48 protein-coding genes, 7 tRNA genes and 1 pseudogene (2 of these 56 only partly in view) are annotated in these 57,671 nt (G+C 55.4%); 23 read left to right on the forward strand and 33 right to left on the reverse strand.

The genetic code is table 11. The features are described from left to right. The 5 genes from lnt to miaB form a co-directional block, all read right to left on the reverse strand. On the reverse strand, window positions 1-1,194 hold the 5' portion of the coding sequence (gene lnt / locus IMQ56_RS02900; RefSeq protein ID WP_032670351.1) for an apolipoprotein N-acyltransferase. It extends 345 nt beyond the left edge of the window; only the first 1,194 of its 1,539 coding nucleotides appear in the window; it begins with the start codon at window positions 1,192-1,194; the stop codon falls past the left edge of the window. A gap of 5 nt (window positions 1,195-1,199) precedes the next feature. Beyond that, window positions 1,200-2,078 (reverse strand): CNNM family magnesium/cobalt transport protein CorC, encoded by an 879-nt coding sequence (corC, locus tag IMQ56_RS02905; RefSeq protein WP_003858679.1) that lies wholly within the window; start codon window positions 2,076-2,078, stop codon window positions 1,200-1,202. 84 nt (window positions 2,079-2,162) lie between these two features. After that, window positions 2,163-2,630: an rRNA maturation RNase YbeY gene (gene ybeY, locus IMQ56_RS02910; protein WP_017694310.1), complete on the reverse strand. Its 468-nt coding sequence runs from the start codon at window positions 2,628-2,630 to the stop codon at window positions 2,163-2,165. After that, window positions 2,627-3,673, reverse strand: coding sequence for a PhoH family protein (locus IMQ56_RS02915; RefSeq protein WP_003858674.1), 1,047 nt, complete (start codon window positions 3,671-3,673; stop codon window positions 2,627-2,629). Before IMQ56_RS02915 ends, ybeY begins: the two co-directional genes overlap by 4 nt. 163 nt (window positions 3,674-3,836) lie before the next feature. Then, window positions 3,837-5,261, reverse strand: a complete 1,425-nt coding sequence (gene miaB / locus IMQ56_RS02920) for a tRNA (N6-isopentenyl adenosine(37)-C2)-methylthiotransferase MiaB (RefSeq protein ID WP_017382461.1) — start codon at window positions 5,259-5,261, stop codon at window positions 3,837-3,839. A gap of 135 nt (window positions 5,262-5,396) precedes the next feature. Here miaB and ubiF point away from each other — a divergent pair, with 135 nt between their 5' ends. Continuing rightward, the gene (gene ubiF, locus IMQ56_RS02925; RefSeq protein WP_196063733.1) at window positions 5,397-6,572 is read left to right on the forward strand and encodes a 3-demethoxyubiquinol 3-hydroxylase; all 1,176 of its coding nucleotides are present in this window, start codon (window positions 5,397-5,399) and stop codon (window positions 6,570-6,572) included. A 102-nt stretch (window positions 6,573-6,674) separates the two neighbouring features. On the opposite strand, the gene IMQ56_RS02930 is transcribed toward ubiF, so the two are convergent. The 12 genes from IMQ56_RS02930 to nagB all read right to left on the reverse strand — a co-directional run bounded on the left by IMQ56_RS02930 (window position 6,675) and on the right by nagB (window position 13,540). Next, window positions 6,675-6,749, reverse strand: a tRNA-Gln gene (locus tag IMQ56_RS02930). Between the two features lie 34 nt (window positions 6,750-6,783). Continuing rightward, window positions 6,784-6,858: transfer RNA gene (locus tag IMQ56_RS02935), tRNA-Gln, on the reverse strand. Window positions 6,859-6,899: 41 nt separating this feature from the next. Further along, window positions 6,900-6,976 (reverse strand) — tRNA-Met (locus IMQ56_RS02940). A gap of 17 nt (window positions 6,977-6,993) precedes the next feature. Continuing rightward, window positions 6,994-7,068, reverse strand: a tRNA-Gln gene (locus tag IMQ56_RS02945). Window positions 7,069-7,100: 32 nt separating this feature from the next. Further along, window positions 7,101-7,175 (reverse strand) — tRNA-Gln (locus IMQ56_RS02950). A 23-nt stretch (window positions 7,176-7,198) separates the two neighbouring features. Continuing rightward, a tRNA-Leu gene (locus tag IMQ56_RS02955) sits at window positions 7,199-7,283 on the reverse strand. Between the two features lie 8 nt (window positions 7,284-7,291). Beyond that, window positions 7,292-7,368: transfer RNA gene (locus IMQ56_RS02960), tRNA-Met, on the reverse strand. Window positions 7,369-7,593: 225 nt separating this feature from the next. After that, complete coding sequence (gene asnB, locus IMQ56_RS02965; protein WP_196063732.1) at window positions 7,594-9,258, reverse strand: asparagine synthase B; 1,665 nt, start codon at window positions 9,256-9,258, stop codon at window positions 7,594-7,596. Window positions 9,259-9,508: 250 nt separating this feature from the next. Next, window positions 9,509-10,261 (reverse strand): ribonucleotide monophosphatase NagD, encoded by a 753-nt coding sequence (nagD, locus tag IMQ56_RS02970; RefSeq protein WP_003858667.1) that lies wholly within the window; start codon window positions 10,259-10,261, stop codon window positions 9,509-9,511. A gap of 45 nt (window positions 10,262-10,306) precedes the next feature. Then, window positions 10,307-11,527, reverse strand: coding sequence for an N-acetylglucosamine repressor (locus tag IMQ56_RS02975; RefSeq protein ID WP_048973820.1), 1,221 nt, complete (start codon window positions 11,525-11,527; stop codon window positions 10,307-10,309). An 8-nt stretch (window positions 11,528-11,535) separates the two neighbouring features. Continuing rightward, window positions 11,536-12,684, reverse strand: coding sequence for an N-acetylglucosamine-6-phosphate deacetylase (nagA, locus tag IMQ56_RS02980; protein ID WP_032670349.1), 1,149 nt, complete (start codon window positions 12,682-12,684; stop codon window positions 11,536-11,538). Window positions 12,685-12,739: 55 nt separating this feature from the next. Then, on the reverse strand, window positions 12,740-13,540 hold the full coding sequence (nagB, locus tag IMQ56_RS02985) for a glucosamine-6-phosphate deaminase (RefSeq protein ID WP_003858663.1): 801 nt from the start codon (window positions 13,538-13,540) through the stop codon (window positions 12,740-12,742). A 325-nt stretch (window positions 13,541-13,865) separates the two neighbouring features. Here nagB and nagE point away from each other — a divergent pair, with 325 nt between their 5' ends. Beyond that, complete coding sequence (nagE, locus tag IMQ56_RS02990) at window positions 13,866-15,815, forward strand: PTS N-acetyl glucosamine transporter subunit IIABC (RefSeq protein WP_032652976.1); 1,950 nt, start codon at window positions 13,866-13,868, stop codon at window positions 15,813-15,815. Between the two features lie 169 nt (window positions 15,816-15,984). Beyond that, window positions 15,985-17,652 carry a glutamine--tRNA ligase gene (glnS, locus tag IMQ56_RS02995; RefSeq protein WP_047063373.1) on the forward strand — a complete coding sequence of 556 codons (1,668 nt, stop codon included), beginning with the start codon at window positions 15,985-15,987 and terminating at the stop codon, window positions 17,650-17,652. Between the two features lie 260 nt (window positions 17,653-17,912). Here glnS and IMQ56_RS22960 read toward each other — a convergent pair. Further along, window positions 17,913-18,011: pseudogene (locus tag IMQ56_RS22960) on the reverse strand (methionine synthase); the annotation flags it as partial. A gap of 87 nt (window positions 18,012-18,098) precedes the next feature. Here IMQ56_RS22960 and chiP point away from each other — a divergent pair. Together chiP and chiQ are read left to right on the forward strand one after the other, a co-directional pair. After that, on the forward strand, window positions 18,099-19,496 hold the full coding sequence (gene chiP, locus IMQ56_RS03000; protein ID WP_017694280.1) for a chitoporin: 1,398 nt from the start codon (window positions 18,099-18,101) through the stop codon (window positions 19,494-19,496). Between the two features lie 47 nt (window positions 19,497-19,543). Continuing rightward, the gene (chiQ, locus tag IMQ56_RS03005) at window positions 19,544-19,870 is read left to right on the forward strand and encodes a ChiQ/YbfN family lipoprotein (RefSeq protein ID WP_032102682.1); all 327 of its coding nucleotides are present in this window, start codon (window positions 19,544-19,546) and stop codon (window positions 19,868-19,870) included. A gap of 142 nt (window positions 19,871-20,012) precedes the next feature. Here chiQ and fur read toward each other — a convergent pair whose 3' ends face one another. The 4 genes from fur to ybfF form a co-directional block, all read right to left on the reverse strand. Further along, window positions 20,013-20,459 carry a ferric iron uptake transcriptional regulator gene (gene fur, locus IMQ56_RS03010; protein WP_010428651.1) on the reverse strand — a complete coding sequence of 149 codons (447 nt, stop codon included), beginning with the start codon at window positions 20,457-20,459 and terminating at the stop codon, window positions 20,013-20,015. Between the two features lie 291 nt (window positions 20,460-20,750). Next, window positions 20,751-21,281 carry a flavodoxin FldA gene (fldA, locus tag IMQ56_RS03015; RefSeq protein ID WP_003858653.1) on the reverse strand — a complete coding sequence of 177 codons (531 nt, stop codon included), beginning with the start codon at window positions 21,279-21,281 and terminating at the stop codon, window positions 20,751-20,753. A 155-nt stretch (window positions 21,282-21,436) separates the two neighbouring features. Beyond that, window positions 21,437-21,724 carry a LexA regulated protein gene (gene ybfE / locus IMQ56_RS03020; RefSeq protein WP_003858652.1) on the reverse strand — a complete coding sequence of 96 codons (288 nt, stop codon included), beginning with the start codon at window positions 21,722-21,724 and terminating at the stop codon, window positions 21,437-21,439. Window positions 21,725-21,852: 128 nt separating this feature from the next. Beyond that, complete coding sequence (gene ybfF / locus IMQ56_RS03025) at window positions 21,853-22,626, reverse strand: esterase (protein ID WP_023296122.1); 774 nt, start codon at window positions 22,624-22,626, stop codon at window positions 21,853-21,855. A gap of 183 nt (window positions 22,627-22,809) precedes the next feature. Here ybfF and seqA point away from each other — a divergent pair, with 183 nt between their 5' ends. Together seqA and pgm are read left to right on the forward strand one after the other, a co-directional pair. Continuing rightward, window positions 22,810-23,355, forward strand: coding sequence for a replication initiation negative regulator SeqA (gene seqA, locus IMQ56_RS03030; RefSeq protein WP_003858650.1), 546 nt, complete (start codon window positions 22,810-22,812; stop codon window positions 23,353-23,355). A gap of 24 nt (window positions 23,356-23,379) precedes the next feature. Then, window positions 23,380-25,020: a phosphoglucomutase (alpha-D-glucose-1,6-bisphosphate-dependent) gene (gene pgm, locus IMQ56_RS03035; protein ID WP_003858649.1), complete on the forward strand. Its 1,641-nt coding sequence runs from the start codon at window positions 23,380-23,382 to the stop codon at window positions 25,018-25,020. A 145-nt stretch (window positions 25,021-25,165) separates the two neighbouring features. Here the strand turns inward: pgm and potE are convergent, their stop codons facing one another. The 9 genes from potE to kdpF all read right to left on the reverse strand — a co-directional run bounded on the left by potE (window position 25,166) and on the right by kdpF (window position 37,099). Continuing rightward, the gene (gene potE, locus IMQ56_RS03040; RefSeq protein WP_003858648.1) at window positions 25,166-26,479 is read right to left on the reverse strand and encodes a putrescine-ornithine antiporter; all 1,314 of its coding nucleotides are present in this window, start codon (window positions 26,477-26,479) and stop codon (window positions 25,166-25,168) included. Beyond that, complete coding sequence (speF, locus tag IMQ56_RS03045; RefSeq protein ID WP_015571121.1) at window positions 26,476-28,674, reverse strand: ornithine decarboxylase SpeF; 2,199 nt, start codon at window positions 28,672-28,674, stop codon at window positions 26,476-26,478. Before speF ends, potE begins: the two co-directional genes overlap by 4 nt. 255 nt (window positions 28,675-28,929) lie before the next feature. Beyond that, window positions 28,930-29,034, reverse strand: a complete 105-nt coding sequence (gene speFL / locus IMQ56_RS03050; protein ID WP_003858645.1) for a leader peptide SpeFL — start codon at window positions 29,032-29,034, stop codon at window positions 28,930-28,932. A 279-nt stretch (window positions 29,035-29,313) separates the two neighbouring features. Beyond that, on the reverse strand, window positions 29,314-29,991 hold the full coding sequence (gene kdpE, locus IMQ56_RS03055; RefSeq protein WP_033486402.1) for a two-component system response regulator KdpE: 678 nt from the start codon (window positions 29,989-29,991) through the stop codon (window positions 29,314-29,316). After that, window positions 29,988-32,675 (reverse strand): two-component system sensor histidine kinase KdpD, encoded by a 2,688-nt coding sequence (kdpD, locus tag IMQ56_RS03060; RefSeq protein WP_015571120.1) that lies wholly within the window; start codon window positions 32,673-32,675, stop codon window positions 29,988-29,990. The genes kdpE and kdpD overlap by 4 nt, the downstream gene beginning before the upstream one ends. Beyond that, the gene (gene kdpC, locus IMQ56_RS03065) at window positions 32,676-33,251 is read right to left on the reverse strand and encodes a potassium-transporting ATPase subunit KdpC (RefSeq protein WP_015571119.1); all 576 of its coding nucleotides are present in this window, start codon (window positions 33,249-33,251) and stop codon (window positions 32,676-32,678) included. Window positions 33,252-33,263: 12 nt separating this feature from the next. Continuing rightward, window positions 33,264-35,312 (reverse strand): potassium-transporting ATPase subunit KdpB, encoded by a 2,049-nt coding sequence (kdpB, locus tag IMQ56_RS03070; RefSeq protein ID WP_045907117.1) that lies wholly within the window; start codon window positions 35,310-35,312, stop codon window positions 33,264-33,266. Window positions 35,313-35,330: 18 nt separating this feature from the next. Beyond that, window positions 35,331-37,010 (reverse strand): potassium-transporting ATPase subunit KdpA, encoded by a 1,680-nt coding sequence (gene kdpA, locus IMQ56_RS03075; protein WP_032102596.1) that lies wholly within the window; start codon window positions 37,008-37,010, stop codon window positions 35,331-35,333. Continuing rightward, window positions 37,010-37,099 (reverse strand): K(+)-transporting ATPase subunit F, encoded by a 90-nt coding sequence (gene kdpF, locus IMQ56_RS03080; RefSeq protein ID WP_003858638.1) that lies wholly within the window; start codon window positions 37,097-37,099, stop codon window positions 37,010-37,012. Before kdpF ends, kdpA begins: the two co-directional genes overlap by 1 nt. A 309-nt stretch (window positions 37,100-37,408) precedes the next feature. Here kdpF and IMQ56_RS03085 point away from each other — a divergent pair, with 309 nt between their 5' ends. The 7 genes from IMQ56_RS03085 to nei all read left to right on the forward strand — a co-directional run bounded on the left by IMQ56_RS03085 (window position 37,409) and on the right by nei (window position 43,514). Further along, window positions 37,409-37,615 carry a YbfA family protein gene (locus IMQ56_RS03085; protein ID WP_003858637.1) on the forward strand — a complete coding sequence of 69 codons (207 nt, stop codon included), beginning with the start codon at window positions 37,409-37,411 and terminating at the stop codon, window positions 37,613-37,615. Window positions 37,616-38,213: 598 nt separating this feature from the next. Continuing rightward, window positions 38,214-39,626, forward strand: a complete 1,413-nt coding sequence (gene phrB, locus IMQ56_RS03090; RefSeq protein WP_023296128.1) for a deoxyribodipyrimidine photo-lyase — start codon at window positions 38,214-38,216, stop codon at window positions 39,624-39,626. 10 nt (window positions 39,627-39,636) lie between these two features. After that, a complete protein-coding gene (locus tag IMQ56_RS03095) occupies window positions 39,637-40,380 on the forward strand; it encodes a type 2 GTP cyclohydrolase I (RefSeq protein ID WP_196063731.1) in 744 nt (247 codons plus the stop codon). Between the two features lie 14 nt (window positions 40,381-40,394). After that, window positions 40,395-41,051, forward strand: a complete 657-nt coding sequence (pxpB, locus tag IMQ56_RS03100; protein WP_003858633.1) for a 5-oxoprolinase subunit PxpB — start codon at window positions 40,395-40,397, stop codon at window positions 41,049-41,051. Beyond that, window positions 41,045-41,977: a 5-oxoprolinase subunit PxpC gene (gene pxpC / locus IMQ56_RS03105; RefSeq protein WP_047637503.1), complete on the forward strand. Its 933-nt coding sequence runs from the start codon at window positions 41,045-41,047 to the stop codon at window positions 41,975-41,977. The genes pxpB and pxpC overlap by 7 nt, the downstream gene beginning before the upstream one ends. Then, window positions 41,964-42,704, forward strand: coding sequence for a 5-oxoprolinase subunit PxpA (gene pxpA / locus IMQ56_RS03110; protein WP_196063730.1), 741 nt, complete (start codon window positions 41,964-41,966; stop codon window positions 42,702-42,704). The genes pxpC and pxpA overlap by 14 nt, the downstream gene beginning before the upstream one ends. Window positions 42,705-42,722: 18 nt before the next feature. Further along, window positions 42,723-43,514 (forward strand): endonuclease VIII, encoded by a 792-nt coding sequence (gene nei, locus IMQ56_RS03115; RefSeq protein WP_045340886.1) that lies wholly within the window; start codon window positions 42,723-42,725, stop codon window positions 43,512-43,514. 84 nt (window positions 43,515-43,598) lie between these two features. Here the strand turns inward: nei and IMQ56_RS03120 are convergent, their stop codons facing one another. Next, on the reverse strand, window positions 43,599-44,882 hold the full coding sequence (locus IMQ56_RS03120) for a citrate synthase (RefSeq protein ID WP_006809584.1): 1,284 nt from the start codon (window positions 44,880-44,882) through the stop codon (window positions 43,599-43,601). Window positions 44,883-45,521: 639 nt separating this feature from the next. Between IMQ56_RS03120 and sdhC the strand changes: the two genes are divergently transcribed. The 8 genes from sdhC (at window position 45,522) to sucD (ending at window position 55,161) form a co-directional block, all read left to right on the forward strand. Then, a complete protein-coding gene (gene sdhC, locus IMQ56_RS03125; RefSeq protein ID WP_026080740.1) occupies window positions 45,522-45,926 on the forward strand; it encodes a succinate dehydrogenase cytochrome b556 subunit in 405 nt (134 codons plus the stop codon). Continuing rightward, the gene (sdhD, locus tag IMQ56_RS03130; RefSeq protein ID WP_003858621.1) at window positions 45,920-46,267 is read left to right on the forward strand and encodes a succinate dehydrogenase membrane anchor subunit; all 348 of its coding nucleotides are present in this window, start codon (window positions 45,920-45,922) and stop codon (window positions 46,265-46,267) included. The genes sdhC and sdhD overlap by 7 nt, the downstream gene beginning before the upstream one ends. Next, window positions 46,267-48,033 carry a succinate dehydrogenase flavoprotein subunit gene (gene sdhA, locus IMQ56_RS03135; protein ID WP_040117383.1) on the forward strand — a complete coding sequence of 589 codons (1,767 nt, stop codon included), beginning with the start codon at window positions 46,267-46,269 and terminating at the stop codon, window positions 48,031-48,033. The genes sdhD and sdhA overlap by 1 nt, the downstream gene beginning before the upstream one ends. 15 nt (window positions 48,034-48,048) lie before the next feature. Then, window positions 48,049-48,765 (forward strand): succinate dehydrogenase iron-sulfur subunit, encoded by a 717-nt coding sequence (locus tag IMQ56_RS03140; RefSeq protein WP_023303307.1) that lies wholly within the window; start codon window positions 48,049-48,051, stop codon window positions 48,763-48,765. A gap of 238 nt (window positions 48,766-49,003) precedes the next feature. Beyond that, entirely contained in the window at window positions 49,004-51,811 is a 2,808-nt protein-coding gene (sucA, locus tag IMQ56_RS03145) for a 2-oxoglutarate dehydrogenase E1 component (RefSeq protein WP_003858615.1), read from the forward strand. Window positions 51,812-51,825: 14 nt separating this feature from the next. Beyond that, window positions 51,826-53,040 (forward strand): 2-oxoglutarate dehydrogenase complex dihydrolipoyllysine-residue succinyltransferase, encoded by a 1,215-nt coding sequence (odhB, locus tag IMQ56_RS03150; protein WP_196063729.1) that lies wholly within the window; start codon window positions 51,826-51,828, stop codon window positions 53,038-53,040. 85 nt (window positions 53,041-53,125) lie between these two features. Then, on the forward strand, window positions 53,126-54,292 hold the full coding sequence (sucC, locus tag IMQ56_RS03155; RefSeq protein ID WP_017384968.1) for an ADP-forming succinate--CoA ligase subunit beta: 1,167 nt from the start codon (window positions 53,126-53,128) through the stop codon (window positions 54,290-54,292). Further along, complete coding sequence (sucD, locus tag IMQ56_RS03160; protein WP_003858609.1) at window positions 54,292-55,161, forward strand: succinate--CoA ligase subunit alpha; 870 nt, start codon at window positions 54,292-54,294, stop codon at window positions 55,159-55,161. The genes sucC and sucD overlap by 1 nt, the downstream gene beginning before the upstream one ends. A gap of 85 nt (window positions 55,162-55,246) precedes the next feature. On the opposite strand, the gene IMQ56_RS03165 is transcribed toward sucD, so the two are convergent. Beyond that, complete coding sequence (locus IMQ56_RS03165; protein ID WP_017384967.1) at window positions 55,247-55,963, reverse strand: GntR family transcriptional regulator; 717 nt, start codon at window positions 55,961-55,963, stop codon at window positions 55,247-55,249. A gap of 170 nt (window positions 55,964-56,133) precedes the next feature. Here IMQ56_RS03165 and mngA point away from each other — a divergent pair, with 170 nt between their 5' ends. Next, window positions 56,134-57,671, forward strand: the 5' portion of a protein-coding gene (gene mngA, locus IMQ56_RS03170; RefSeq protein ID WP_040117385.1) for a PTS 2-O-a-mannosyl-D-glycerate transporter subunit IIABC. It continues 379 nt past the right edge of the window; 1,538 of the gene's 1,917 nt are visible here — the first part of the coding sequence; the start codon lies at window positions 56,134-56,136; the stop codon falls past the right edge of the window.

Genomic DNA, 57,671 nt, shown 5'->3' on the forward strand with positions numbered 1-57,671 from the left:
ATCGCGCACCTGCTCGCCGAGGATAATCTCGTAGCAAATGGCGGCCGTCAGGGCAAAACCGTGCGCATGCAGCTGCGGCTGAACGTAAGGGCCCCGGCTGAATGAGGACATCGGCAAATCAAAGAACGGTGCCAGTGGGCGCAGAATAGACTCCAGCGGAACAAATTCGCCAAACGGTACAAGGTGGTTTTTGTTGTAGCGATTGGTGGAGGTATAGCTGTATTCGCTGTCCTTACCGAGCGTAATGATCGTGTTGTACGTGTCATAGCGGTTCTGCTGATTGAGACGCGCATCCACAATTCCGGTGATCAGCGTACTGCCGCGCGCGCGCAGCAGATCGTCCATCATCTTCAGGAAGGGCTGCTGATTGATCTCCAGGTCCGGGATCGCAGACTCAGGCCAGATGATGAGCTGCGATTTGCCCATCACCTTTTCAGTGGCGTTGGCGTAGATTTTCAGCGTGTTCAGCAGCTGATTCTCATCCCATTTCAGGGACTGCGGGATATCGCCCTGTACCAGTGAAACCTGCGTGGCGCGCGCGGGCTCCAGCGTAAACCACTGGATATAACGCAGCGGGAAGGGCAGGGCAAACAGGATCAACGCGGCAACCAGCGGCTTCCAGTTACGTGTCACCAGTGCCAGCACCAGCAGGCCGCTGACGATCATCAACAGGAAATTGATGGCTTCCACGCCCATGACCGGGGCCAGGCCTTTCAGCGGGCCGTCTACCTGGCTATAGCCGAACTGCAACCACGGGAAACCGGTTAGTACCCAGCCGCGCAGAAATTCGGTGATTTGCCAGACAACGGGTGCCGCTATCGCCACGCGCAGCCAGGTCGTTTTTGGCCACAGGCGAGACAGGATGCCCGCGAACAGGCCGGTGTAGAGCGAGAGATAGGCGGCGAGCAGCACAACCAGGAAGACGTTAACCGGCCCCGGCATTCCGCCAAATTGCGCGATACTGACGTAGACCCAGTTGATACCAGAGCCGAACAGCCCCAGCCCCCAGAAGTAGCCAATGGCCGCGGCCTGTACCGGACGACGGTTCAGGGTAAGACCCTGTAGCCCCATCAGGGAGAGAATAGCGGCCGGCCAGATATCGTAAGGAGAAAAAGCCAGCGTACCGCTGGCTCCGAGTAACAGCGCCAGCAGCAAACGGACGCGCTGGCGTTCAAAGAGTGGGGCAAATGCCATTTACATTAATCTTCCAGTTTTGGCACCGGTGAGTCGTCCGGCATTCTGACGTGAACCTGAATAATACGTCGGCTGTCAGCCATTGCGACCTTGAACTGGTAACCATCGATGTCAACGGTTTCACCGCGGGCCGGAAGATGGCCGAAGGCCTGCATCACCAGACCACCAATGGTGTCCACTTCTTCATCGCTGAAGCTGGTGCCAAAGGTATCGTTGAAGTCTTCAATGGAGGCCAGCGCGCGCACGGTCCAGGTGTGGCGGCTCAGCTGACGGAAGTCGATATCCTCTTCTTCGTCATACTCATCTTCGATTTCGCCCACGATCAGCTCAAGGATGTCTTCGATTGTGACCAGACCGGAAACGCCACCAAATTCATCAATAACAATCGCCATGTGATAGCGCTGGGAGCGAAACTCCTTCAGCATCCGATCCACACGTTTACTTTCCGGCACAACCACGGCCGGGCGTAACACCTTTTCCATACTGAAGGCTTCGGCATCGCTGCGCATAAACGGCAGCAGATCTTTCGCCATCAAAATCCCTTCAATGTGATCTTTGTCTTCGCTGATGACCGGGAAACGTGAGTGAGCCGATTCGATAATCACATCGAGGCACTCGTCCAGCGTCTGGTTGCGTTTCAGGGTAATCATCTGCGAGCGGGGGATCATGATGTCGCGGACGCGCTGGTCGGCGATGTCCATCACCCCTTCGAGCATTTCGCGCGTATCTTCGTCGATAAGGTCGTTCTGCCCGGAATCACGAATCAGCTCCAGCAGTTCATCACGGTTTTTCGGTTCGCCGTGGAAAAGCTGGTTCAGAATGAGGGAGAAAAATCCCTTTTTAGTGGTTGTCGTGTCGCTACTGTGTGAATTGTCGTCGCTCATGGCGTTTGTTAAGGGTTCTCTTGTTAGTTCAATGTTAACCGCCGCGCTATGTCCCTGCGCGGCGGCATGGTAGTCAGTGACTGACTATTCTTTCTCGGCAATGTACGGATCCTCATAGCCCAGAGCAAGCATTATCTCTGTCTCGAGGGATTCCATCTCTTCCGCTTCGTCATCTTCAATATGGTCGTAACCCAGAAGATGCAGGCTACCGTGCACCACCATGTGTGCCCAGTGCGCTTCCAGCGGCTTTTGCTGCTCTTTGGCTTCCTGCTCAACCACCTGACGGCAGATGATCAGATCGCCCAGCAGCGGCATCTCAATGCCCGGAGGGGCTTCGAACGGGAAAGAGAGCACGTTGGTCGGCTTATCTTTCCCGCGGTAGGTCAGGTTGAGCTCATGGCTTTCTGCTTCATCCACCAGGCGAATCGTGACCTCTGATTCTTCCTGAAACTGGGGGATAACGGCATCCAGCCATTTCTGAAACTGTGCCTCTTCTGGCATGCCGGAATTATCATCACAGGCCAGCTGTAAATCGAGGATCACCTGACTCATTTCTGTTCATGCTCCTGCGCTTCGCGCTTACGTTCTGCGGCCAGTTCGGCCCTGCGCTTCTGATCTGCCTCTTCCCAGGCCTCATAAGCGTTAACGATACGCGCGACGACCGGATGGCGTACCACGTCTTCACTGTGGAAGAAGTTAAAGCTGATTTCCTCTACCTCGGCCAGGACTTCGATGGCGTGACGCAGACCCGATTTGGTGTTACGCGGCAGGTCAATCTGGGTGACGTCACCGGTGATAACCGCTTTCGAGTTAAAGCCAATACGCGTCAGGAACATCTTCATCTGTTCGATGGTGGTGTTCTGGCTCTCATCCAGAATGATGAACGCGTCGTTAAGCGTACGGCCACGCATGTAGGCCAGCGGAGCAACTTCAATCACGTTACGCTCGATGAGCTTTTCAACTTTCTCGAAGCCGAGCATTTCGAACAGCGCGTCATACAGCGGGCGCAGGTAGGGATCTACTTTCTGACTCAAATCGCCCGGCAGGAAGCCCAGTTTTTCACCGGCTTCAACAGCAGGGCGGGTCAGCAGGATACGGCGGATCTCCTGACGCTCGAGCGCATCAACCGCAGCGGCAACCGCCAGATAGGTTTTACCCGTACCCGCCGGGCCTACACCGAAGGTGATGTCGTGGTCGAGAATGTTGGCGATGTACTGCGCCTGGTTCGGGGTACGAGGCTTAATCACGCCGCGTTTAGTTTTGATGTTGATGGCTTTGCCATAGTCCGGCACGCTCTCCGCGCTCTGCTCAAGCACGCGCGCCTCTTTAATGGCCAGGTGGATCTGTTCAGGTTCAATATCCTGGATCTCACCGCGCATCGGGGCGGTATCAACATACAGGCTGCGGAGAATATCCGCCGCGGCGTTGACGCAGATTGGGCGTCCGGTGAGTTTGAAATGGTTATCGCGACGATTGATTTCGATACCCAGACGTCGCTCAAGTTGTTTGATGTTGTCATCAAACGGCCCGCACAGGCTCAGCAGGCGAGCGTTGTCTGCTGGCTCAAGGCTAATTTCACGCGTATCTATGTTCAAACTGTTCCTCTTTGAGTAGTTAACTGACTCGCCGCCACACGGCGTAATAAAACGGTCATTACCGAAATTATTCACGCCACACAATAAAGGCGCAAGCGTTGCGGTAGATATTGGGGGTGATGAGAGGAAATACAAGGCCTGCCGGACAGGCAGGCCAGAAGGATCAAGGCTGGTAAATACCTACGCCAGAGTCGTTGACTTTGCGGGTGCGAGAGATAACAGATTCCGGCGTCTCGGCAATACGCAGACCCATTTCGTCCTCAGTGCGTACCACCTTCCCGCGCAGCGAGTTCGTGAGTACTTCGACAATCTCGACGTCCACAAACTTACCGATCATGTCCGGGGTGCCTTCAAAATTCACCACGCGGTTATTTTCGGTTCGACCAGACAGTTCCATGACGCTCTTACGGGAGGTGCCTTCCACCAGAATACGCTGGACAGTACCGAGCATACGACGACTCCAGGCGTTGGCCTGCTGGTTGATACGCTCCTGTAGAATATACAGACGCTGCTTTTTCTCTTCTTCCGGCACATCGTCAACCATATCGGCCGCAGGGGTGCCCGGGCGCGCAGAGAAGATAAAGCTGTAGCTGACGTCGAAATTCACCTCGCCGATGAGCTTCATGGTGCGCTCAAAGTCATCAGCGGTTTCGCCAGGGAAGCCGACGATAAAGTCGGAGCTAATCTGGATATCCGGGCGCGCTTCACGCAGCTTGCGGATGGTGGACTTATACTCGAGCACCGTATGTGGACGACCCATCAGGTTCAGCACGCGATCAGAACCGCACTGGATCGGCAGGTGCAGGAAGCTCACCAGCTCTGGCGTATCGCGATAGACGTCAATAATGTCGTCGGTAAATTCCATCGGATGGCTGGTGGTAAAGCGAATGCGGTCGATGCCGTCAATCGCCGCCACCAGACGTAGCAGTTCAGCAAAGCTGCCGGTGGTACCGTCGTAGTTTTCCCCGCGCCAGGCGTTCACGTTCTGACCCAGCAGGTTCACTTCACGAACGCCCTGCGCGGCAAGCTGCGCGATTTCAAACAGGATATCGTCTGCCGGGCGGCTCACTTCTTCACCGCGGGTGTAAGGCACCACGCAGTAAGTACAGTATTTGTTGCAGCCTTCCATGATGGAGACGAAGGCGGTCGGGCCATCAGCGCGCGGCTCAGGCAGACGGTCAAATTTCTCGATCTCCGGGAAGCTCACGTCAACCACCGGGCTACGGCTGCCGCGAACCTGATTAATCATCTCTGGCAGGCGGTGCAGGGTCTGAGGGCCAAAAACGATATCCACATAGGGGGCTCTCTGGCGGATCAGCTTACCTTCCTGCGATGCGACGCAGCCACCCACGCCAATAATCAGGTCCGGATTTTTCCGTTTGAGAAGCTTCCAGCGGCCTAACACATGAAAAACTTTTTCCTGTGCTTTTTCACGAATTGAACAGGTGTTCAGCAGCAGCACATCGGCTTCTTTCGCATTTTCAGTCAGCTGGTATCCGTGGGTGGTATCCAGCAGATCGGCCATCTTCGATGAATCGTATTCGTTCATCTGACAGCCCCAGGTTTTTATATGGAGTTTTTTAGTCATCGACTTGCTCAGCTCAGGATTGCAAGCCGCGTATTGTAATGCTTTGGTGCGGTTGTGACCAGTATGAAGGTTGTCAACCTCAGGGCCGCAAAAATCCGGTAAACTTAAGGTATTCTCCAATAAGGAATAGTGACCATGACACTCCTGAACACCGAAGTTGCCGTTGTTGGCGGCGGTATGGTCGGCGGCGCACTGGCGCTGGGGCTGGCGCAGCAGGGATTTGACGTAACCGTTATTGAACAGGCGGCTCCGCCGGCATTCGATCCTGCCAGCCAACCGGACGTGCGTATTTCCGCCATCAGCGCGGCCTCTGTTGATCTGCTTCGCGGGCTGGGCGTCTGGGAGGCGGTGCTGGCGATGCGCGCGCACCCATACAGCCGTCTTGAAACCTGGGAGTGGGAAAATGCTCACGTGTCGTTTGATGCCGCCGAGCTGAAACTGCCGCGCCTGGGCTATATGGTGGAAAACAACGTGCTCCAGCAGGCACTCTGGCAGGCGCTGGAGGCGCACCCGAAGGTGACGCTGCGCGTTCCGGACTCGCTGAAAGGCCTGCATCGTCATGAGGGCGGGTATCTCCTGACGCTGGACAACGACGATGAGCTGGCCGTGAAGCTGGTGGTGGGGGCGGATGGCGCGAACTCGCAGGTCAGGCAGATGGCAGGCATTGGGATCCATGCCTGGCAGTACCAGCAGTCCTGCATGCTGATCACCGTGCAGTCAGAAAACGCGCCGGGCGAAAGCACCTGGCAGCATTTTACGCCGAACGGCCCGCATGCATTCTTACCGCTGTTTGATAACTGGGCTTCGCTGGTGTGGTACGACAAACCGGCGCGCATTCGACAGTTGCAGGGGCTGTCCATGGATCAGTTGCAGCGCGAAATTCGCCAGCACTTCCCGAGTCGTCTGGGTAACGTGACCCCGGTTGCCGCCGGCGCATTCCCGCTGATGCGACGCCATGCGTTACAGTATGCCCGTGAAGGACTGGTGCTGGTGGGAGATGCGGCGCACACCATTCATCCGCTGGCGGGGCAGGGGGTGAATCTGGGATACCGTGACGTCGATGCGTTACTGGATGTGCTGGGTAACGCTCGCGCCCACGCGGAAGCCTGGGCCAGCCATCAGGTACTGAAGCGCTACCAGACGCGCCGTATGGCGGATAACTTCATTATGCAGTCGGGGATGGATCTGTTCTATGCCGGGTTCAGCAATAATGTTGGTCCGGTGCGTATAGTGCGCAATATTGGATTGATGGCGGCGGAGCGTGCCGGTGGGCTGAAGCGTCAGGCCCTGAAATACGCCCTCGGACTCTGATCTTTATTCCCTCTCCCCGTGGGAGAGGGTGAGGGCATCAGGCCGCACTATTCTGAACAACAAAAACAAAAAAGCCCGCAGAGCGGGCTTGTTTGTTTTAAGTGGCTGGGGTGCAGGGATTCGAACCCCGGAATGCTGGTATCAGAAACCAGAGCCTTACCGCTTGGCGACACCCCAATTGCGTTAAACAAACTGCTTAACGACTTTAAAGTGGCTGGGGTACGAGGATTCGAACCTCGGAATGCCGGAATCAGAATCCGGTGCCTTACCGCTTGGCGATACCCCAACAATGTTCAGTTTACCGAATCGTATTCGATAACATAAATATGGTGGCTACGACGGGATTCGAACCTGTGACCCCATCATTATGAGTGATGTGCTCTAACCAACTGAGCTACGTAGCCAGTACTGCAATCTTCGATGGCTGGGGTACCTGGATTCGAACCAGGGAATGCCGGTATCAAAAACCGGTGCCTTACCGCTTGGCGATACCCCAATACCGCGGAGAACCGCATAATCGAAGAAATATGGCTGGGGTACCTGGATTCGAACCAGGGAATGCCGGTATCAAAAACCGGTGCCTTACCGCTTGGCGATACCCCATCCGTGCAACGCTTACCTGGGAATGGTGCGGGAGGCGAGACTTGAACTCGCACACCTTGCGGCGCCAGAACCTAAATCTGGTGCGTCTACCAATTTCGCCACTCCCGCAAAAAAGATGGTGGCTACGACGGGATTCGAACCTGTGACCCCATCATTATGAGTGATGTGCTCTAACCAACTGAGCTACGTAGCCATCTTTTTTTCGCGTTACCTTATCGGCGTTGCGGGGCGCATTATGCGTATAGACCCTTGCAGCGTCAACACCTTTTTCAATGAAAATAGCCGGAATGTGACTGTTTGGTTAGGTTGCGAACAGCGAGGCCGAATATTCGACAATTATTGGTTATTAATCGATTTTATGCGGAGAAAAGAGAGACAAAAAAATCAGGCCCCGGAGGGCCTGATGATACTCTGAACATTATTTATAGGCAGACTGGTGAACGCCCACCGCGCGTCCTGACGGATCGTTCATCGCTTTGAATGATTCATCCCATTCAATGGCTTTAGCAGAAGAGCAGGCGACCGATGGGCCACCCGGTACGCACTCTGCTGCGCTTGGAACCGGGAACAGCTCCTCAAAGATCTCACGGTACAAATACGCTTCTTTCGAGGCTGGCGTGTTGTACGTGAAACGGAAGCTCGCAGTTTCCAGTTGTTGATCAGAAACCTGTTTCGCCGCCACCTCTTTCAGGGTGTCGATCCAGCTGTAACCCACGCCATCCGAGAACTGCTCTTTCTGACGCCACGCCACGCTCGCCGGCAGGTAGGATTCAAAACATTCTCGCAGGATATGTTTCTCCATTTTGCCGTTGCCGCACATTTTGTCCTGCGGGTTGATGCGCATCGCCACATCAAGGAATTTCTTATCGAGGAACGGCACGCGGGCTTCCACACCCCAGGCGGACATCGCTTTGTTGGCGCGCGCGCAGTCAAACATGTGCAGCGCCTGTAGCTTACGCACCGTTTCTTCATGCAGCTCTTTGGCGTTTGGCGCTTTGTGGAAATAGAGGTAACCGCCAAACACTTCGTCAGAACCCTCGCCGGAGAGCACCATCTTGATGCCCATCGCTTTGATCTTCCGCGACATCAAATACATCGGTGTGGAGGCGCGAATGGTGGTCACATCATAGGTTTCAATGTGATAGATCACATCGCGGATCGCATCCAGACCTTCCTGTACGGTGAAGTGAATTTCATGGTGCACCGTGCCGAGATGATTTGCCACTTCCTGGGCGGCTTTCAGGTCAGGTGCCCCTTCCAGACCCACGGCAAAGGAGTGCAGCTGCGGCCACCAGGCTTCAGAGCGCTCCTGATCTTCCACGCGACGTGCGGCGAATTTCTTGGTGATCGCGGAGATCACGGAGGAGTCAAGACCGCCGGAGAGCAGTACGCCGTAAGGTACGTCTGACATCAGGTGGCTTTTCACTGACTCTTCCAGGGCCTGACGCAGTTCGGCTTTGTCCGTCACGTTGTCTTTCACCGCCTCATAATCAAACCAGTCGCGCTGGTAGTACGGGCGGATCTCGCCGTCTTTACTCCACAGGTAGCTACCTGCCGGGAACTCTTTGATGGTGCGGCACACCGGTACCAGGGCTTTCATCTCTGAGGCAACGTAGAAGTTGCCGTGCTCATCGTGTCCCATGTACAGCGGGATAATTCCAATATGGTCGCGGCCAATCAGGTAAGCGTCTTTTTCGCTGTCGTACAGGGCGAAGGCGAACATCCCTTGCAGATCGTCGAGGAACTCCGGGCCTTTCTCCTGATACAGCGCCAGGATCACTTCGCAGTCTGAGCCGGTCTGAAACGCGTAGCGATCGCCGTACTCGGCGCGCAGCGCCTGATGGTTGTAAATTTCACCGTTAACAGCCAGCGCGTGCGTTTTTTTCTCGTTATATAGCGGCTGTGCGCCAGCGTTGACATCAACAATGGAGAGACGTTCATGAGCCAGAATCGCTTTATCGCTGGCGTATACGCCTGACCAGTCCGGACCGCGATGGCGCATCAGGCGGGACAATTCGAGTGCTTTTTTACGCAGTTCGCCCGCGTCAGTTTTAATATCCAGTACGCCAAAAATAGAACACATAACCTTCTCCGTTAACCCTGTTGCGTTGTGATGTTGCTTGCTTATGAAAATGCCGCAAAAGGGGGAGGGGGCGCAAGCGTTTTACCGATGAAAACGTAAAAAGTGCAATGGCGATTGCCGAATCTTAAAAAAAGAGTATGTCTTAAGCAATTCTATTGATGATTTCTCAATGAAGGGCTGATTTCGTTAGATGAAGTGATGTTTTCAGACGGCAGAAATGAAAAACCACGCCCTTAGGCGTGGTTCTGAATCAAATAACGTCGATTTCGTCGACAGAAGGGTAAATCCAGCTTGGTCGGAACGGCATCGTATCAATGTCATCAAGCTGTGAAACGCCAGAAAGCACCAGGATGGTTTCAAGCCCCGCCTGGAAGCCAGCCAGAATATCGGTGCGCAGGTTGTCGCCCACAATGACGGTTTCTTCTGAGTGTGCCTGCATCGTATTCAGTGCGGCGCGGATAATCCACGGGCTCGGTTTACCGACAACAAACGGCTTACGACCCGAGATTTTTTCGATACCGGCGCACAGCGCACCGCAGGCGGGATAAAAACCACGACCGTGCGTGTCCGGGTTGGTGGCGATAAAACGCGCACCGTTGGCGACAAAGTAGGCTGCCTTATGCATCATCTCCCAGTTAAAGGAGCGCGTCTCGCCCACGATGACAAAATCCGGGTTTACGTCGGTGATGGTGAAGCCCGCTTTATACAGCTCGTGGATCAGCGCACCTTCACCAACGACATAGGCTTTTTTGCCTTCCTGACGCTTCAGGAAATCCGCGGTCGCCATCGCAGAGGTATAGAACACGCTGTCCGGGACGTTGACGCCTGCGGTAGCAAAGCGGTTTGCCAGATCCTGACCAGTCTGTGAAGGGTAGTTCGTGAGAAGAACCAGTGGCATTCCTTTGTCGATGATGCGGTGAAGAAACTCCGCAGCACCCGGCACGGCAACGTTGTCGTGCATCAGCACGCCGTCGATATCACAAATTACATTCTTAATGGTCATGGACAATCCGACATCAAAAAAAGAAGGCGTTACTATAAGGTCCGATCAGGATTCCAGCAAATGTTGCAGCAGGATCCCGTTGAGCATGGCACGTTTTACCAGGGCGAATGCGCCAATTGCCGAGCGGTGATCGAGCGTAGATCGCACCACCGGCAAATTCTGGCGAAATGCCTTCAGCGCCTGGGTATTGATGCAGCCTTCAATGGCGGGCAGTAACACTTTTTCGGCTTCAACGATCTCGCCGGCAATCACCACTTTCTGCGGATTAAACAGGTTGATGGCAATGGCGATGGTCTTACCCAGGTGGCGTCCTACCTGTTCGATCACTTCGCAGGCCAGCGCATCGCCTTTGTTTGCCGCTTTGCAGATGGCGCCGATCTTACAATCTTCCAGCGTGACGCGGCTCTGGTAACCCTGCTCCAGCAGATGGCGAACGCGATGTTCAATGGCGGCATTGGCGGCAACGGTTTCAAGACAGCCAAAGTTACCGCAGTGGCAGCGCTCGCCAAGCGGTTCCACCTGGATATGACCAATCTCGCCTACGTTACCGTTACGGCCAATAAAAATGCGGCCATTCGAGATGATGCCCGCACCTGTACCACGGTGAACGCGCACCAGAATAGAGTCTTCGCAGTCCTGGCTCGCACCAAAGTAGTGCTCCGCCAGCGCCAGCGAGCGAATATCGTGACCAACAAAGCAGGTCAGCTTGAAGCGCTTTTCCAGCGCCTCAACCAGCCCCCAGTTCTCTACCTTAATATGCGGCATGTAGCGAATAACGCCGCTTTCCGGGTCAACCAGGCCGGGCAAAATCACCGAGATGGCGATGAGTTCACGGATCTTGCGCTGACAGCTTTCGATAAACTGCGCAATGGTATTCAGCAACGCATGTTCAAGCGTCTCCTGCGTGCGCTCAGGAAGGGGGTAGTGTTCTTCGGCAATGGCCTTGCTGCTCAGATCGTAGAGCGTAAGCGTGGTGTCATGACGTCCTAAGCGAACGCCAATGGCCTGAAAATTGCGGGTTTCCGTGACGATGGAAATCGCGCGGCGGCCCCCGGTGGAGGCCTGCTGATCGACTTCTTTGATCAGGCCGCGCTCAATAAGCTGACGTGTAATTTTTGTCACGCTGGCGGGAGCAAGCTGGCTTTGTTCGGCTATCTGAATGCGTGAGATTGGCCCGTGCTGGTCAATCAGGCGATAAACCGCCGCGCTGTTAAGTTGTTTAACGAGATCGACATTACCGATTTGAGCTTGTCCGCCTGGTGTCATACTTTTACTTACTCAGTGACGACCTCGTTACCATTAACGATGGTCTTAATAATTTTATAATCGTGTGTGAACGCCGTCAGGTTTGCAACCATACCTGGCGCAATACCGCCGAGCTGTTTATCGACGCCAATGGCGCGCGCCGGATAAAGCGTGGCCATGCGCAGCACTTCCTCAAGCGCGATGCCGCAATGTTCAACGAGGTTACGTACCCCTTCGATCATCGTCAGAGAAGAACCGCTCAGCGTGCCGTTCTCATCCACACACAGTCCATTCCGGTAGTATATTGTTTTACCAGCAAAAATGAACTGCTCAATATTCGCTCCTGCCGGAGCGGTAGCATCCGTTACCAGGCAGAGCTTGTCGCCTTTCAGACGCTTGGCGTTGCGGATGTTGGTGTAATCGACATGCAAGCCGTCGGCGATAATGCCGCAGTAGACGTCTGGTTCATCCAGAATGGCGCCAACCAGTCCCGGTTCGCGGCCAGTAATATAGGGCATCGCGTTATAAAGGTGTGTGGCAAACGTAATGCCTGCGCGGAAACCGGCCTTCGCCTCTTTCAGCGTCGCGTTCGAATGGCCCGCAGACACCACAATCCCGGCGGCGGCCAGTTTGCTGATAACGTCCGTGCCGGTCATTTCCGGGGCCAGCGTTACTTTGGTGATCACATCGGCATTGGCGCACATGTAATCCACCAGCTCGGCATCCGGTTTGCGCACGTAGTTTGGGTTATGGGTGCCTTTCTTGACCATATTCAGCCATGGTCCTTCCAGGTGCAGGCCCAGCGCCTGATTCGGATGTTTTGCCAGGTATTCGCGCATGACGCGGATACCCTGTTTCATCAGGTCATCGCTGCTGGTGATCAGCGTTGGCAGATAGCTGGTGCAGCCCGATTTCTCGTTGGCTTTTTGCATGATTTCCAGCGTTTCAACCGATACCGCCTCTGCGGTATCGTTAAACTGGACACCGCCGCAGCCGTTGAGCTGTACGTCGATGAAACCGGGGGAGATTACTGCTCCATTGAGGGAACGCTGTTCGATCTCCGGCGGCAGTTCCGCCAGCGGGCAAACACGTTCAATCAGGCCATTGGCGATTACAATCGCATGGTCATCCAGAATTTCATGGCCGGTATAAATCCGACCGTGGGTTAAAGCGTACATATCGACCCCCGGTTAAAAAAGCGACCGCCCCGGATATAAAGAGGCGGTTATTCAATTACAGACCTTTGATGTTCTCAGCTTCCAGCTCGTTGAAGTATTTCAGCGTTTTCACTTTCAGCTCCATGGTGGACGGTTCGTCACACACGACAACCGCTTTTGGATGCAGCTGTAAGCAGCTGATCGTCCACATATGGTTCACGTTGCCTTCAACGGCAGCCTGAAGCGCTTGCGCTTTCACCGCGCCCAGCACCAGAATCATCACTTCTTCGGCATCCAGCAGCGTGCCCACGCCCACGGTCAGCGCGTATTTAGGCACCTGATTGACGTCGCCGTCAAAGAAGCGGGAGTTAGCCACGCGCGTATCATGGGTCAGCGTTTTAATACGGGTACGGGAAGCCAGTGAAGATGCCGGTTCGTTGAACGCGATATGACCATCGTTGCCTACGCCGCCCATAAACAGGTGGATTTTACCGTAGGAACGGATTTTTTCTTCATACTGACGGCATTCTGCGTCAATATCAGGCGCGTTTCCATTCAGCAGGTTAATGTTTTCAGCCGGAATATCAACGTGATCGAAGAAATTACGGTGCATAAAGCTGTGGTAACTTTCCGGATGTTCCTTCGGCAGGCCGACATATTCGTCCATGTTGAAGGTCACAACGTGTTTAAAGCTAACCTGGCCCGCTTTGTGCATTTCAACCAGAGCTTTATACGCGGTCAGGGGCGTGCCACCGGTTGGAAGACCGAGAACGAAAGGACGATCGGCTGTTGGTTTGAATGCGTTGATGCGGTTAACGATATGACGAGCAGCCCATTTTCCGACTTGTTCAGCTGTTGCCAGGGGAATCAGTCTCATTATTCACCTCTAAAGTTTAAGTAAAAGTGGGCGGATGATTAGTGCAACCTGAACTAAGCGTAACCTGGAACCTTTCAGGCCGGATCAATCCGTCTTGATTTTTTGAATGATAAAATAAGTTTTCGTCGTTAGCCAGTGAAAGGGAGGGTTTAATACGATATTTGGTGACAATAATCACAAAAAATAGGTGTTTAATTTGCGATACGAATTAATTTTTCACACACTCACACTGCCAGTGAATCATCAACTGTATCTATCGTTCGTGACACAATAAAAACATAGTTTATGCGCGAGTCTTAACAAAGGGTCTCGTAGGGGGAATAGGATGAATATTTTAGGTTTTTTCCAGCGCCTCGGTAGGGCTTTGCAGCTCCCTATCGCCGTGCTACCGGTTGCAGCGTTGCTGCTGCGATTCGGGCAACCCGATCTTCTTAACGTGCCGTTTATCGCCCAGGCAGGCGGCGCAATTTTTGACAACCTGGCGCTGATTTTCGCCATCGGTGTGGCGTCAAGCTGGTCAAAAGACAGCGCTGGTGCCGCGGCACTGGCAGGGGCTGTCGGTTACTTCATCCTCACGAAAGCGATGGTAACCATCAACCCTGAAATCAATATGGGTGTGCTGGCAGGTATCATTACCGGCCTGGTGGGTGGCGCCGTGTACAACCGTTGGGCAGGTATCAAACTTCCTGACTTCCTGAGCTTCTTCGGCGGTAAACGTTTTGTGCCGATTGCGACGGGCTTTTTCTGTCTGATCCTCGCCGCCATCTTTGGCTACGTTTGGCCACCGGTGCAGCATGCTATCCATGCGGGTGGCGAGTGGATCGTGTCTGCGGGCGCAATGGGCGCGGGCATCTTCGGTTTCATTAACCGTCTGCTGATCCCAACCGGTCTGCATCAGGTACTGAACACCATCGCCTGGTTCCAGATTGGTGAGTTCACCAACGCGGCCGGCGCGGTATTCCACGGTGATATCAACCGCTTCTACGCAGGCGACGGTACCGCGGGCATGTTCATGTCTGGCTTCTTCCCAATCATGATGTTTGGTCTGCCTGGCGCGGCGCTGGCAATGTACCTGGCTGCGCCGAAAGCGCGTCGCCCAATGGTTGGCGGGATGCTGCTGTCCGTTGCGATCACCGCCTTCCTGACCGGCGTGACCGAGCCACTGGAATTCCTGTTCATGTTCCTGGCTCCGCTGCTGTATCTGATGCACGCGATCCTGACCGGTATCAGCCTGTTCGTCGCCACCCTTCTGGGTATCCATGCTGGCTTCTCCTTCTCCGCAGGCGCCATCGACTATGTGTTGATGTACAACCTGCCGGCGGCAAGCAGCAACGTCTGGATCCTGATGGTGATGGGCCTGATCTTCTTCGTTATCTACTTCGTTCTGTTCAGCGCGGTTATTCGTATGTTTAACCTGAAGACGCCGGGCCGCGAAGATACGAAAGATGATGTTGTGACCAGTGAAGCCAACAGCAATACCGAAGAGGGTTTAACCCAGCTGGCAACCAACTACATTGCCGCTGTGGGTGGCACCGACAACCTGAAAGCGATCGATGCCTGTATTACCCGTCTGCGTCTGACCGTAGGTGACTCCGCGCGCGTGAGCGATGCAATGTGCAAACGCCTGGGTGCGTCTGGTGTGGTGAAACTGAACAAACAAACCATCCAGGTAATCGTGGGTGCGAAAGCCGAATCTATCGGCGATGAAATGAAAAAAGTGGTTGCCCGTGGGCCGGTCGCTGCCGCCTCAACGGATAACGCGGCAGTGGCTGACGCGCCGGTTGCAAAACCGCAGGCTGTGCCAAACGCGGTGACCATCGCTGCGCTGGTTTCTCCGGTGACAGGTGACGTTGTTGCGCTTGAGCAGGTGCCTGACGAAGCCTTCGCCAGCAAAGCGGTCGGTGACGGCGTGGCGGTGAAACCAACGGACAAAACCGTGGTCTCTCCGGCTGCCGGTACTATCGTGAAAATCTTCAACACCAACCACGCGTTCTGCCTGGAAACGGAAAAAGGCGCGGAGATCGTTGTCCATATGGGTATCGATACCGTTGCGCTGAACGGTCAGGGCTTTACTCGTCTGGTGGAAGAGGGGGCTGAAGTGGCGGCAGGTCAGCCGATTCTGGAAATGGATCTGGACTTCCTGAATGCCAACGCGCGCTCCATGATAAGCCCGGTCGTGTGCAGCAACATCGACGACTTCAGCGGTCTGGTGATCCAGGCGCAGGGTCAGGTGGTTGCAGGCCAGACGCCACTGTATGAGATTAAAGGCAAGTAATCGCTCCTGAGTAGAGTTATGCCTTTAGCGGCGGGGGATATCCTCCGCCGCTTTTTTTTGCAGCAATTGCCCCCATTATTTTCTTCCGGGACGTTTTAAGGGTTGTCACTACGTCCGGCTTATAAGATCATATGCCGTTATACGTTGTTTACGCTTTGAGGAATCCACGATGAGTGAGGCAGAAGCCCGCCCGAGTAACTTTATTCGTCAGATCATCGATGAAGATCTGGCCAGTGGTAAGCACACCACAGTCCACACGCGTTTCCCGCCGGAGCCAAATGGCTACCTGCACATTGGTCACGCCAAATCGATCTGCCTGAACTTTGGTATTGCGCAAGATTACCAGGGGCAGTGCAACCTGCGTTTCGATGACACCAACCCAGTAAAAGAAGACATCGAATACGTTGAGTCGATTAAAAACGACGTGCAATGGCTGGGCTTCAACTGGTCTGGCGATATCTGCTACTCCTCAGACTACTTCGATCAGCTGTATGCCTATGCGGTTGAACTGATTAACAAAGGTCTGGCATACGTCGACGAATTGTCTGCTGACGAAATCCGTGAATACCGCGGTACGCTGACTCAGCCTGGTAAAAACAGCCCGTTCCGCGATCGTAGCGTGGAAGAGAACCTGGCGCTGTTTGAAAAAATGCGTGCCGGTGGCTTCGAAGAAGGTAAAGCGTGTCTGCGTGCCAAAATCGATATGGCGTCTCCGTTCATCGTGATGCGCGATCCGGTGCTGTACCGCATTAAGTTCGCTGAACACCACCAGACCGGTAACAAGTGGTGCATCTACCCGATGTACGACTTCACCCACTGCATCAGCGATGCGCTGGAAGGCATTACGCACTCTCTGTGCACGCTGGAATTCCAGGACAACCGTCGTCTGTACGACTGGGTGCTGGATAACATCACCATTCCTGTGCATCCGCGTCAGTACGAGTTCTCTCGTCTGAACCTGGAATACACCGTGATGTCCAAGCGTAAGCTGAACCTGCTGGTCACCGACAAGCACGTTGAAGGCTGGGACGACCCGCGTATGCCGACCATCTCTGGCCTGCGTCGTCGTGGCTATACCTCGGCGTCCATTCGTGAGTTCTGCAAACGTATTGGCGTTACCAAGCAGGACAACACCATCGAAATGGCGTCTCTGGAATCCTGCATTCGCGAAGACCTGAACGAAAACGCGCCGCGCGCGATGGCAGTGATCGATCCAGTGAAACTGGTCATCGAAAACTATCCGCAGGGCGGAAGCGAACTGGTCTCGATGCCTAACCATCCGAACAAACCGGAAATGGGCACCCGCGACGTGCCGTTCAGCGGTGAAATCTGGATCGATCGCGCCGACTTCCGCGAAGAAGCGAACAAGCAGTACAAGCGTCTGGTGCTGGGCAAAGAAGTGCGTCTTCGTAACGCCTATGTGATCAAAGCCGAGCGCGTAGAGAAAGATGCGGAAGGTAACATCACGACCATCTTCTGTACGTACGACGCAGAGACGCTGAGTAAAGATCCGGCGGATGGCCGTAAAGTGAAAGGTGTGATCCACTGGGTGAGTGCGCAGCATGCGCTGCCGGTTGAGATCCGTCTCTACGATCGTCTGTTCAGCGTACCTAACCCAGGCGCTGCGGAGGACTTCCTGGCGGTTATCAACCCTGAGTCGCTGATTATCAAGCAGGGGTATGCCGAGCCGTCTCTGAAAGCCGCTGAAGCCGGTAAAGCGTTCCAGTTTGAACGTGAGGGTTACTTCTGCCTGGACAGCCGTTACAGCACGGTGGAAAAACCGGTATTTAACCGTACCGTCGGTCTGCGTGATACCTGGACTAAGATCGGCGAATAATCACGCTGGCATGGTCAATGAGAAACAAACGCCGCGTAATGCGGCGTTTTTTTATTTAACGATCATGTCGTTAAGCATCGGGATGATGAATTAAAGCCAACATTCCAGGTCAATGTGGTGCTACTTATTTTATTTAAAAAAGTTTGTTGTTTTCCAAAAACAGAAACGCTGAAAAATATATTCACAATATCAATGTTACTTACTGAAAATTAGCGTATTCCCCCGCCAGTACTTGCTTCCCGGTAAATGTTACAAAGCACTACGAAATATGTGCTCTTCGTCATAATCCTGAGTTTTGCCTGATTAAAAGCATTGATAATTCGCGTCGCGAAAAATAACCTAAAGACGGTAGTTAATTCGAGGGTATTTCTGACTACCCCTGACCACTTGGTCTTTTCTGTTTTTCGCCGTTTAAGGCGTTTTAATTCGTCAAAGAGGAATAATCTATGCGTACGTTCAGTGGCAAACGTAGTGCGCTGGCGCTGGCTATCGCCGGTGTGACAGCAATGTCGGGCCTGGTGGTTGCGCCAGAGGCAAAAGCAGCAGGTTTCATCGAAGATTCCACCCTCACGGGCGGTATTTATTACTGGCAGCGTGAGCGTGACCGTAAAGACGTCACTGAAGATAAATACAAAACCAACCTTTCTCACTCGACCTGGAACGCTAACCTTGATTTCCAGTCGGGATATGCCGCCGATATGTTCGGGATCGATATTGCAGCGTTCACCGCAATTGAAATGGCCGAAAATGGCGACAGCGGCCATCCGAACGAAATTGCGTTCTCCTCCAGCAATAAAGCCTACGACGAAGACTGGTCCGGCGATAAAAGCGGAATCAGCCTGTATAAAGCGGCTGCAAAATTCAAATATGGTCCGGTCTGGGCGCGTGGAGGTTATATCCAGCCAACCGGCCAGACGCTGTTAGCACCGCACTGGAGCTTTATGCCAGGTACCTATCAGGGTGCGGAAGCCGGTGCTAATTTTGACTACGGCGATGCGGGGGCGTTGAGCTTCTCCTATATGTGGACCAACGAGTACAAAGCGCCGTGGCACATTGAGATGGACAAGTTCTATCAGAACGATAAAAAAACCAAAGTTGATTATCTCCACTCGCTGGGGGCGAAGTACGACTTCAAAAACGATCTGGTGCTGGAAGCTGCTTTTGGTCAGGCTGAAGGCTATATCGATCAGTACTTTGCTAAAGCCAGCTACAAATTTGATATCGCGGGTAGCCCGCTGAGCACCAGCTATCAGTTCTACGGTACGCGCGACAAAGTCAGTGATGGCAGCGTAAATGATATCTATGACGGCACCGCGTGGTTACAGGCGCTGACCTTCGGCTACAAGGTAGGTCAGGTTGATTTACGTCTGGAGGGAACATGGGTCAAGGCAGAAGGGCAGCAGGGCTACTTCCTGCAACGTATGACGCCAACCTACGCCTCTTCCAATGGTCGTCTGGATATCTGGTGGGATAACCGCTCTGACTTCAACGCCGACGGCGAAAAGGCGGTCTTCTTCGGCGCAATGTATGACCTGAAGAACTGGAACCTGCCTGGCTGGGCAGTGGGTGCGTCCTACGCGTACGCCTGGGACGCGAAGCCAGCAGATATGGCTACGCCAGACGCCTACTACGATCCGAATTACCGTCTGAAAGAGTCTTCATACAGTCTGGATGCGATTTACACCCTTCAGGAGGGCCGTGCGAAAGGCACGATGTTCAAACTGCACTTCACCCAGTATGACAACCACTCCGATATCCCGAGCTACGCGGGCGGTTACGGCAACATCTTCCAGGATGAACGTGACGTGAAATTCATGGTCATTGCGCCATTCACAATCTTCTGATGAATACGCAGGCGGGCGAAATCCCGCCTGCATGGAGACTGCATATGATGAAAAAAATGGTAATCGTTGCGCTGCTGGCATCGGGGCTGGTGGCGTGTGCGCAGGATCAGGCGCAGAAAGAAGACTCCCGTCTGAAGGAGGCGTATAGCGCCTGCATCAATACAGCACAAGGATCGCCAGAGAAGATTGAAGCCTGCCAGAGCGTGCTGAATGTGCTGAAAAAAGAGAAAGCGCATGAGCAGTTTGCGACGCAGGAAAATGTTCGCGTGATGGATTACCAGGCCTGTATCCAGGCGCGGAAAAGCGGTAACGATCAGGAAGTGGCGAAGCGTTGCGATAAGATCTGGGACGAGATTCGCAATAACAATAAATAAGTTGCTTTATGCCCGGTGGCGCTGCGCTTACCGGGCCTACAACGGTGTCACAGCCCGTAGGCCCGGTAAGCGCAGCGCCACCGGACTTTTTTCAGGCAAAAAAAAGCCAACCTTACGGCTGGCTCAGAGTATGAACACGATATTATTTCGCGTCGTGCGCGTGGTCGTCTTCGCGGCAATCGCCTTCAGCGCAGTGACCGTACAGGTACAGGCTGTGGTTGGTCAGGCGGATGCCATGACGGGCGGCGATTTCACGCTGGCGTGATTCAATGGAATCATCGCTAAATTCAATGACCTTGCCACAGTCGAGGCAGATCAGGTGATCGTGGTGATGCTGCTGAGTCAGCTCGAACACGGATTTACCGCCTTCGAAATTATGACGAGTAACAATGCCCGCGTCATCAAACTGGTTCAGCACACGATAGACGGTTGCCAGCCCAATCTCTTCACCCATATCGATAAGACGCTTATAAAGGTCTTCCGCACTGACATGGTGATTGTCTGGCCCCTGAAGCACTTCAAGGATTTTTAACCGAGGAAGCGTTACTTTCAGGCCAGCTTTCTTTAATGCGGTATTGTTGTCAGTCATGCGGAATCTGTCCTGTTGCTAAACGATTCACTTCAAAAGAAGAAGTGACAGAAAATGCACTTGGGATAATGCGTCTCATTATAGAACTGCCATGGCTAAATGAAAACTGCAAGTCTCAAGCAAAGTATGCTTATAAAAACGTGGTATCACCAACAAACTTGTTCGATGGCACCCACTTTTTACCAGGGGGATATTGTACAGGTCTGGGCGAAAAAGTTAAAAGTTTGTAGCAATTAATTTAATCGGTTTTACCTGGAAAACGGGCGCAACCGGAGTTGCGCCGCAGGGATATCAGGCGTTAAGGATATCGTCCAGGTTCAGCTCTTCACGAACCTGCTTAACCCATTTTTCTACACGCTCAGCGGTCAGCTCTGGCTGACGGTCTTCATCAATGGCCAGGCCAACGAAGTGATCGTCATCTGCCAGACCTTTGGACGCTTCGAAATGGTAACCCGCCGTTGGCCAGTGACCGACGATCGCCGCACCGCGTGGCTCAATGATGTCGCGAATAGTGCCCAGCGCATCACAGAAATACTCAGCATAGTCTTCCTGATCGCCACAGCCAAACAGGGCAACCAGCTTGCCGTTGAAGTCTACTTCTTCCAGCGTCGGGAAGAAATCGTCCCAGTCACACTGTGCTTCACCGTAGTACCAGGTCGGGATGCCCAGCAGCAGGATGTCATAGCCCTCGAGATCTTCTTTGCTGCTCTTGGCGATGTCATGCACATCAGCAACGTCTTTACCGAGCTGTTTTTGAATGTTTTTTGCGATATTTTCAGTATTGCCGGTATCACTGCCAAAGAAAATGCCGATGATTGCCATGAGTAAAATAACCTCTTGAAACTTAATGGTATGGTGGCGCAAATTGTCCACGGATAAGGGCAATAATAGCAGAACAGGCAACCCTGCGGAAACAGCTATCACGCAGGACTGCACTCTGTGCTACATGAAAAAGGTAATATTGGGGATTTTCTGACTCACGCCTTGCCGCGTAACGTCTCAAGCTGGGCGATCAGCATCTCTTCGATCAGTTCGCTGCGGCTGATGTTGCGCGCGTCAGCTAACTCGTTAAGCGCATCGACGGCATCGGCATTAAGCTTCAGTTCGACACGCTTAAGCCCACGATTTTTATCGCGTTTAAGCTGGTTGCGTTTATTGATACGCAGCTGTTCATCGCGCGAAAGCGGATTCGTTTTCGGTCGTCCCGGTCGACGCTCATTCGCGAACAGATCTAGTGTCGTACGGTCCGTTTGTTCTTTGGCCATGATTCTGAGACTTCGGGGGAAACACGCCGCCCTGCTAATGCCCGGGCGATAAGCGCGCCATCATACATCACCCAAATCCACACGCCAACGACTGGAAGCCCGTCGTCTTCCGGTCGCTGGCTTTTTAATCAATTCGCTGTATCAGTAAGATAGCGGCGAATGGCGCGCAGGACGGCATCCGGTTTTTCCGCGTGTACCCAGTGCCCGGCACCCGCAATAACGTGAGCGCGAGCCTGCGGGAATTGCGCCAGCAGCGTGTCACGGTACGCATCAGTGACGTAAGGGGAGTTGCCGCCGCGAATAAAAAGGGTAGGGTGCGGCCAGGCGGGGACGGTTTCCCAGCCCACAATATGCGAATACTGATCCCACAATACCGGGACGTTAAAGCGCCATTGTCCGTCAACAAACGATTTCAGCAGGAACTGAACTACGCCTTCCTCATCAAGATGCTCACGCATAACGGCAGCCGCCTGCTGGCGGGTTGCGACACCCGCTTCGGTGACCGCATTGATGGCGGCAAAAATCTCATCGTGACGGCGAACGTCGTAATTGACGGGCGCAACGTCGATGACCACCAGCCCGGAAATTCGCTCAGGGGCCAGCGCAGTGAGCGCCATCACCGCTTTGCCGCCCATTGAATGCCCGATAAGCGTCGCTTTCTGGATATTATTCGCATCGAGGGTGTCCCGCAGATCCTGCGCCATGGCTGCGTAGGTCATCTCCTCCGAGCGCCCAGAAAGACCGTGATTGCGCATATCAACCTGGAGGATCGCGTGATCGGTCACTAAATCGCGCGCCAGCACACCCAGATTATCCAGACTACCAAACAGGCCGTGAACCAGTACGATGGGAGAATTATTGTTCGGCGATTGTGCAGTTTGCGCTCGGGTATTCAATTTCATGGCAAAGTTCTTTTTTTAGGTTTGTCAGGTTAGGGTATCATGTTGACCATTCTGCCGCCCGGGGGCAAGGATCCAGTTTAATCTGACTTTTGCCGCCAACCTGGTTTGACGCTATCCGCTGTTGGGATTTGACCTTATAATCTCAACGACTTGTATTCAGATAAGATATCGCACTGGATTAAGATGAAAACAATCGAAGTTGATGACGAACTCTATCAGTATATTGCCAGCCAGACGCGGCATATTGGGGAGAGCGCGTCCGACATTTTACGGCGCATGCTCAAAATTTCCGCCGCCTCACAGCCCACTCCTGTCACTAAAGATGTCGTGTCTCAGCCGAGCGTTGTTGCACAAGTAAAACCTGCCGTCATGCCGGCAAAAGACAAAGTGCGAGCGATGCGCGAGCTGCTGCTGTCCGATGAATATGCCGAGCAGAAAAAGGCGGTTAACCGCTTTATGCTGGTGCTGTCTACACTTTACTCACTGGATAACAACGCATTTGCAGAAGCGACAGAGTCGCTGCACGGTCGCACGCGCGTTTACTTCGCAGGCGACGAGCAGACCCTGCTGCAAAATGGCAACCAAACCAAACCCAAACACGTTCCTGGTACACCATACTGGGTGATCACCAACACCAATACGGGCCGTAAGTGCAGCATGATCGAACATATCATGCAGTCCATGCAGTTCCCGGCGGAATTGATCGAAAAGGTTTGCGGTACAATTTAACCCTTGCATCAGAAGGACCAGGCAATGGCAAATCACAGCCGTGCAGGACAACCTGCACAACAACGCGATTTGATTAACGTCGCTCAACTGACCGCGCAGTACTACGTGCTGAAGCCGGTGGTGGGCAACGCAGAACACGCAGTGAAGTTTGGTACATCTGGCCACCGCGGTAGTGCGGCGCGCCACAGCTTTAACGAACCGCACATTCTGGCCATTGCTCAGGCCATCGCGGAAGAGCGCGCCAAAAATGGCGTCACCGGTCCGTGCTATGTAGGGAAAGATACCCACGCCCTGTCTGAACCTGCTTTTATCTCCGTGCTGGAAGTGCTGGCGGCGAACGGCGTAGACGTGATTGTTCAGGAGAACAACGGTTTTACGCCAACGCCAGCGGTTTCTAACGCTATTCTGGTACACAACAAAAAAGGTGGCGCGCAGGCTGACGGCATTGTGATCACCCCGTCCCACAACCCACCGGAAGATGGCGGCATCAAGTACAACCCACCTAACGGTGGCCCGGCGGATACCAACGTCACGAAAGTGGTGGAAGATCGTGCCAACGCGTTACTGGCTAACGGTCTGAACGGTGTGAAACGCATCTCGCTGGATGAAGCCATGGCCTCCGGCCACGTGAAAGAGCAGGATCTGGTGCAGCCGTTCGTGGAAGGGCTGGCGGATATCGTCGATATGGCCGCTATCCAGAAAGCCGGTCTGAAGCTGGGCGTGGATCCACTGGGCGGCTCCGGTATTGAATACTGGAAACGCATTGCCGAGCACTACAAGCTGGATCTGACCATCGTGAACGATCACGTCGATCAGACCTTCCGCTTTATGCACCTGGACAAAGACGGCGCGATCCGTATGGACTGCTCCTCCGAATGCGCAATGGCTGGCCTGCTGGCGCTGCGCGACAAGTTCGATCTGGCGTTTGCCAACGACCCGGACTACGACCGCCACGGTATCGTCACCCCGGCAGGGCTGATGAACCCGAACCACTACCTGGCTGTTGCAATCAATTATCTCTTCCAGCACCGTCCGCAGTGGGGCAAAGAGGTCGCGGTGGGTAAAACGCTGGTCTCTTCCGCTATGATTGACCGTGTGGTCGACGCGCTGGGTCGCAAGCTGGTGGAAGTGCCGGTGGGCTTTAAGTGGTTTGTTGATGGTCTGCACGACGGCAGCTTCGGCTTTGGCGGTGAAGAGAGCGCGGGGGCATCCTTCCTGCGCTTCGACGGCACCCCATGGTCAACCGATAAAGACGGCATCATCATGTGCCTGCTGGCGGCGGAAATCACCGCGGTCACCGGTAAGAACCCGCAGGAACATTACAACGAGCTGGCGGAACGTTTTGGTGCGCCAAGCTATAACCGTATTCAGGCTGGCGCCACGTCTGCGCAAAAAGCAGCTCTGTCAAAACTCTCTCCGGAGATGGTCAGTGCCAGTACCCTGGCAGGTGACCCGATCACCGCGCGTCTGACGGCGGCGCCGGGTAACGGCGCATCCATCGGCGGCCTGAAAGTGATGACCGAAAACGGCTGGTTCGCCGCGCGTCCATCCGGTACGGAAGATGCGTACAAAATCTATTGCGAAAGTTTCCTCGGCGCTGAGCATCGTCAGCAGATTGAGAAAGAAGCGGTAGAGATTGTCAGCGAAGTGCTGAAAAACGCGTAAGTCGTGATCTGGTGCGGGCTGATGCCCTCACCCCGGCCCTCTCCCACTGGGAGAGGGAGAAAACATAAAAAACGGCAACCTCAGGGTTGCCGTTTTGCATTGACCTCGTAGGCCCGGTAAGCGCCAGTGCCACCGGGCTTCTTTTTTAACTATGTTTATTCTTCAGTTCAAACCGTGGTGAGACCAGACCGTACAGCGTCCAGCCCATGAATGTCACCATCGCCCCATACAGCATCGCCTCCTGACCGGACGAGTAGAGCGCATAGAAGCTGTAAATCGCCCCAATCAGCGCCACGATATTGGCCGCCCGGGCTTTGCGCGGATCCACCTTCGCCACCTTCTGAATAATCACCAGCGCCGCCATCGACAGAATGTACGGAATGATGTTCGTCACCACCGCCAGGTTGACCAGCACGTTAAACTGGCTGTTCAGTGACGGGCTGATGGTCATCAGCGACAATCCGCTCTGGAAGATGACAATCGCCAGCATGCCCTGCACCGGTGCATCCGCTTTGGTGACGCGGGAGAAGATTTTCGGGAAATAACCTTCGTCAGCGGAAGATTTGAATACCTGGGCGATGGTGAACTGCCAGCCCAGCAGCGAGCCGCAGCAGGACATCACCATCAGTCCCATGATCACTTTCCCTACCTCCGGCGTAAACATCTGCGCAAACGCCAGTCCGAACGGCGCCGTGGAGTTAGCCAGATCCATGTTGGGCACAATTCCCGCAATCACGTTGGTTGAGACGATATAGATCACCGCCGCCCCCAGCGTCCCGCCGAGTACCGCGATCGGCACATTTTTCTCCGGGTTTTCCACCACTTCCGCATTCGCACAGGCCGACTCCAGCCCGAGGAAGGCCCACAGCGTCATGGCGATGGACGATCCCACGGCGGTGAAGAACGGTACGTGATGCGGATTCCAGGAATTGGCGTACAGCGTCGGGCTGAACCAGAACCAGCCGATGATGCACAGGCCGACAACCGGGATGATGACGCCCCAGACGGTGATGCTGCTGAGCTGTCCGGTGATGCGCGCGCCGCCAAAGTTAGCGACGGTGCAGATCCAGAGCACGCCGATGGTCGCCAGCCCAATTTGCACCGGGGTCAGCGTCGCGCCAAACAGCTCTGTGCCGTAACCGACAGCGGAAATGGCAATCGCCACATTGGCGATCAGCAGCGACACGCCATAGGTATAGTTCGCCATAAAGTTACCGGACTTACCAAACGCATATTCGGCATAGCCGCCCATCCCGCCGGACTTGCGGCTGAACATGCCGCACTTGGCAAACGCCCACGCCAGCGCCATCGAACCCACGGCGGTAACAAGCCAGGAGATAATCGAAATCGTCCCCACTTCAGCGAGCTTGGTGGGGAGCATGATGATCCCCGAACCCATCATATTCACCATGGTGAGAATAGTGAGCTGCACCACGCCCATCTTGTTGGCCTTACTCATAATTTTTCTCCTTTCAGCAGCGATGGCTGAGCGGCAGGTTGTTTGATGACGTAGCAGCGCACCTGTTTGCGACCGTCACACTCCTCGACGTAAACCCCCTGTAACTCCGGCGCAAAACCCGGCAGCAGATTGATCCCGTCTTCCAGCGCGGCGAAATAGCGCAGCACGGAACCGCCCCAGACTTCTCCCGGCACCACGCACAACACCCCCGGTGGGTAAGGCAGCGCGCCTTCCGCGGCGATACGGCCTTCCGCGTCGCGCAGGGACACCAGCTCGACCTCACCGCGCAGATAGGCATAGTTCGCCTCCTGCGGGTTCATCATGACGCGTGGGAAGTGAGACTTGCGGAACATCTCTTTTTGCAGTTGCTTCACGTTATGGCGGGCGTAGAGGTCATGCATCTCCTGACAAATCTGACGCAGGGTATAATCCGCATAACGTTCCGGATGTTGCTTATAAAGAGAGGGCAGAACCTCTTTCAGCGGCACATCGCTCTGGAGCAGTTTTTCGAAGCGCACCAGCTGGGCGACGAGCTGCTGCAATTTGCCCATGTCCTCCGCCGGGGTGAGCAGGAACAGAATGGAATTGAGGTCGCATTTTTCCGGCACGATGCCGTTTTCACGCAGGAAGTTGGCGAGGATGGTCGCGGGCACGCCGAAATCATCGTACTCACCGGTGCGGGCGTTGATGCCCGGCGTAGTCAGCAGCAGTTTGCAGGGATCGATAAAATACTGATGCTCGGCATATCCCTCAAAGGCGTGCCAGCGTTCGCCCGGAACGAAATGGAAGAAGCGCAGATCGGTAGCAATCTCGGCCGTATCCCAGCTTTCCCATGGACGGCCATCCACCGTCTCCGGCACGAACGGACGAATAAACTGACAGTTCTGAAGGATCAGTTTCCGCGCTTCGATACCCGTCACCACGCAGTCCATCCACATGTTGCGCCCACTTTGCCCCTCGTGCATGCGGGCGTTGATATCCAGGGCGGCAAACAGCGGATAAAACGGGCTGGTGGAGGCGTGCATCATAAAGGCGTTGTTGAGGCGTTTATGCGGGACATAGCGCGGCTGGCCTTTTATGTGGCTGTCCTTCTTATGGATTTGCGAGGTTTGCGAGAAGCCCGCCTGCTGCTTATGCACCGACTGGGTCACCAGAATGCCCGGATCGTTTTCGTTCAGCTCCAGCAGCAGCGGCGAGCAGTCGGCCATCATCGGGATAAACTGCTCGTAACCCACCCAGGCGGAGTCAAACAGAATGTAATCGCACAGGTGACCAATCTTATCCACCACCTGACGGGCGTTATAAATGGTACCGTCGTAGGTGCCCAGCTGGATCACCGCCAGACGGAACGGACGTTCATCCCGCGCACGGCCAGGCGCGACCTCTGACACCAGCTCCCGCAGGTAGCTCTCGTCGAAACAGTGTGCGTCGATACCGCCGATAAACCCGTACGGGTTGCGCGCCGTTTCCAGATACACCGGCGTCGCGCCCGCCTGTAACAGCGCCCCGTGGTGATTAGATTTATGGTTATTGCGATCGAACAGCACCAGATCGCCTGGCGTGAGCAGGGCATTGAGCACCACCTTGTTGGAAGAGGAGGTGCCGTTCAGCACGAAGTAGGTTTTATCCGCATTAAAGACTTTTGCCGCATGCTGCTGGGCGATGCATGGCGCGCCTTCGTGGATCAGCAGATCGCCCATTGCCACGTCGGCATTGCACAGATCGGCGCGGAAAAGCGTTTCGCCAAAGAAATCGACAAACTGGTTTCCGGCCGGATGGCGGCGGAAGAACTGGCCTCCCTGATGTCCGGGGCAGTCAAACGCGCTGTTCCCCTGCTGGACGTAATCGACCAGCGCGCGGAAGAACGGCGGGCGGAGCTGGGTTTCGTACTTCTGCGCAGCCGCTTCAAGCTGGCGTCCGTAGTACGCATTGCTGGTGTCGGAGTACTCAAAAACGCCGTGAATACGCGACAGAAATTCAGCCGGAACCCTTTCTTCTTTATGCGTGGCAATAAACACCGGGATACCGAATCCCGTGGCTTCTATTTCTTCTATGGCGCCATTGAAAATATCGCTGACGGCCAGAACCACGGCTGCCACATCAATATAATCCGATGCGGTGATATCCACGATGTCGCGCGAAGTGGTAAAGCATTCAGGGCAGGCACGGCTGACGGCAATTTTTAACGTTTTCATCTTTATCTCTTTATTTCAGGCAATATTGGGCCCTCGACTTCTTGCGGTAAAGAAATCGATTATTTCCGGAAAAAAAAGCAAAGCGTGTCCGCTGATACGAAATCAGTTAATTGCTTTTTTGCTGAGTAGAATTCAGTCCGCCCGGTTGCGGAGAATCTGAATCACAAGGAGTGAGCGCAGGTGTTCACAGGCAACAGCCTGTAAAATAGCGTTTTTCAGGATAACCTGTAAGCAGATGCGCCAGAAGTCGAAGGACTACCGGGCGTTAAAGAGATGAAAGTCAAAACAGTTACGGTGGGCAAACATCATGATATGTGTTGTCCGCCTTATATGGGGCATTAAACGATTATTGTTTTCCATGTTCAGTTTCCTTTCAGTAATTGAAAGCATGGTCATTTTATCCAGGAAAAAGGGATTAACTGTGAAACAGATCACCAATAACCGATCATTTCAGAAATAATTAGTCGTTTTGAGTGAATAACGCAGATCAAAATGCTGTTTTGTTGGTTTGGTGTTAAATTGATGTTTTAATTGTGTTTAAAAAAGGGCGAATATAGCCATGAAAATAATCTCATCGTTATTTTCATGGCTATATTCAGGCTGGTATGTTTTTTATTTAAAATTAAATTGAATACTTATTCATATCATAAACCGATATCCGATACCGGTTTCTGTTAATAAATGACGAGGACGCGCGGGATCGGCTTCAAGTTTCTGGCGAAGGTGTCCCATATAAATGCGTAAATAGTGACTATGCTCGACAGCATTCGGTCCCCAGACCTGGCTTAACAGCTGTCGCTGCGTTAACACTTTTCCGTGGTTATTGAGCAGCACGGCCAGCAGACGAAATTCGATAGGCGTAAGGTGGATCTCTTCTTCCCCTCGCACGATGCGGCGGGCGGCAAGATCGACGCGGATATCGCTAAAGGCGTACACCGGATCGGAAGGGGACGTGGCACTGTGTCGACGCAGCGCCACACGAAGCCGGGCCTGTAACTCGCCAATGCCAAACGGTTTGATCAGATAATCATCCGCTCCGGCATCCAGCGCGGCGATTTTATCCGTCTCTTCGGTGCGGGCAGAGAGCACCAGAATGGGCATCTGGCTCCACTGACGCACCTCACGAATAAAATCGATGCCGTCGCCATCCGGAAGTCCCAGATCCAGGATCACCAGATCTGGCTTGCGGGTGGCGGCTTCAATTAACCCCCGTTGAAGCGTTCCGGCTTCATGCACGCGCAAACCGTCGCCTTCCAGCGCGGTACGCAGAAATCGGCTGATAGCGAGCTCATCTTCAACAATCAGAACGTTAATCACAAATCCTCTGGTAATTCATCAAGTTCTGGTGGGGTTTCAAGAGGAAGTGTAACACAAAAGCGTGCCCCACCTTCCGGGCGGTTCTCTGCGGAAATGGTGCCACCATGCACGTCGACAATCGCCTGGCAGATCGCCAGACCCAGCCCAACGCCCGGAATGGCGGATTCCTTATTACCGCGCGCAAATTTTTCGAATATGGCGCGCTCCTGACCGGCCGGAATACCCGGCCCGTTATCCCAGACGTCGAGCCGCAGCACACGTTTATCCACCCTGGCAGCAATCCCCAGCCGGGCCTTTGTCCCGGCGTATTTAGCCGCGTTTTCCAGCAGATTAATCAGCACGCGCTCAAACAGCGGGCCATCCACATGGATTAACGTCAGGGGTTCCGGCATGTCCAGCTCAATATGGCGCCCGCCGAGACCCGGCTCCAGCATCTTCAGCGCACTGCCGACAACCTCCTCAAGGGTGAGCCACTCTTTTTTGAGGTTAAACCCGCCGGACTGAATGCGCGCCATGTCCAGCAGGTTGTTCACCAGGCGCGTGGTATTCAGCACGTGCTGGCGAATTTCGCTGGCCTGCATCGCGTGCTTTGATCCTTCCGCCGCCAGATCCAGCGTCAGAATTTCGGACTGGCCAAACAGCACGGTAAGCGGGGTGCGCAAATCGTGAGACAGCGCTGCCAGCAGCGAATTGCGAATACTTTCGCGCTCGCTTGCCAGCCGCGCCTGCTCTTCGCTGGCGGTGAGCGCCAGCCGTTCAAGGGCGCTGGCGACCAGCAGGGTGAAGGTTTCCAGCAGGCGCTGCTGCTCTGGGATCATCAGCTGACGCAGGTTAGACGGCTCGACGATGACCAGCCCGTGATTTTTATCCGCGCTGCGCAGCGGCAGGATCTGGTAAGGCACGCCGGGCAGCGTGTCGGTGCCGGCGCCGGCAGGTAACCCCTTATCGAAACTCCAGCGGGCAATCGCTTCATCCCAGGGCGTCATCCCCGAAGGGGAGGTCAGCGGGCGAAGGCGCCCCTGTTCGTCGGGGAGCAAAATCAGGTTACTGGCATGAAAGGTCGAACGAATAAACTGCTCGCTGGTCTGCACGATATCCCGCTGCGTGCGGCCAACCGCCAGCGATTTTGACATTTCATACAGATGGCGCGTGCGCTGCTCGCGATAGCGGGCAATGCGTGCCTGGTAGCGTACGCCTGCCGTCAGATTCCCGATCACCAGCCCGACGGTAAGCATCACGGCAAAGGTCAGAATGTACTGCACGTCCGAGACAGCAAGCGTCCCGCGCGGAGCGATAAAAAAAAGGTCGAAGCTGATGACGTTGATCACCGTTGCCAGCACCGACGGCCAGCGGCCATAAAAGAGCGCGACCACAACGACGCCGAGCAGATAAATCATGACCAGATTGGCGGCGTCGAAGGCGATGAGCCACTGGCTGGCAATCACCGTAATCAGGGCGCAAAGGACCACGGCCACCAGGCAACCCCGGATCTGAATGCGCCATTTATCGCCAAAGGTGCGAGCATCCGGCGTACGGTTGGGCAGAGGGGCGGGCTTGTCATCCAGCGCGACGATGACTAAATCAAGATCCGGCGCGCGGCGGGCCAGCCTGTCGGCAAAAGATTCGCGGCTAAACCAGCGGCGATGCTGTCGACGTCCAATGACAATCTTGCCCAGGTTGTGCTCGCGCGCGTAGCGCAGAATGGCTTTATCTTCCTGCGGTTCGGAAAGGGTGGCGGTTTCGGCACCCAGCTCCTGCGCCAGCCGCAGCGCGCTCAAAATGGCGCGACGCTGATTTTCTGGCAGACCATGCAGCTGCGGCGTTTCGACGTAGACCGCGTGCCAGACGCTGCCAAATTTCGCTGCCAGCCGGGCGGCGGTGCGAACCAGTTTTTCGTTGCCGCTGCCGTGACCAATGCATAACAGAATGGCGTCCCGCGTGTGCCAGACGCGCTCTTGTCCCTGTAGGTCTCGCCAGGCGCGCATCTGGTCATCAACGCGATCGGCGGTGCGGCGCAGGGCCAGCTCGCGCAGGGCAATCAGGTTTCCTTTGCGGAAAAAATGTTCGATGGCGCGTTCGGCCTGGCCGGCAATATACACTTTGCCTTCGTGCAGGCGCTGGCGTAGATCGTCCGGCGGCAGGTCAACCAGTACGACTTCATCGGCAGAATCAAAAAACGGATCGGGGACGGTTTCCCGCACCTGGATACCGGTTACGCCGCTCACTACGTCGTTCAGGCTTTCCAGATGCTGAACATTCACCGTGGTGAAGACGTCAATGCCTGCCTCAAGCAGCTCCTCAACATCCTGCCAGCGCTTCGGATGGCGGGAGCCTGGCGCATTGCTGTGCGCCAGTTCGTCCATCAGGATCAGGGCAGGGCGGCGGGCGAGGGCGGCATCAAGATCAAACTCCGTGACCAGCCGCCCGCGATGGCTGATACGCTGGGGCGGCTGCGTCGCCAGCCCCGTCAGCAGCGCAGCCGTCTCTTTGCGACCGTGGGTTTCCACCACGCCGATGAGAATATCAAGCCCCTGCGCCCGAAGCCGCTGGGCTTCCGTCAGCATGGCGAAGGTTTTCCCGACGCCCGCGCAGGCGCCGAAGAAAATTTTCAGCTTGCCGCGGTGGGCTTCAGCCGTCTGTTCAAGCAGCCTGTCCGGATCCGGGCGCATGGGCTCGTCGGTCATTTAGTTTTTCCTTAGCGCGTCCAGCGCCAGATTCAGCTCAACAATATTCACTACCGGCATGCCGATAAAGCTGACCAGCGGCTTTTGCGTATGTTCTGCAACCAGCTGGCTCACCTGCTCGACGGTCAGCTGACGGGCGGCTGCCACGCGTGGGATCTGCCACACCACCGCATCCGGCGTCAGGCTGTAATCCAGCCCGCTCGCGGAAGCGGTGATCAGCTCAACCGGCACCTCACGGCTGGCCTGCGGATTCGCGGCGCGCAGGGCGGCAACGCGTTCAGCAACGGCTTTGTCCAGGTCAGGATTACTGCCAGCCAGATTGCTGCCGCCGGAGGCCATTGGATTATACGGGCTTTCCGCAGTGGCGGAAGGGCGTCCCTGGAAGTAGCGCGGGTCCGTAAAGTTCTGCCCAATCAGACGCGAGCCGCGGTTTTCACCGTTCTGGATAATCAGCGAGCCGTTGGCCTGATCTTTAAACCACCACTGGCCCAGCGCGGTAGTCATCAGCGGGTAAAGCCCGCCGGTAATCAGAGACAGCAGAATAAACAACAGTATAGCGGGACGTAACATCGTCATTGGATCCACCTTTTAAACCAGCCCGAACAGCGTTAACAGCATGTCGATAACCTTGATCCCAATAAAGGGCACCACCAGCCCACCCAGACCGTAAATCCACAGGTTACGGCGCAGCATGGCGGCGGCCGTCAGCGGCTTATAGCTCACCCCTTTCAGCGCCAGCGGAATAAGAAAGACAATAATCAGCGCGTTGAAGATCACCGCGCTCAAAATGGCCGAGGCCGGAGAGTGCAGGTGCATCACGTTCAGGGCATTCAACTGCGGGTAGGTTGCCGCAAAAGCCGCCGGAATGATGGCGAAATACTTCGCCACGTCGTTGGCGATACTGAACGTGGTCAGCGAGCCGCGCGTCATCAGCATCTGCTTCCCGATATGTACCACTTCGATCAGCTTGGTCGGGTTCGAGTCGAGATCCACCATGTTGCCCGCCTCTTTTGCCGCCTGGGTACCGGAGTTCATCGCCACCGCCACGTCGGCCTGCGCCAGCGCCGGGGCGTCGTTGGTGCCGTCGCCGGTCATCGCCACCAGACGGCCTTCCGCCTGATACTGGCGAATGAGTGCCAGCTTCGCTTCCGGCGTCGCTTCGGAAAGGAAATCATCCACGCCCGCTTCGGCGGCAATGGCCGCCGCAGTCAGACGGTTATCCCCGGTGATCATCACTGTTTTAATGCCCATCTTACGCATCTGGGCGAAACGCTCTTTAATACCGCCTTTAACGATATCCTTCAGGGCGATAACCCCCAGAACGCTTGCACCTTCCGCCACCACCAGCGGGGTTGCTCCCTGACGCGCCACGCTTTCCACCAGGTTGTCGACTTCCGGGGGGAAGTGTCCATTATTGGCTTCAATATGACGGCGAATGGCATCAACGGACCCTTTACGGATCATCCGGTCCTGAATGTTAATTCCGCTCATTCGGGTTTGCGCCGTAAAGGGCACGAACGTGGCGTGCAGGCTCTGAACGTCGCGCTGGCGCAGGTTAAAGTGCTGCTTGGCGAGGATCACGATACTGCGGCCTTCCGGCGTTTCATCGGCCAGCGAGGAAAGCTGAGCCGCGTCAGCCAGCGTTTTTTCATCCACGCCGGGAGCAGGTAGAAAGTCAGAGGCCTGACGATTGCCCAGGGTGATGGTCCCGGTTTTATCCAGCAGCAGCACGTCTACGTCACCCGCCGCTTCAACGGCGCGTCCGCTGGTGGCGATGACGTTCGCGCCCAGCATCCGGCTCATCCCCGCCACGCCAATCGCGGAAAGCAGGCCGCCGATAGTGGTGGGGATCAGACAGACGAGCAGGGCGATCAGTACGGTGATGCTAACCGCTGTACCGCCGTAGGCGGAGAAGGGCCACAGGGTCGCCGTTGCCAGCAGGAAGACAATGGTGAGCGCCACCAGCAGAATGGTCAGGGCGATCTCGTTCGGCGTTTTACGACGCTGTGCGCCTTCCACCATGGCGATCATCCGGTCGAGAAAGGTTTCGCCCGGGTTAACGCTGCACTGGATCACCAGCCAGTCGGAAAGAATGCGCGTTCCGCCGGTAACTGAGGCGAAATCTCCGCCCGACTCACGGATCACCGGTGCGGATTCCCCGGTAATGGCGCTTTCGTCTACCGACGCGCCGCCCTCAATCACCTCACCGTCGCAGGGGATGATGTCGCCAGCTTCCACCAGCACCACGTCACCTTTGCGCAGTTCATCCGCCGGAACGTGGTCCATCTGCGCGCCGTATTTAGGTTCGCGTAATTTGCGCGCAAAGGCGGTCTTTTTTACCCCTTTCAGGCTGTTGGCCTGTGCCTTACTGCGGCCTTCCGCTAACGCTTCGGCGAAGTTGGCGAACAGCACGGTAAACCACAGCCACAGGCTGATGGCGGCGGTAAAGGTTGCATTCCCTGAAAGGTGTCCCGTTCCCATGGCAATCGCCAGTGCGGTGGTGAGTAAACTTCCAGTCCAGACAATAAACATCACCGGGTTGTGCCACTGCACGCGCGGGCTCAGTTTTTTTACCGCATCCATGAGGGCCTGACGAACTAACGTCGGTTCGAGCAGGGCCAGTTGTTTACGACTCATGACAAATTCTCCGCAAAATCAGCGTAAAGAGAGATATTCCGCAACCGGGCCTAACGCGAGGGCGGGGATAAAGGTCAGGGCACCCACCAGCAAAACGGTGCCAATCAGCAGGCCGACGAACAGCGCGCCGTGAGTCGGTAACGTACCGGTGGTGGTCGGCTGGATCTTCTTATTCACCAGTGTTCCAGCGATCGCCATGACGGGAATAATCACGCCGAAACGTCCGATGAACATGCAGAACGCCAGCAAACAGTTCCAGAACGGCGAGTTGGCGCTTAATCCTGCAAAGGCGCTGCCGTTGTTGTTGGCGGCAGACGAAACGGCGTAAAGCACTTCGCTAAAGCCGTGAATGCCCGGGTTAAAGATGCCGTTGCGCCCGGCGTCGGTCATCAGCGCCAGCGCGGTACCGAGCAGCACAAGGGTGGGGGTGACCAGAATTGCCAGCGCGGTTAATTTCATTTCGCGGACGTCGATTTTTTTGCCGAGATACTCCGGCGTGCGACCGATCATTAGCCCGGCGATAAACACGGCGAGCAGAACGAACAACAGCATGCCGTACAGCCCCGAACCGACCCCACCGAAAACTACCTCGCCAATCTGCATCAGCCACATCGGGATCATGCCGCCGAGCGCGGTAAAAGAGTCGTGCATGGCGTTCACTGCCCCGCAGGAGGCCGCCGTGGTGACCACCGCATAGAGGCTGCTGGCAAGAATGCCGAAGCGGCTCTCTTTGCCTTCCAGGTTGATATTGCTGTTAGCCCCCAGCAGCATGAAGTGGCTGTTGCCGTTCCATTCGGCCCACATCACCAGTGCTACACAGACCACGAAGATCAACGACATCGCCCACAGCAGCGTACGTCCCTGGCGGCGATCGTTAACCACATCGCCAAAGGCGAAGCAGAGCGCGGCGGGGATCAGGAAGATCGCCAGCATCTGTACAAAATTGGTTAATGCCGTTGGGTTTTCAAACGGATGCGATGAGTTGGCGTTGAAGAAGCCGCCGCCGTTGGTGCCCAGCATCTTGATCGCTTCCTGCGACGCCACCGGCCCCATAGGAAGGAGTTCCCTGACCCCTTCAAGCGAGGTGTAAGGGGTATAAGGCAGCAGGTTTTGCAGAGTGCCTTGCTGAATAAAAAACAGGGCAATAATCAGCGCAACAGGCACCAGGATCCAAAGAGTGATGCGCGTGACATCAACCCAGGCGTTGCCGAGAGTGCTGACATTCTGACGGGCAAACGCGCGCGTCAGGGCGAAGATCACCGCGATACCGCTGGCCGCAGAAAGAAAGTTTTGCACGGTTAACCCGGCCATCTGGCTGAAGTAGCTGAGCGTGGTTTCACCGGCGTAAGACTGCCAGTTGGTGTTGGTGACAAAGCTGACCGCCGTGTTCAGCGCCAGATGCCAGGATAAACCCGGTAACTGCTGCGGGTTCAACGGCAGACTGCCCTGGAGCATCAGCAGCGTAAAGAGGGCAATAAGTCCCAGGATATTCAGAAGCAGTATCGCCATCAGGTACTGGCGCCAGTTCATTTCCCGGTCGCTGATACCTGAAATGCGCCAGAGCACGTTTTCAATATTTCGCGTGCCAGGCAATGGCACGTTGTTTATCAGCCGCGCCAGCGCTGTTCCCAGCGGCCTGGCGAGCACAAACAGTACCAGTAAAAAGCTGGCAATAAGCAAAAACGCCTGAGCAGCCATCAGAATGCCTCCGCATTAATCAGGGCATAAATCAGATAACCCAATAACAGGAACACCAGCACGATGCCGGCAATCAGACCTGCACTCACAATCCACCTCCGGGTGACTTTTGTTGTTGTACAAACGGTAGGATTTATGGCGCAAAGATTTCGCAAAAATCAGAAGGGCAGGTGTAAAAAAAGTATAAAAAGGGAAAGACCACAATTTAACTATTTGTAAGTAAATCGTTAACTTTTTTGTAACTTAATTACAGGCGGGAATGTAAATATTCACGAAATGAATGAAAATAAGTGGTCGGATGAGTAGTAAAATTACAAACAAAGCGGTATTATTTTAACCAGGTCACAGATTTCACATTTTCCGGAGACGGTTTCCGGCCAACTACAGGGGAGAAAATTATGGATCTTTATAAAGAGTTTCCGGCTCATATCATTTTCATGCGTCGCACTTTCGCCGTAGTGGCTGGCGTGCTGGCCCTGCCGGTGATGCTGTTCTGGAAAGATCGCGCACGTTTCTACAGTTACCTGCACCGCGTCTGGGCGAAAACCAGCGAGAAGCCGGTGTGGATGGATCAGGCCGAGAAAGCGACCTGCGATTTCTACTGATACGGTGTGACATCGTAGCCATAAAAAAACCGCCTACAGCAATGTGGCGGTTTTTTTGTCCCTCGGGATTCGCGGTCCGTTGGGTAATCTTGCAGCCCCTACCCGGGATTTTTATCATACCCTTCTTTAAAAAGTTCACAATCCACTTCACCTTTATAAATTCCTAATTTTACTGAAATAACTTACTTTTGGTGTTGGTGCTAATTATTATGCCACGTCCCTTTCCGCCATCTCGCAAATGGGCATCGGTCCTGGGAAAGGTGTATCCATAGCCGTAAAGCAGCCCACCTACCCGGGCTTGTGTCCACCGATTTATCACCGGTGGTGATAGGTGGAGCGGTTAGCAGCAGGGACCGCATAGTGAAACGCTATTTATGCATCGCGTTCATTGTCGCCAGCGCACTCGTTGTAAAGAGTGATAAACCGGATGTGTTTATTGCCTTTACCCTGATAGCGCAGGACAAGTAGCGTTAAGGCCGCCTTGGGCGGCCTTTTTTATTTCATCCCGTCTACACTTCATGGCAAAGTAGTTCAAAGCGTGCCTTTTTCCTTTTACGGCATGCTCTTACGGACATAATGGACAATTGCCAGGAGTTTTATGCCCACCCATCTGGTTTGGTTTCGCGCGGATTTACGCATTCACGACAACTTCGCTCTCGCGGCGGCCTGCCGCGCTAAAGACGCGAATGTGCTGGCACTGTTTATCGCCACGCCTGAACAGTGGCGGCAGCATGACATGGCGCCCCGGCAAGTGGCACTACTCAGCGCGTATCTGAATGACCTGCAACATTCACTGGCTGAAAAAGGCATTCCGCTGATCTATAAAGAGGCCCATGATTTCGCCGCGCAGCGCCAGACGGTGCAGGCAATCTGCCAGCAGCACGCAGTAACGCATCTTTATTACAACTATCAGTATGAATTCAACGAGCAACAGCGGGATCGTCAGCTGGAGAAAACCCTTGCGGGCGTGGTCTGTGAAGGCTTTGATGACAGCGTGATGCTCGCGCCGGGCAGCGTAATGACCGGTAACCACGAGATGTATAAAGTTTTCACGCCGTTTAAAAATGCCTTTATCAAACGCCTGAAAGAGGGACTACCTGAGTGCGTTACCGCCCCGACCGTGAGAGGGGAAACGATAACGGATCTGCCGGCGATCAGGCTGAATTATCCCCAGCAGTCGTTCGATGAAACACTATTCCCCGCCAGTGAGAAAGCAGCTATTGCCCGGTTGCGTCAGTTCTGCACGCAGGGGGCGGCGGAGTACGAGGCGCGACGGGATTTTCCAGCGACTGAAGGCACCAGCCGCTTGTCGGCCTGTTTAGCGCTGGGCGCGCTCTCTCCGCGCCAGTGTTTACATCGCCTGCTGGCGGAACAGCCTCAGGCCTTAGACGGGGGGGCGGGCGCAGTGTGGCTGAACGAACTGATCTGGCGTGAGTTTTATCGCCATCTGATGACGTATCATCCTGATTTGTGTAAACATCGGCCCTTTATTCGTTGGACCGAACAGGTACAGTGGCAGTCGAATGAGAAGCTGCTTAAAGCATGGCAGCGTGGGCTCACCGGCTTCCCGATTGTTGATGCGGCTATGCGGCAGCTCAATGAAACCGGGTGGATGCATAACCGTCTGCGTATGATTACCGCCAGCTTCCTGGTGAAGGATCTGCTTATCGACTGGCGAACCGGAGAACGTTATTTTATCTCTCAGCTGATCGATGGCGATCTGGCGGCGAATAACGGCGGCTGGCAGTGGGCGGCCTCCACCGGAACGGATGCGGCTCCCTATTTTCGGATCTTCAATCCGACCACGCAGGGACAACGATTTGACGCCGACGGCGAGTTTATACGTCGCTGGCTGCCGGAGCTTAAGGATGTCCCGGCCAAAGCCATTCATGAACCCTGGGTATGGGCGGATAAACAGCGTGTTACCCTGAACTATCCCCGTCCCATTGTCGACCATAAACAGGCGCGCGTCGCCACGCTGGCGGCGTACGAAGCCGCCCGAAAAGTTTGAGAGAATGATGATGAAAAACAGTGAACTGGAACGCCTGATTAACGAAAAACTCAATACGGCTTCGTTTAGCGACTACGGCCCGAATGGCTTGCAGGTGGAGGGGCGCGAGACGGTGCAAAAAATCATCACCGGCGTCACGGCAAGCCAGGCGCTGCTGGATGAGGCGGTGCGCCAGGAAGCCGATGCGGTGATAGTCCACCACGGTTATTTCTGGAAAAACGAATCACCGATTATTCGCGGCATGAAGCGCAACCGACTCAAAACGCTGCTGGCGAATGACATCAACCTGTACGGCTATCACCTGCCGCTCGATGCGCATCCTGAGCTGGGGAACAACGTTCAGCTTGCGCAGTTGCTGGGGATTACCGTGATGGGTGAAATTGAACCCCTGGTGCCGTGGGGCGAACTGTCGATGCCGGTTCCGGGTCTGGAGCTGGCTTCGTGGATCGAAGCGCGCCTGGGGCGTCGTCCGCTGTGGTGCGGCGACACCGGGCCGGATACCGTGAAGCGCGTGGCATGGTGCACCGGCGGCGGCCAGGGCTTTATTGACAGCGCGGCGCGTTTTGGTGTCGACGCCTTCATTACCGGCGAAGTCTCCGAGCAGACCATTCACTCAGCCCGTGAACAAGGCCTGCATTTTTACGCGGCGGGCCATCACGCCACCGAGCGTGGCGGCATCCGCGCCCTCAGCGAGTGGCTGACGGAAAATACCGGTCTGGATGTGACGTTTATTGATATCCCTAATCCGGCCTGATGAGAGGTAGTTAAGTGCAGCGAGCGCGTTGTTATCTTCTGGGTGAAACCGCGGTAGTTCTGGAGCTTGAGCCTCCGGTGACGCTTGCTACGCAAAAGCGTATCTGGCGTCTGGCTCAGCGACTGCCCGAGCTACCCGGCGTGGTTGAAGCTATTCCGGGTATGAATAATATCACCGTGGTGCTGCGTGATCCGCACACGGGGGCGCTGGATGCCATTGAGCGTCTGCAACGCTGGTGGGAGGAGAGCGAGGCGCTGGAGCCGGAATCGCGGACGATTGAGATCCCGGTTGTCTATGGCGGCAAGGGAGGTCCCGACCTTGGCGTGGTGGCCGAACACTGTGGATTAACGGAGAAGCAGGTTGTGGAGCTGCATAGCTCAGTCGACTATGTTGTCTGGTTTTTGGGATTTCAGCCGGGTTTCCCCTATCTGGGCGGGTTATCGCCCCAGCTGCATACTCCGCGCCGGGCTGAGCCGCGCCTGAGCGTACCGGCGGGCAGCGTGGCGATTGGTGGCGAGCAAACGGGAATTTATCCGCTCGCCTCACCGGGAGGCTGGCAGCTGATTGGGCACACGTCCACGCCGTTATTTGAACCAGGCCAGGATGCGCCCATACTCCTGCGTCCGGGGGATACCCTGCGCTTTATCCCGCAGAAGGAGGGGGTATGTTAACGCTTATTCGCGCAGGGCTTTACACCTCGGTACAGGATGCCGGGCGTTTTGGGCTGCGTCAGTCGGGCGTGAGCTACTGCGGTGCGCTCGATCGCCCTTCGCTGGAGATTGCCAACCTGCTGGTAGGTAACGCAGGCAGCACGGCGGCGTTAGAAATTACGCTGGGTCAGTGCGTTATTGAGTTTGGTCAGGAAACCTGGTTTGCCTTAACCGGCGCGGGCTGTGACGCGACGCTGGACGGCAAAGCGGTGTGGACCGGCTGGCGCCTGCGGGCGAAGGCCGGGCAGCGTCTGACGCTCAAGCGTCCTCTGCACGGCGTGCGCAGCTATCTTGCGGTGGCGGGGGGGATCGACGTGCCGGAGGTGTTGGGCTCATCCAGCACTGACCAGAAAGCGGGAATGGGCGGCCATGAAGGACGGCTGCTGCGTGACGGCGATCGTCTGCGGATAAAGACCTCAACGCGTCGTTTCACCACCACGCAGGGCGTGAAACAGCTGCTGTGGGGAAACGTGATCCGCGCCTTACCAGGACCGGAATACCATGAGTTTGATGAAGCCGCGAAAGAGTCTTTCTGGCGCTCGCCGTGGAAGATCAGCCCGCAGAGTAACCGCATGGGTTACCGGCTTCAGGGCCAGCCGCTGACCCGCACGACTGACCGGGAGCTGCTTTCCCATGGTCTGTTGCCCGGGGTGATTCAGGTGCCGGGCAACGGGCAGCCCATCGTACTGATGAACGATGCGCAAACCACAGGGGGATATCCGCGTATTGCCTGCATTATCGAAGCGGATCGCTACCATCTGGCGCAAATTCCTCTCGGTCAGCCCATTCATTTTGTGCAGTGTTCGCTGGAGGAGGCGCTGAAAGCCCGGCAGGATCAGCAGCGTTATCTCGAACAACTGGCGTGGAGGCTCGATGGTAAAGATTGATTTAAACGCCGATCTGGGGGAGGGCAGCAGCGCCGATGCGGCGCTGATGACGCTGGTCTCTTCGGTGAATATCGCCTGCGGGTTTCATGCCGGCGATGCGCAGACTATGCTGGTGAGCGTGCGCAATGCCATGAAAAACCGCGTGGCGATTGGCGCTCACCCCAGCTTTCCCGACCGGGAAAACTTTGGTCGCACGGCGATGGATCTGCCCCCTGAGACGGTTTACGCGCAAATGCTCTACCAGATCGGCGCGCTGGAGGCGATAGTGCGCGCTGAGAATGGCGTGTTGCGCCACGTCAAGCCGCACGGCATGCTCTATAACCAGGCGGCGAAAGATCCGGTGCTGGCGGATGCCATTGCCCGCGCGGTGCGGGACTGTAATCCGCAACTGATTCTGGTGGGCCTGGCGGGCAGCGAGCTTATTCGTGCCGGAGAACGGCTGGGGCTGACTACGCGGCAGGAAGTGTTTGCCGATCGGGGATACCTGCCGGACGGTAGCCTGGTTCCGCGTACGCAGGCCGGTGCGCTGATCACCGACGAAGGTAAAGCACTGGCGCAGACGCTGGAGATGGTGCGCTTCGGGCGAGTAACCTCAACGGAGGGGACAACGGCAAACGTTCAGGCTGATACGGTGTGCTTACACGGTGACGGCGAGCATGCGCTCCAGTTTGCGCGACGCCTGCGGGCGGCGTTCTCGGAAGAGGGCATTGTTGTCAGCGCAGAATAATCATGAAAGGACAATAACATGCCAGAAGGTCCGGAGATCCGCCGCGCGGCGGATAGCCTGGAGGCGGCGATAAAGGGCAAACCTTTGACACACGTCTGGTTTGCCTTTCCTCAACTCAAGCCGTTTGAATCGCAGCTGGTGGGGCAGACGGTGACCCACATTGAAACGCGCGGCAAGGCGTTACTCACCCACTTTTCCCATAACCTGACGTTATACAGCCATAATCAGCTTTACGGTGTCTGGCGGGTGGTGGAGGCGGACGAGCAGCCGCAAACGACCCGCGTGCTGCGCGTGCGGCTACAAACGGCGGATAAGGCGATCCTGCTTTACAGCGCCTCTGATATCGAAATGTTAACGCCGGAGCAGCTGCTGACGCATCCGTTCTTACAGCGGGTCGGGCCGGACGTGCTCGACATGCGTCTGACGGCAAGCGATGTGAAAGCCCGGTTGTTATCCGCCACATTCCGCAACCGGCAGTTTTCCGGGCTGTTGCTCGATCAGGCATTTCTGGCGGGGCTGGGAAACTACCTGCGGGTGGAGATCCTCTGGGAAGTGGGGCTGGCGCCGCAGCGCAAAGCGTCGCAGCTGAGCGATGAACAGCTGGAGGCGCTGTCGCACGCGTTACTGGATCTTCCACGGCTGTCGTACAACACGCGCGGCGTGGTGGATGAGAACAAGCATCACGGGGCGCTGTTCCGCTTCAAGGTGTTTCATCGGGCAGGTAAAAAGTGTGAGCGGTGCGGCGGGGTGATTGAGAAGGCGACGATCTCTTCCAGGCCGTTTTACTGGTGTCCTGGGTGCCAGATGTAAAAAAGCCGGGTGGTGGCTACGCCTTACCCGGCCTACATCTCGCACTTGTAGGCCCGGCAAGCGAAGCGCCGCCGGGCGTGTTTTTTAGCGCTTAATGTCAGACTTAAAATCACGCTGCTCGTAGCCGGTATACAGCTGACGAGGACGCGCGATTTTCATGCCTTCGCTGTGCATTTCGTTCCAGTGCGCAATCCAGCCCACGGTACGCGCCATGGCGAAGATTACGGTGAACATGGAAGACGGAATGCCCATCGCTTTCAGAATAATGCCAGAGTAGAAATCGACGTTCGGGTAGAGTTTCTTCTCGATGAAGTACGGGTCGTTCAGCGCGATGTGTTCCAGCTCCATCGCTACTTCCAGCAGATCATCTTTGGTGCCCAGCTCTTTCAGCACTTCGTGGCAGGTCTCACGCATGACGGTCGCGCGCGGGTCGTAGTTTTTGTAAACACGGTGACCGAAGCCCATCAGACGGAAGGAGTCATTCTTGTCTTTCGCGCGGCGCACGAACTCAGGAATGTGCTCAACGGAGCTGATCTCTTCCAGCATCTTCAGTGCCGCTTCGTTCGCGCCGCCGTGCGCCGGTCCCCACAGGGAGGCGATGCCCGCAGCGATACAGGCGAACGGGTTCGCGCCGGAAGAGCCCGCGGTACGGACGGTAGAGGTCGAGGCGTTTTGTTCGTGGTCAGCGTGCAGGATCAGAATACGGTCCATCGCGCGTTCCAGCACCGGGTTCACTTCGTACTCTTCGCACGGCGTGGAGAACATCATACGCAGGAAGTTACCCGCGTAGGAGAGGTCGTTGCGTGGGTACACAAACGGCTGACCGATAGAGTATTTGTAACACATCGCCGCCATGGTAGGCATTTTAGACAGCAGACGGAACGCCGCGATATCACGGTGACGTGGGTTATTCACGTCCAGAGAATCGTGGTAGAACGCCGCCAGCGCACCGGTAATACCGCACATGACCGCCATCGGATGAGAGTCACGACGGAACGCATGGAACAGACGGGTAATCTGCTCATGGATCATGGTGTGACGGGTCACGGTGGTTTTAAATTCATCGTACTGGGCCTGCGTCGGTTTTTCGCCGTTCAGCAGGATGTAGCACACTTCCAGATAGTTGGATTCGGTGGCTAACTGATCGATGGGGAAGCCGCGATGGAGCAGGATACCTTCGTCACCGTCAATGTAGGTGATTTTGGATTCGCAAGATGCGGTGGAGGTGAATCCAGGGTCAAAGGTGAATACCCCTTTGGAACCCAGCGTACGGATATCAATAACATCCTGACCGAGCGTGCCTTTTAGCACATCCAGTTCAATAGCATCATCACCATTTAGGGTGAGTTTTGCCTTTGTATCAGCCATTTACGGTCTCCTTAGCGCCTTATGCTTAAGACTGCGCTTTACCGGATTTGCTTTCAGCTGTTAATCATCGTTACCAGATTGTTATTTGGCTTACCGCTCAGCTCACGAGGAGAAACCAGGGTACAGAGCTATGGCGCCTTGCAGGTAAACGAATGAAATATCAGTGAAACAACAGCAAATCAGCGTTTTTGCAGTCCGAATTATTCAAACCTGTATATCACTAATAACTGTCCTGATAACTTCGGTCAATACCATCACACTGTTACATAACTATTTGTCAGGTGAAAGAGAGACCTCATAACTTTTGCGCATTATATGCCTTTTCTGATGACGTTTGTAACAATATTGTTTAACATTTGTCAAATCAGATGATTAAAAATTAAAAAGATGTTGTTATCGTGACCCCGATCACTGTTCCAGAGAAAACCCAACAAACTGTATGTAGGTTAATTGTAATGATTTTGTGAACGGCCTATACTGCCGCCAGGTCTCCGGAACACCCTGCAATCCCGAGCCACCCAGCGTTGTAACGTGTCGTTTTAGCATTTGGAAGCAATGTTTTGCATGACGCGCAGTTATAGAAAAGGAACGCTGTCTGACCCGCATCGCAGTCCGGAGGAAGGAAACAATAAGAACAGCATGTGGGCGTTATTCATGATAAGAAATGTGAAAAAACAAAGACCTGTCAATCTGGATCTCAAAACGATCCGATTCCCTGTAACAGCAATAGCGTCCATTCTGCACCGTGTTTCTGGTGTGATTACGTTTGTGGCGGTCGGTATCTTGCTGTGGTTACTGGGAACCAGCCTCTCATCCCCTGAAGGATTCCTCCAGGCCTCAGCCATCATGAACAGCTTCTTCGTGAAATTTATCATGTGGGGCATTCTGACCGCGCTGGCCTATCACGTGGTTGGCGGCGTTCGCCATATGCTGATGGACTTTGGCTACCTGGAAGAGACGTTCGAGGCCGGTAAACGTACCGCTAACATTTCATTTGTGATCACTGTCGTGCTTTCACTTCTCGCAGGAGTTCTCGTATGGTAAGCAACGCCTCCGCATTAGGACGCAACGGCGTACATGACTTCATCCTGGTCCGTGCTACCGCCATCGTTCTCACCCTTTACATCATCTATATGATCGGTTTCTTCGCGACCAGCGGCACGCTGACGTGGGAAATCTGGAGTGGTTTCTTCGGATCGGCCTTCACCAAAGTGTTCACCCTGCTGGCCCTGTTCTCCATCCTTATTCATGCCTGGATTGGCATGTGGCAGGTGTTGACCGATTACGTTAAACCGCTGGCGATTCGCCTTCCGCTGCAACTGATTATTGTTGTTGCTCTGCTGGTTTACGTCATTTATGGATTTGTTGTGGTGTGGGGTGTGTAATGAAACTGCCAGTCAGAGAATTTGATGCTGTTGTGATTGGTGCGGGTGGCGCAGGTATGCGCGCCGCACTACAAATTTCCCAGAGCGGCCAGACCTGTGCGCTGCTCTCTAAAGTATTCCCGACCCGTTCCCACACTGTGTCTGCGCAGGGCGGTATCACCGTTGCGCTGGGTAATTCCCATGAAGATAACTGGGAATGGCATATGTACGATACGGTAAAAGGTTCCGATTACATCGGTGACCAGGATGCCATCGAATATATGTGTAAAACCGGCCCGGAAGCGATTCTGGAGCTGGACCACATGGGTCTGCCGTTCTCTCGTCTGGAAAATGGCACCATCTATCAGCGTCCGTTTGGCGGCCAGTCGAAAAACTTCGGCGGCGAGCAGGCGGCACGAACCGCAGCGGCGGCTGACCGTACCGGCCACGCGCTGCTGCACACGCTGTATCAGCAGAACCTGAAAAACCACACCACCATCTTCTCCGAGTGGTATGCGCTGGATCTGGTGAAAAACGCCGATGGCGCCGTGGTGGGTTGTACCGCCCTGTGCATCGAAACCGGTGAAGTGGTCTACTTCAAAGCCCGCGCAACCGTGCTGGCGACCGGCGGCGCAGGCCGTATCTATCAGTCCACTACCAACGCCCATATCAACACCGGTGACGGCGTTGGGATGGCGATCCGCGCTGGCGTGCCGGTGCAGGACATGGAGATGTGGCAGTTCCACCCAACCGGTATCGCCGGTGCGGGCGTACTGGTGACAGAAGGCTGCCGTGGTGAAGGTGGTTACCTGCTGAACAAACATGGCGAGCGCTTCATGGAGCGTTATGCGCCAAACGCAAAAGACCTTGCGGGCCGTGACGTGGTGGCGCGTTCCATCATGATCGAAATCCGTGAAGGCCGCGGCTGTGACGGCCCTTGGGGTCCACACGCGAAGCTGAAACTCGACCATCTGGGTAAAGAAGTGCTGGAATCCCGTCTGCCGGGCATTCTGGAGCTGTCCCGCACCTTCGCGCACGTCGACCCGGTGAAAGAGCCAATTCCGGTTATCCCAACCTGTCACTACATGATGGGCGGTATTCCGACCAAAGTGACCGGTCAGGCGCTGACCGTGAACGAGCAGGGCGAAGACGTGGTCATCCCTGGCCTGTTCGCGGTAGGCGAAATTGCCTGCGTATCCGTGCACGGCGCAAACCGTCTGGGCGGCAACTCCCTGCTGGACCTGGTGGTATTTGGTCGTGCGGTGGGTCTGCATCTCCAGGAGTCTATTGCCGAGCAGGGCGCGCTGCGTGATGCGACCGACGACGAAATCGATGCCTCTCTTGCGCGCCTCAACCGCTGGAACGGCAACCGTAACGGCGAAGATCCGGTGGAAATTCGTAAAGCGCTGCAAGAGTGTATGCAGCACAACTTCTCGGTATTCCGCGAAGGTGACGCGATGGCCAAAGGGCTTGAGCAGCTGAAAGCGATCCGCGAGCGTCTGAAGAATGCCCGTCTGGATGATACCTCCAGCGAGTTCAACACCCAGCGCGTTGAGTGCCTGGAGCTGGATAACCTGATGGAAACCGCGTTCGCCACTGCGATGTCGGCAAACTTCCGTACCGAAAGCCGTGGCGCCCATAGCCGCTTCGACTTCCCGGATCGTGATGACGAAAACTGGCTGTGCCATTCCCTGTATCTGCCAGAGTCGGAAACCATGACGCGTCGTAGCGTTAACATGGAACCGAAACTGCGTCCGGCGTTCCCGCCGAAGATTCGTACTTACTAATGCGGAGACAGGATAATGAAACTCGAATTCTCAGTTTATCGTTATAACCCGGATGTAGACGATGCTCCGCGTATGCAGGATTACACCCTCGAAGCGGAAGAAGGTCGTGACATGATGCTGCTGGATGCCTTAATCCAGCTGAAAGAGAAAGATCCTACGCTGTCGTTCCGCCGCTCCTGCCGTGAAGGGGTGTGTGGCTCTGACGGTGTAAACATGAACGGCAAAAACGGTCTGGCCTGTATTACGCCAATTTCAGCGCTACAGCGTTCTGGCCAGAAAATTGTGATCCGTCCTTTGCCTGGCCTGCCGGTCGTGCGTGATTTGGTGGTGGACATGGGGCAATTCTATGCACAATATGAGAAGATTAAGCCTTACTTATTGAATAATGGGCAAAATCCACCCGCTCGCGAGCACTTACAGTCTCCTGAGCAGCGTGAAAAACTCGATGGGTTGTACGAGTGTATTCTCTGTGCATGCTGTTCAACGTCATGCCCGTCATTCTGGTGGAACCCGGATAAATTTATCGGCCCTGCGGGTCTGCTGGCTGCCTATCGCTTCCTGATCGACAGCCGCGATACCGAAACCGAGAATCGTCTGGAAGGGCTAAGTGACGCTTTCAGCGTATTCCGCTGCCATAGCATCATGAACTGCGTCAGTGTGTGTCCTAAGGGGCTGAACCCGACGCGCGCCATCGGCCATATTAAGTCGATGTTGTTGCAGCGCAGTGCGTAAGTAACAACGCCGGATGGCGCTGCGCTTATCCGGCCTACGTAACAGTAGGCCCGGTAAGCGTAGCGTCACCGGGCAAATTGCAGAAACCTTTAAAAACTGCCCTGAAGTTTAGACAGTTTCTAAAGGTTCCTTCGCGGGCCAAATGAAAAGAGCTCGCAGGTGAACCCCGGCACGTACACGTGGTGTGCGTGGTAGTTTCTACGGCGAAAGTAAGCATAAAAATGCTTAAGGGATCACGATGCAGAACGGCGCAATGAAAGCCTGGCTGGACTCTTCTTACCTCTCTGGTTCAAACCAGAGCTGGATAGAACAGCTCTATGAAGACTTCTTAACCGATCCTGACTCAGTGGACGCAAACTGGCGTTCCATGTTCCAGCAGTTGCCTGGTACAGGGGTCAAACCGGATCAATTCCATTCAAAAACACGTGATTATTTCCGTCGTCTGGCGAAGGATGCCTCACGTTACTCTTCTGCGATTTCCGACCCTGACACCAATGCGAAGCAGGTTAAAGTCCTGCAACTTATCAACGCTTATCGCTTCCGTGGTCACCAGCATGCGAATCTCGATCCGCTGGGACTGTGGCAGCAGGAACGTGTAGCGGATCTCGATCCGGCTTATCACGATCTGACCGAGGCCGATTTCCAGGAAAGCTTTAACGTAGGTTCCTTTGCCATCGGCAAAGACACGATGAAGCTGGGCGATCTGATTGACGCGCTCAAGCAAACCTACTGCGGCTCCATCGGCGCGGAATATATGCACATTACCTCCACCGAAGAGAAACGCTGGATCCAGCAGCGTATCGAATCCGTGGCAGGCCACGCGAATTTCTCAGCAGAAGAGAAAAAACGTTTCCTCAGCGAATTGACCGCAGCGGAAGGCCTTGAGCGCTATCTGGGCGCGAAATTCCCTGGCGCAAAACGCTTCTCACTGGAGGGCGGCGATGCGTTAGTCCCGATGCTGAAAGAGCTGATTCGTCATGCCGGTAAGAGTGGCACGCGCGAAGTGGTGCTGGGCATGGCGCACCGTGGTCGCCTGAACGTGCTGGTTAACGTGCTGGGTAAAAAGCCGCAGGATCTGTTCGACGAATTTGCGGGTAAACATAAAGAGCACCTCGGCACCGGTGACGTGAAGTACCACATGGGCTTCTCGTCAGATATCGAAACCGAGGGCGGTCAGGTTCACCTGGCGCTGGCGTTTAACCCGTCGCACCTGGAAATCGTCAGCCCGGTGGTTATCGGTTCCGTGCGTGCGCGTCTGGATCGTCTGGACGAGCCGAGCAGCAATAAAGTGCTGCCAATCACCATTCACGGTGATGCGGCGGTCACAGGGCAGGGCGTGGTTCAGGAAACCCTGAACATGTCGAAAGCGCGTGGTTATGAAGTGGGCGGTACCGTTCGCATCGTAATCAACAACCAGGTGGGCTTCACCACCTCTAACCCGCTGGATGCGCGTTCCACCCCGTACTGCACCGACATCGGTAAAATGGTTCAGGCGCCAATTTTCCACGTTAACGCGGATGACCCTGAAGCCGTTGCTTTCGTTACCCGTCTGGCGCTGGACTTCCGTAACACCTTCAAGCGCGATGTGTTCATTGACCTCTTCTGCTACCGCCGTCACGGCCACAACGAAGCGGATGAGCCAAGTGCAACCCAGCCGCTGATGTACCAGAAAATCAAAAAACACCCGACGCCGCGTAAAATCTACGCTGACAAGCTGGAAAGCGAAAAAGTGGCGACGCTGGAAGATGCGACCGAGATGGTCAACCTCTACCGCGACGCGCTGGATGCGGGTGAATGCGTAGTGAAAGAGCTGCGTCCAATGAACATGCACTCCTTTACCTGGTCGCCGTATCTCAACCACGAGTGGGACGAGAGCTACCCGAACAAGGTTGAGATGAAGCGTTTGCAGGAACTGGCTAAACGCATCAGCACCGTGCCGGAAGCGATCGAGATGCAGTCCCGCGTGGCCAAGATCTATGGCGATCGCCAGGCAATGGCGGCGGGTGAGAAGCTGTTCGACTGGGGCGGCGCGGAAACGCTGGCCTATGCGACGCTGGTTGACGAAGGTATTCCGGTTCGTCTGTCCGGTGAAGATGCGGGTCGTGGCACCTTCTTCCACCGTCATGCGGTTGTGCACAACCAGTCTAACGGTTCAACGTACACTCCGCTTCAGCACGTGCATAACGGTCAGGGCCAGTTCAAGGTCTGGGACTCCGTGCTGTCAGAAGAAGCAGTTCTGGCCTTCGAATACGGCTACGCCACCGCAGAACCCCGCACTCTGACCATCTGGGAAGCGCAGTTCGGTGACTTCGCCAACGGTGCGCAGGTCGTCATCGACCAGTTCATCTCCTCCGGTGAGCAGAAGTGGGGCCGTATGTGCGGTCTGGTGATGCTGCTGCCGCACGGCTACGAAGGACAAGGTCCGGAGCACTCCTCCGCGCGTCTGGAGCGTTATCTGCAACTCTGCGCCGAGCAGAATATGCAGGTTTGCGTGCCGTCCACTCCGGCTCAGGTTTACCACATGCTGCGTCGTCAGGCGCTGCGCGGTATGCGCCGTCCGCTGGTAGTCATGTCACCAAAATCCCTGCTGCGCCATCCACTGGCGGTCTCCAGCCTGGAAGAGCTGGCAAACGGCACCTTCCTGCCGGCCATCGGTGAAATTGACGAGCTGGATCCGCAGGCCGTTAAGCGTGTCGTAATGTGTTCTGGTAAGGTTTATTACGACCTGCTGGAACAGCGCCGTAAGAACGATCAGAAAGATGTCGCCATCGTGCGTATCGAACAGCTTTATCCGTTCCCGCATCAGGCGATGCAGGAAGTGCTGAAACAGTACGCTCACGTTCATGATTTTGTCTGGTGCCAGGAAGAGCCGCTCAACCAGGGCGCATGGTATTGCAGCCAGCATCATTTCCGTGAAGTGATTCCATTTGGGTCTGCCCTGCGTTATGCAGGTCGCCCGGCCTCCGCCTCTCCGGCGGTAGGGTATATGTCCGTTCACCAGAAGCAGCAACAAGATCTGGTCAATGACGCGCTGAACGTCGATTAATTAAAGGATACATAATGAGTAGCGTAGATATTCTTGTTCCCGACCTGCCTGAGTCCGTAGCAGATGCAACCGTCGCCACCTGGCACAAAAAACCAGGCGACGCGGTAACCCGTGACGAAGTGCTGGTAGAAATCGAAACTGACAAAGTGGTACTGGAAGTACCGGCTTCAGCGGATGGCATTCTGGATGCAGTCCTGGAAGATGAAGGTACGACCGTCACTTCTCGCCAGATCCTGGGTCGCCTGCGTGAAGGCAATAGCGCGGGCAAAGAGTCCAGCGCCAAATCTGAAGAAAAAGCGTCTACCCCGGCCCAGCGCCAGCAGGCGTCTCTGTCCGATCAGACCAACGACGCGCTCAGCCCGGCGATCCGTCGCCTGCTGGCTGAGCACAGCCTCGATCCGGCAGCCATCAAAGGCACCGGCGTGGGTGGCCGTCTGACGCGCGAAGACATCGACAAGCATCTGGCAAAAGCGCCTTCTGAGGCGAAAGCGGAAGCGAAAGCACCAGCGGCACAGCCCGCTCTGGGCGCACGTAGCGAAAAACGCGTGCCGATGACCCGCCTGCGTAAGCGCGTGGCCGAGCGTCTGCTGGAAGCGAAAAACTCCACCGCGATGCTGACCACCTTTAACGAAGTCAACATGAAGCCAATCATGGATCTGCGCAAGCAGTACGGTGACGCGTTTGAAAAACGTCACGGTATCCGTCTGGGCTTCATGTCCTTCTACGTGAAAGCGGTAGTTGAAGCGCTGAAACGCTACCCGGAAGTGAACGCGTCTATCGATGGCGATGACGTGGTTTACCACAACTACTTCGACGTCAGCATGGCGGTTTCTACCCCGCGCGGCCTGGTTACCCCGGTTCTGCGTGACGTGGATACCCTGGGTATGGCTGACATCGAGAAGAAAATCAAAGAGCTGGCCGTGAAAGGCCGCGACGGCAAGCTGACCGTTGAGGACCTGACTGGCGGTAACTTCACCATTACCAACGGTGGTGTGTTCGGCTCGCTGATGTCTACCCCGATCATCAACCCGCCGCAGAGCGCGATCCTGGGTATGCATGCCATTAAAGATCGTCCAATGGCGGTAGACGGTAAAGTGGAGATCCTGCCGATGATGTACCTGGCGCTCTCTTACGATCACCGCCTGATCGACGGCCGCGAGTCCGTAGGCTTCCTGGTTGCCATTAAAGAGCTGCTGGAAGATCCAACGCGTCTGCTGCTGGACGTCTAGTTTTTGCAGTCTTGCCCGGCGGCGCGTTGCTTGCCGGGCCTACAAAAGCACTACCTAACGATTACCTGAAGGATGGATAGAACACATGAACTTACATGAATATCAGGCCAAACAGCTGTTTGCCCGGTATGGCTTACCGGCTCCGGTGGGTTATGCCTGTACTACCCCGCGTGAAGCAGAAGAAGCCGCGTCTAAAATCGGTTCCGGCCCGTGGGTAGTTAAATGTCAGGTTCACGCTGGTGGCCGTGGTAAAGCGGGCGGTGTGAAGGTTGTTAAGAGCAAAGAAGAGATCCGTGCGTTTGCTGAACATTGGCTCGGCAAGCGTCTGGTAACCTACCAGACAGATGCGAACGGCCAGCCGGTTAACCAGATCCTGGTGGAAGCGGCAACCGACATCGCGAAAGAACTGTACCTCGGCGCAGTCGTAGACCGTAGCTCCCGTCGCGTGGTGTTCATGGCGTCTACCGAAGGCGGCGTGGAAATCGAAAAAGTGGCGGAAGAAACCCCGCACCTGATCCACAAAGTGGCTATCGATCCGCTGGCGGGCCCAATGCCTTACCAGGGTCGTGAGCTGGCATTCAAACTGGGTCTGGAAGGCAAGCTGGTTCAGCAGTTCACCAAGATCTTCATGGGTCTGGCGACCATTTTCCTGGAGCGCGATTTGGCGCTGATCGAGATCAACCCGCTGGTGATCACCACCCAGGGCGACCTGATCTGCCTCGACGGCAAGCTGGGCGCTGACGGCAACGCGCTGTTCCGCCAGTCCGATCTGCGTGAAATGCGCGATCAGTCTCAGGAAGATCCGCGTGAAGCACAGGCTGCACAGTGGGAGCTGAACTACGTCGCGCTGGATGGCAACATCGGCTGCATGGTTAACGGTGCGGGCCTGGCAATGGGCACCATGGACATCGTTAAGCTGCACGGCGGTGAGCCAGCGAACTTCCTCGACGTGGGCGGTGGCGCAACTAAAGAGCGCGTAACCGAAGCGTTCAAAATCATTCTCTCTGACAGCAACGTGAAAGCGGTTCTGGTGAACATCTTCGGCGGTATCGTACGTTGCGACCTGATCGCCGACGGTATCATCGGCGCGGTAGAAGAAGTGGGCGTTAACGTTCCGGTTGTTGTACGTCTGGAAGGGAACAACGCTGAACTCGGCGCGAAAAAACTGGCTGACAGCGGCCTGAATATTATTGCAGCGAAAAGTCTGACGGATGCAGCTCAGCAGGTTGTTGCCGCAGTGGAGGGGAAATAATGTCCGTTTTAATTAATAAAGATACCAAGGTTATCTGCCAGGGCTTCACCGGTAGCCAGGGGACTTTCCACTCCGAACAGGCGATTGCCTACGGTACGCAGATGGTTGGCGGCGTAACGCCAGGTAAAGGCGGCACCACCCACCTGGGCCTGCCGGTGTTCAACACCGTGCGTGAAGCGGTAGAAGCGACGGGCGCAACCGCGACCGTGATCTACGTACCGGCGCCGTTCTGCAAAGACTCTATTCTGGAAGCGATCGACGCAGGCATTAAGCTGATCATCACCATCACCGAAGGCATCCCGACGCTGGATATGCTGACCGTGAAGGTGAAGCTGGACGAAGCAGGCGTGCGCATGATCGGCCCGAACTGCCCAGGCGTTATCACTCCAGGCGAATGCAAAATCGGCATCATGCCGGGCCACATTCATCGCCCAGGCAAAGTGGGTATCGTGTCCCGTTCCGGTACCCTGACCTATGAAGCGGTTAAGCAGACCACCGACTACGGTTTCGGCCAGTCCACCTGCGTGGGCATCGGCGGTGACCCGATCCCGGGCTCTAACTTCATCGACATCCTGAAGCTGTTCCAGGAAGATCCACAGACCGAAGCGATCGTGATGATCGGTGAGATCGGTGGTAGCGCGGAAGAAGAAGCGGCTGCTTACATCAAAGATCATGTGACCAAGCCGGTGGTGGGTTACATCGCGGGTGTGACCGCGCCGAAAGGCAAACGTATGGGTCACGCGGGCGCGATTATCGCAGGCGGTAAAGGTACGGCTGATGAGAAATTCGCAGCACTGGAAGCCGCAGGCGTGAAAACCGTTCGCAGCCTGGCGGATATCGGTGAAGCACTGAAATCCATCATTAAGTAAGTCCTCTCTGCTCCCCGATTGGGGCGCGTTGAAGTATAAAAAAATGTCCGTTTCGACATGGTTGGCCGCTGTAAAGCGGCCTTTTTTATTGTCTGCGTTTAGCCACCAGAGTGAATTTATAGTCGTCGGTGTTAAACACGTTGCGACTGTATTCAAATACCCGGCCGTCTTTCAGAAAGCCACGAGAGACTTTTTCCAGAATCGGTTTCGCCGGATCGAGCGCCAGGGCGGCAATCGCCTCGTCCGATGGCATGACTGGCACCAGCTCCTGCTCGCTGCGATCGATCACCATCTTTTTGATCTGCTCAATGTAATGGTATTTCGACTGTTCCATCACTTCCCAGGTGAGGTCGGGGAACATCGCCAGCGGCATCCATGTCTCTTCCAGATTCACCGGCTTTTCCCTGATGAAGCGTACGCGCTTGACGTGCCAGACCTTATCATCCGGATTGAGCGCAAGTTTTGCCGCGAGCCGCTCATCGGCTTTCACCACTTCGAAGACGCTGACGTCGCTGTGCGTATCGACGTTGCGATCCGCTAACTTTTCGTAAAAGCCGGTGAGCTGATAAATATCGTAATTCACCCGCTCCTCTTTTACATACGAGCCGCTGCCCTGAATACTTTCGATGATCTGCTCGTCGGCGAGCAGCTTCAAAGCCTGCCGCACGGTGACCCGGCTGACGCTAAACGCCTCCTGAAGGCTGGATTCCGTCGGCAGCGCGTCGCCAGGTTTTAACTCACCGGCATTAATTTTCTCGCGGAACGCATCGGCGATCTGCCGGTACATCGGTTTATTGCCCATTGTGTCGCGCCTTTTTAATACGTTTTCAGGGAATTATGCCTTCAGTGGTAAATTTGTAAATAATACAAATAAGATACAAATATCGGTGTTAGTGAAAATGATCACATAAATGTATTATCCGGTCTGCCACAATCCTCCCCAGACAATAACTTTGGATAGGTGAGGATCTTATGAACCTGACGACTCTGACCGACCCCCGTGCTGTCTGCGTGCAGGCGCAGTTTACCAGCCGTGATGAGGCAATCCGTCAGCTTGCGACGCGGCTGGTGGCGTTGGGCAAAATAGCCGACGCCGATACGTTTCTGGCAGACGTTTTCCATCGGGAATCGCTTGGCCCGACGGCGCTGGGCGAGGGGCTGGCCGTACCCCATGGTAAATCAGTGGCGGTAAACGAAGCGGCTTTTGCCGTGGCCACACTGCGTGAGCCGCTGGCCTGGGAAGGTGTGGACGGACCGGAGGAGGTCGAGCTAATTTTTCTGCTCGCCATTCCTCCCGCACAAGCGGGATCAACGCATATTCAGGTCCTGACGGAACTGACGTCTCGCCTGGCGGATGACGAGCTCAGGGCGCGCGTGATGACGGCGACCAGCGCGGAAGCGGTGCTTGCGGCGCTGGAAACAGCGCCTGACACACAAGAAACCGCCGTTGCGGAGAATGCCCCGACGATCGTCTGCGTTACCGCCTGTCCGGCCGGGATCGCCCATACCTACATGGCAGCGGAATATCTCGAAAAAGCGGGACGTAAGCTCGGCGTCAATGTGGTGGTCGAAAAGCAGGGGGCAAATGGTATTGAGGGGCGCATCACCGCGCAGCAGTTGCAGGAGGCAAAAGCGTGTATCTTCGCGGCGGAAGTGGCGATCAAAGAGCGTGAGCGTTTTCAGGGGATGCCCGCCATTTCCGTGCCCGTCGCGGAACCCTTACGCCATGCGGAAGCGCTCATTGAGCGTGCGCTGGCGCTACAGCCTGTATCCGATGCGCGTCCTGCGCACGTCGACACGGACGCGAAAAAGTGCGTTAAAACCGAACTCAAGCAGGCGCTGCTCAGCGGTATCTCCTTTGCGGTGCCGCTGATTGTCGCTGGCGGCACGGTGCTGGCGGTGTCGGTACTGCTGGCGCAAATCCTGGGCTTGCAGCATCTGTTCGATCAGGAAAATTCGTGGCTGTGGATGTACCGCAAACTGGGCGGCGGGATGCTCGGTATTCTGATGGTGCCTGTTCTGGCAGCCTATACCGCTTACTCGCTGGCGGATAAACCTGCGCTAACGCCGGGCTTTGCGGCGGGTCTTGCCGCCAATATGATCGGCTCTGGTTTTCTCGGGGCCATCGTCGGCGGGCTGATTGCGGGCTACCTGATGCGCTGGGTAAAAAACCACATCCGACTGAGTAGCCGCTACAACGGCTTTCTGACCTTTTATCTCTATCCGGTGATTGGCGTGCTGGGCGCAGGCAGCCTGATGCTGTTTGTGATCGGCGAACCGGTGGCCTGGATCAATAATGCCCTGACCGCCTGGCTTAACGGTCTGTCCGGCGCGAACGCGCTGCTGCTGGGGGCGATCCTGGGCTTTATGTGCTCGTTCGATCTGGGCGGTCCGGTCAACAAAGCCTCTTACGCGTTCTGTCTGGGAGCGATGGCCAATGGCGTATACGGGCCTTATGCGATTTTTGCCTCCGTCAAAATGGTATCGGCCTTTACCGTGACGGCATCAAC

It is taken from the genome of Enterobacter sp. Res13-Sevr-PEC09-46, from assembly GCF_015672585.1.
GTDB classification, from domain to species: domain Bacteria; phylum Pseudomonadota; class Gammaproteobacteria; order Enterobacterales; family Enterobacteriaceae; genus Enterobacter; species Enterobacter hormaechei_C.

What these genes read in the sequence shown, in the direction of transcription:
- corC (WP_003858679.1), bottom strand. Translation starts at nt 2,078, where the DNA reads ATGAGCGACGACAATTCACACAGTAGCGACACGACAACCACTAAAAAG.
- ybeY (WP_017694310.1), bottom strand. Translation starts at nt 2,630, where the DNA reads ATGAGTCAGGTGATCCTCGATTTACAGCTGGCCTGTGATGATAATTCC.
- miaB (WP_017382461.1), bottom strand. Translation starts at nt 5,261, where the DNA reads ATGACTAAAAAACTCCATATAAAAACCTGGGGCTGTCAGATGAACGAA.
- ubiF (WP_196063733.1), top strand. Translation starts at nt 5,397, where the DNA reads ATGACACTCCTGAACACCGAAGTTGCCGTTGTTGGCGGCGGTATGGTC.
- asnB (WP_196063732.1), bottom strand. Translation starts at nt 9,258, where the DNA reads ATGTGTTCTATTTTTGGCGTACTGGATATTAAAACTGACGCGGGCGAA.
- nagD (WP_003858667.1), bottom strand. Translation starts at nt 10,261, where the DNA reads ATGACCATTAAGAATGTAATTTGTGATATCGACGGCGTGCTGATGCAC.
- IMQ56_RS02975 (WP_048973820.1), bottom strand. Translation starts at nt 11,527, where the DNA reads ATGACACCAGGCGGACAAGCTCAAATCGGTAATGTCGATCTCGTTAAA.
- nagA (WP_032670349.1), bottom strand. Translation starts at nt 12,684, where the DNA reads ATGTACGCTTTAACCCACGGTCGGATTTATACCGGCCATGAAATTCTG.
- nagB (WP_003858663.1), bottom strand. Translation starts at nt 13,540, where the DNA reads ATGAGACTGATTCCCCTGGCAACAGCTGAACAAGTCGGAAAATGGGCT.
- nagE (WP_032652976.1), top strand. Translation starts at nt 13,866, where the DNA reads ATGAATATTTTAGGTTTTTTCCAGCGCCTCGGTAGGGCTTTGCAGCTC.
- glnS (WP_047063373.1), top strand. Translation starts at nt 15,985, where the DNA reads ATGAGTGAGGCAGAAGCCCGCCCGAGTAACTTTATTCGTCAGATCATC.
- chiP (WP_017694280.1), top strand. Translation starts at nt 18,099, where the DNA reads ATGCGTACGTTCAGTGGCAAACGTAGTGCGCTGGCGCTGGCTATCGCC.
- chiQ (WP_032102682.1), top strand. Translation starts at nt 19,544, where the DNA reads ATGAAAAAAATGGTAATCGTTGCGCTGCTGGCATCGGGGCTGGTGGCG.
- fur (WP_010428651.1), bottom strand. Translation starts at nt 20,459, where the DNA reads ATGACTGACAACAATACCGCATTAAAGAAAGCTGGCCTGAAAGTAACG.
- fldA (WP_003858653.1), bottom strand. Translation starts at nt 21,281, where the DNA reads ATGGCAATCATCGGCATTTTCTTTGGCAGTGATACCGGCAATACTGAA.
- ybfE (WP_003858652.1), bottom strand. Translation starts at nt 21,724, where the DNA reads ATGGCCAAAGAACAAACGGACCGTACGACACTAGATCTGTTCGCGAAT.
- ybfF (WP_023296122.1), bottom strand. Translation starts at nt 22,626, where the DNA reads ATGAAATTGAATACCCGAGCGCAAACTGCACAATCGCCGAACAATAAT.
- seqA (WP_003858650.1), top strand. Translation starts at nt 22,810, where the DNA reads ATGAAAACAATCGAAGTTGATGACGAACTCTATCAGTATATTGCCAGC.
- pgm (WP_003858649.1), top strand. Translation starts at nt 23,380, where the DNA reads ATGGCAAATCACAGCCGTGCAGGACAACCTGCACAACAACGCGATTTG.
- potE (WP_003858648.1), bottom strand. Translation starts at nt 26,479, where the DNA reads ATGAGTAAGGCCAACAAGATGGGCGTGGTGCAGCTCACTATTCTCACC.
- speF (WP_015571121.1), bottom strand. Translation starts at nt 28,674, where the DNA reads ATGAAAACGTTAAAAATTGCCGTCAGCCGTGCCTGCCCTGAATGCTTT.
- speFL (WP_003858645.1), bottom strand. Translation starts at nt 29,034, where the DNA reads ATGGAAAACAATAATCGTTTAATGCCCCATATAAGGCGGACAACACAT.
- kdpD (WP_015571120.1), bottom strand. Translation starts at nt 32,675, where the DNA reads ATGACCGACGAGCCCATGCGCCCGGATCCGGACAGGCTGCTTGAACAG.
- kdpC (WP_015571119.1), bottom strand. Translation starts at nt 33,251, where the DNA reads ATGACGATGTTACGTCCCGCTATACTGTTGTTTATTCTGCTGTCTCTG.
- kdpB (WP_045907117.1), bottom strand. Translation starts at nt 35,312, where the DNA reads ATGAGTCGTAAACAACTGGCCCTGCTCGAACCGACGTTAGTTCGTCAG.
- kdpA (WP_032102596.1), bottom strand. Translation starts at nt 37,010, where the DNA reads ATGGCTGCTCAGGCGTTTTTGCTTATTGCCAGCTTTTTACTGGTACTG.
- IMQ56_RS03085 (WP_003858637.1), top strand. Translation starts at nt 37,409, where the DNA reads ATGGATCTTTATAAAGAGTTTCCGGCTCATATCATTTTCATGCGTCGC.
- phrB (WP_023296128.1), top strand. Translation starts at nt 38,214, where the DNA reads ATGCCCACCCATCTGGTTTGGTTTCGCGCGGATTTACGCATTCACGAC.
- IMQ56_RS03095 (WP_196063731.1), top strand. Translation starts at nt 39,637, where the DNA reads ATGAAAAACAGTGAACTGGAACGCCTGATTAACGAAAAACTCAATACG.
- pxpC (WP_047637503.1), top strand. Translation starts at nt 41,045, where the DNA reads ATGTTAACGCTTATTCGCGCAGGGCTTTACACCTCGGTACAGGATGCC.
- pxpA (WP_196063730.1), top strand. Translation starts at nt 41,964, where the DNA reads ATGGTAAAGATTGATTTAAACGCCGATCTGGGGGAGGGCAGCAGCGCC.
- nei (WP_045340886.1), top strand. Translation starts at nt 42,723, where the DNA reads ATGCCAGAAGGTCCGGAGATCCGCCGCGCGGCGGATAGCCTGGAGGCG.
- IMQ56_RS03120 (WP_006809584.1), bottom strand. Translation starts at nt 44,882, where the DNA reads ATGGCTGATACAAAGGCAAAACTCACCCTAAATGGTGATGATGCTATT.
- sdhC (WP_026080740.1), top strand. Translation starts at nt 45,522, where the DNA reads ATGTGGGCGTTATTCATGATAAGAAATGTGAAAAAACAAAGACCTGTC.
- sdhD (WP_003858621.1), top strand. Translation starts at nt 45,920, where the DNA reads ATGGTAAGCAACGCCTCCGCATTAGGACGCAACGGCGTACATGACTTC.
- sdhA (WP_040117383.1), top strand. Translation starts at nt 46,267, where the DNA reads ATGAAACTGCCAGTCAGAGAATTTGATGCTGTTGTGATTGGTGCGGGT.
- IMQ56_RS03140 (WP_023303307.1), top strand. Translation starts at nt 48,049, where the DNA reads ATGAAACTCGAATTCTCAGTTTATCGTTATAACCCGGATGTAGACGAT.
- sucA (WP_003858615.1), top strand. Translation starts at nt 49,004, where the DNA reads ATGCAGAACGGCGCAATGAAAGCCTGGCTGGACTCTTCTTACCTCTCT.
- odhB (WP_196063729.1), top strand. Translation starts at nt 51,826, where the DNA reads ATGAGTAGCGTAGATATTCTTGTTCCCGACCTGCCTGAGTCCGTAGCA.
- sucC (WP_017384968.1), top strand. Translation starts at nt 53,126, where the DNA reads ATGAACTTACATGAATATCAGGCCAAACAGCTGTTTGCCCGGTATGGC.
- sucD (WP_003858609.1), top strand. Translation starts at nt 54,292, where the DNA reads ATGTCCGTTTTAATTAATAAAGATACCAAGGTTATCTGCCAGGGCTTC.
- IMQ56_RS03165 (WP_017384967.1), bottom strand. Translation starts at nt 55,963, where the DNA reads ATGGGCAATAAACCGATGTACCGGCAGATCGCCGATGCGTTCCGCGAG.